The sequence below is a fragment of the Alphaproteobacteria bacterium genome (assembly GCA_019746225.1).
GTDB lineage: Bacteria > Pseudomonadota > Alphaproteobacteria > Paracaedibacterales > VGCI01 > VGCI01.
The window spans coordinates 1-41,046 of the sequence record JAIESE010000027.1; the positions used below are offsets into that span (position 1 = coordinate 1).

At 43.8% G+C, this 41,046-nt stretch carries 27 protein-coding genes, 2 tRNA genes, 1 pseudogene and 1 riboswitch; of the genes and pseudogenes, 18 read left to right on the forward strand and 12 right to left on the reverse strand.

The annotated features are described in order from the left end of the window. The first annotated feature begins 1 nt into the window (after position 1). A tRNA-Val gene (locus K2Y18_05240) sits at positions 2 to 76 on the forward strand. Positions 77 to 114: 38 nt separating this feature from the next. Here the strand turns inward: K2Y18_05240 and gyrA are convergent. The 3 genes from gyrA to K2Y18_05255 form a co-directional block, all read right to left on the reverse strand. Further along, positions 115 to 2,961, reverse strand: coding sequence for a DNA gyrase subunit A (gyrA, locus tag K2Y18_05245; protein MBX9805143.1), 2,847 nt, complete (start codon positions 2,959 to 2,961; stop codon positions 115 to 117). A gap of 112 nt (positions 2,962 to 3,073) precedes the next feature. Next, complete coding sequence (gene ssb / locus K2Y18_05250) at positions 3,074 to 3,595, reverse strand: single-stranded DNA-binding protein (protein MBX9805144.1); 522 nt, start codon at positions 3,593 to 3,595, stop codon at positions 3,074 to 3,076. Positions 3,596 to 4,001: 406 nt separating this feature from the next. Beyond that, positions 4,002 to 4,208: a cold-shock protein gene (locus K2Y18_05255; protein ID MBX9805145.1), complete on the reverse strand. Its 207-nt coding sequence runs from the start codon at positions 4,206 to 4,208 to the stop codon at positions 4,002 to 4,004. A gap of 160 nt (positions 4,209 to 4,368) precedes the next feature. Here K2Y18_05255 and K2Y18_05260 point away from each other — a divergent pair, with 160 nt between their 5' ends. The 4 genes from K2Y18_05260 to K2Y18_05275 all read left to right on the forward strand — a co-directional run bounded on the left by K2Y18_05260 (position 4,369) and on the right by K2Y18_05275 (position 7,687). Further along, positions 4,369 to 4,965 carry a DedA family protein gene (locus K2Y18_05260; protein ID MBX9805146.1) on the forward strand — a complete coding sequence of 199 codons (597 nt, stop codon included), beginning with the start codon at positions 4,369 to 4,371 and terminating at the stop codon, positions 4,963 to 4,965. Between the two features lie 24 nt (positions 4,966 to 4,989). Next, positions 4,990 to 5,424, forward strand: coding sequence for a ribose 5-phosphate isomerase B (rpiB, locus tag K2Y18_05265; protein MBX9805147.1), 435 nt, complete (start codon positions 4,990 to 4,992; stop codon positions 5,422 to 5,424). Positions 5,425 to 5,430: 6 nt separating this feature from the next. Further along, positions 5,431 to 6,285, forward strand: a complete 855-nt coding sequence (gene ubiA, locus K2Y18_05270; GenBank protein ID MBX9805148.1) for a 4-hydroxybenzoate octaprenyltransferase — start codon at positions 5,431 to 5,433, stop codon at positions 6,283 to 6,285. A gap of 199 nt (positions 6,286 to 6,484) precedes the next feature. Continuing rightward, positions 6,485 to 7,687, forward strand: coding sequence for a hypothetical protein (locus K2Y18_05275; protein ID MBX9805149.1), 1,203 nt, complete (start codon positions 6,485 to 6,487; stop codon positions 7,685 to 7,687). Positions 7,688 to 7,695: 8 nt separating this feature from the next. Here the strand turns inward: K2Y18_05275 and K2Y18_05280 are convergent, their stop codons facing one another. Both K2Y18_05280 and K2Y18_05285 read right to left on the reverse strand, forming a co-directional pair. Beyond that, a complete protein-coding gene (locus K2Y18_05280; protein MBX9805150.1) occupies positions 7,696 to 8,346 on the reverse strand; it encodes an energy transducer TonB in 651 nt (216 codons plus the stop codon). Between the two features lie 17 nt (positions 8,347 to 8,363). After that, entirely contained in the window at positions 8,364 to 10,250 is a 1,887-nt protein-coding gene (locus tag K2Y18_05285) for a TonB-dependent receptor (GenBank protein MBX9805151.1), read from the reverse strand. Between the two features lie 85 nt (positions 10,251 to 10,335). Continuing rightward, positions 10,336 to 10,566, reverse strand: a riboswitch (cobalamin riboswitch). 191 nt (positions 10,567 to 10,757) lie between these two features. On the opposite strand from K2Y18_05285, the gene K2Y18_05290 reads away from it, so the two are divergent. Beyond that, positions 10,758 to 13,907 (forward strand): UvrD-helicase domain-containing protein, encoded by a 3,150-nt coding sequence (locus K2Y18_05290; protein ID MBX9805152.1) that lies wholly within the window; start codon positions 10,758 to 10,760, stop codon positions 13,905 to 13,907. Between the two features lie 17 nt (positions 13,908 to 13,924). Here K2Y18_05290 and K2Y18_05295 read toward each other — a convergent pair whose 3' ends face one another. Further along, entirely contained in the window at positions 13,925 to 15,574 is a 1,650-nt protein-coding gene (locus tag K2Y18_05295) for a TolC family protein (protein MBX9805153.1), read from the reverse strand. 140 nt (positions 15,575 to 15,714) lie between these two features. Here K2Y18_05295 and K2Y18_05300 point away from each other — a divergent pair, with 140 nt between their 5' ends. After that, entirely contained in the window at positions 15,715 to 17,877 is a 2,163-nt protein-coding gene (locus K2Y18_05300; protein ID MBX9805154.1) for a type I secretion system permease/ATPase, read from the forward strand. Beyond that, positions 17,861 to 19,186, forward strand: coding sequence for an HlyD family type I secretion periplasmic adaptor subunit (locus K2Y18_05305; protein ID MBX9805155.1), 1,326 nt, complete (start codon positions 17,861 to 17,863; stop codon positions 19,184 to 19,186). Before K2Y18_05300 ends, K2Y18_05305 begins: the two co-directional genes overlap by 17 nt. Positions 19,187 to 19,213: 27 nt before the next feature. Here the strand turns inward: K2Y18_05305 and mreD are convergent, their stop codons facing one another. The 3 genes from mreD to K2Y18_05320 all read right to left on the reverse strand — a co-directional run bounded on the left by mreD (position 19,214) and on the right by K2Y18_05320 (position 21,812). Continuing rightward, complete coding sequence (gene mreD, locus K2Y18_05310; protein MBX9805156.1) at positions 19,214 to 19,723, reverse strand: rod shape-determining protein MreD; 510 nt, start codon at positions 19,721 to 19,723, stop codon at positions 19,214 to 19,216. A 5-nt stretch (positions 19,724 to 19,728) separates the two neighbouring features. Beyond that, positions 19,729 to 20,622: a rod shape-determining protein MreC gene (gene mreC / locus K2Y18_05315; GenBank protein ID MBX9805157.1), complete on the reverse strand. Its 894-nt coding sequence runs from the start codon at positions 20,620 to 20,622 to the stop codon at positions 19,729 to 19,731. 134 nt (positions 20,623 to 20,756) lie between these two features. Next, the gene (locus K2Y18_05320) at positions 20,757 to 21,812 is read right to left on the reverse strand and encodes a rod shape-determining protein (protein MBX9805158.1); all 1,056 of its coding nucleotides are present in this window, start codon (positions 21,810 to 21,812) and stop codon (positions 20,757 to 20,759) included. 170 nt (positions 21,813 to 21,982) lie between these two features. On the opposite strand from K2Y18_05320, the gene K2Y18_05325 reads away from it, so the two are divergent. From K2Y18_05325 to K2Y18_05340, 4 genes are all read left to right on the forward strand, one after another. Then, positions 21,983 to 22,750 carry a hypothetical protein gene (locus K2Y18_05325; GenBank protein ID MBX9805159.1) on the forward strand — a complete coding sequence of 256 codons (768 nt, stop codon included), beginning with the start codon at positions 21,983 to 21,985 and terminating at the stop codon, positions 22,748 to 22,750. A 266-nt stretch (positions 22,751 to 23,016) separates the two neighbouring features. After that, on the forward strand, positions 23,017 to 25,989 hold the full coding sequence (locus K2Y18_05330) for a hypothetical protein (protein ID MBX9805160.1): 2,973 nt from the start codon (positions 23,017 to 23,019) through the stop codon (positions 25,987 to 25,989). Between the two features lie 96 nt (positions 25,990 to 26,085). Next, positions 26,086 to 26,694 (forward strand): superoxide dismutase, encoded by a 609-nt coding sequence (locus tag K2Y18_05335; GenBank protein MBX9805161.1) that lies wholly within the window; start codon positions 26,086 to 26,088, stop codon positions 26,692 to 26,694. A gap of 102 nt (positions 26,695 to 26,796) precedes the next feature. Next, entirely contained in the window at positions 26,797 to 28,683 is a 1,887-nt protein-coding gene (locus K2Y18_05340) for a hypothetical protein (GenBank protein MBX9805162.1), read from the forward strand. Between the two features lie 13 nt (positions 28,684 to 28,696). On the opposite strand, the gene K2Y18_05345 is transcribed toward K2Y18_05340, so the two are convergent. Continuing rightward, positions 28,697 to 33,925, reverse strand: coding sequence for a hypothetical protein (locus K2Y18_05345; GenBank protein MBX9805163.1), 5,229 nt, complete (start codon positions 33,923 to 33,925; stop codon positions 28,697 to 28,699). 676 nt (positions 33,926 to 34,601) lie between these two features. Between K2Y18_05345 and K2Y18_05350 the strand changes: the two genes are divergently transcribed. The 6 genes and pseudogenes from K2Y18_05350 (at position 34,602) to K2Y18_05375 (ending at position 39,847) form a co-directional block, all read left to right on the forward strand. Further along, a complete protein-coding gene (locus K2Y18_05350; protein ID MBX9805164.1) occupies positions 34,602 to 35,900 on the forward strand; it encodes an amino acid permease in 1,299 nt (432 codons plus the stop codon). A 130-nt stretch (positions 35,901 to 36,030) separates the two neighbouring features. After that, positions 36,031 to 36,676, forward strand: a pseudogene (locus K2Y18_05355) (integrase core domain-containing protein). Positions 36,677 to 36,761: 85 nt separating this feature from the next. Continuing rightward, positions 36,762 to 36,908, forward strand: a complete 147-nt coding sequence (locus K2Y18_05360) for a hypothetical protein (protein ID MBX9805165.1) — start codon at positions 36,762 to 36,764, stop codon at positions 36,906 to 36,908. Positions 36,909 to 37,325: 417 nt separating this feature from the next. Then, positions 37,326 to 39,446, forward strand: coding sequence for a hypothetical protein (locus K2Y18_05365; protein MBX9805166.1), 2,121 nt, complete (start codon positions 37,326 to 37,328; stop codon positions 39,444 to 39,446). 69 nt (positions 39,447 to 39,515) lie between these two features. Continuing rightward, entirely contained in the window at positions 39,516 to 39,671 is a 156-nt protein-coding gene (locus tag K2Y18_05370) for a hypothetical protein (protein MBX9805167.1), read from the forward strand. 102 nt (positions 39,672 to 39,773) lie between these two features. Next, positions 39,774 to 39,847 (forward strand) — tRNA-Gly (locus K2Y18_05375). A gap of 137 nt (positions 39,848 to 39,984) precedes the next feature. On the opposite strand, the gene K2Y18_05380 is transcribed toward K2Y18_05375, so the two are convergent. Both K2Y18_05380 and K2Y18_05385 read right to left on the reverse strand, forming a co-directional pair. Beyond that, positions 39,985 to 40,827, reverse strand: coding sequence for an MBL fold metallo-hydrolase (locus K2Y18_05380; protein ID MBX9805168.1), 843 nt, complete (start codon positions 40,825 to 40,827; stop codon positions 39,985 to 39,987). A 60-nt stretch (positions 40,828 to 40,887) separates the two neighbouring features. Continuing rightward, positions 40,888 to 41,046 (reverse strand): RNA polymerase factor sigma-32 (locus K2Y18_05385; GenBank protein MBX9805169.1); only part of this gene is annotated, 159 nt, incomplete at its 5' end.

Sequence of the window (41,046 nt, forward strand, 5' to 3'; positions counted from 1 at the left end):
TGGTCGCATAGCTCAGCGGTAGAGCACTACGTTGACATCGTAGGGGTCACAGGTTCAATCCCTGTTGCGACCACCATAATTTTAAGTCTTAATATTCTCTAATCAAAAGATGTCTCACTCCTCAGAAGAAGCAAATACTGCGTCAATCGTCTCCATAGACTCAACAGTCACAGAATCACCTACGGCAGCGACTTCACCAGGGATTCCTACATTGCCCCCCTCTTCACCGCCCTCATCACCTCCTTGGAGTTCAGAATCTGATTCAGCATCATCTTCTTCACCCAAAGATATGCGGCTTACGGCCACGACTTTTTCTTCTTCACCAACCCGGAAGATGGTCACGCCTTGCGTTCGGCGACCAGCGATGCGGATATCGTGCACAGGGCAACGAATCAATTGACCGCCGTCGGTGACCAACATGATTTGATCGGTTGGATCAACGGGGAAGGACCCGACAACGCCGCCATTACGGTCATTCACAATAATGCTATCCACACCCATACCACCGCGACCGGTTGTCCGGTAACCATAGGAAGAACTGCGCTTTCCAAATCCATTTTCTGTAATGGTCAAGATAAACTGCTCACTAGAAGCCAGTTCTTGGATGCGCTCTTGTGACAATTTCAAGGTGTCTGTTGATCCCTCTTCATCGCCATTGTCACCTGCCAAGTCTTCGCCTTCGAGACCACCTTCAAGGGTTTGTCTTGCTTTTGCAGCTTGGCGCAAGTAAGCATCCCGTTCTTCAGTCGAAAGCACCATTTGCCCCATGATCGCCATAGAAATAACCTGATCATCCTTTAAGCGAATACCCCGCACACCATTAGAGTCACGACCCACAAAGATACGAATATCGGTCATATGGAAGCGAATACACTTTCCGTTGCGTGTTGAAAGCAAGACATCATCGCTTTCGGTACAAGTCTGAACGGCAATAAGGTTTTCGCCTTCGTCCAGCTTCATTGCGATTTTACCGTTCGCCTTGATGTTCAAGAAATCGCTGAGACGGTTACGACGCACATTGCCTTTCGAAGTGGCAAACATGACGAACATCTGATCCCAGAGATTCTCCTCCTCCGGCAATACCATGACCGTAGAAATTGTCTCTCCTTCTGACAAAGGCAACAAGTTAATCATCGGTCGGCCACGGGCTTGAGGCGTTGCAAGCGGCAGACGATACGCCTTCAATTGATAAACGCGCCCAATGGAGCTAAAGAACAGAACAGGGCTATGAGTGTTGGCCACGAACACGTCGCTCACGATATCCTCATCGCGCGTCGCCATACCGGAGCGCCCTTTGCCGCCGCGTCGTTGGGCGCGATAGGTAGAGAGGGGAACACGTTTGATATAACCATTTAAGCTGACCGTGACAACCATGTCTTCCCGCTGGATCAGGTCTTCCATATCTACGGAGGATTCCCCATCTTCAATGAGGGTTCGACGAGGAGTCGCGAATTGGTCTTTCATCTCTACGAGTTCATTACGAAGGATGTCCAAAACCATCTGACGAGAGGCCAAAATTTCCAAATACTCGGCAATCTTATCGGCAAGTTCTTGCAAGTCCGCAGCGATCTTATCTCTTTCAAGGCCTGTCAAACGGTGGAGGCGCAAATCCAAAATCGCTTGGGCTTGGGCATCAGACAGACGATAAGTACTCCCGACAACTTCCCGATCCGGCTCAACTAACAGAATAAGGGATTCAACCGCTGAAGCCGGCCATTCCCGGTCCATCAATTGCGCCTTCGCAACCACGCGGTCTGCTGCAGCCCGAATCAAAGCAATTATGGGGTCAATGTTGGCCACTGCAATCGCAAGACCCACGAAGAGATGGGCTTTCTCCCGAGCACGGGCAAGTTCAAAGCGCGTACGGCGCAAAATCACTTCTTCACGGAATTCAAGGAACGCTTCCAAAATTCTCTTCAAGGGCAATTGTTCTGGACGACCATGGTTCAGGGCCAACATGTTGATTCCGAACGATGTTTGCAAGGCCGTATAGCGATAGAGCTGATTCAAGACAACATCTGGCACAGCGTCCCGCTTCAGCTCAATGACCACGCGCATGCCGGTACGGTCAGATTCATCCCGTAAATCAGAGATGCCCTCAATGATCTTTTCTTTCACGACTTCCGCGATGCGCTCAATCATCCGTGCTTTGTTCACTTGGTAGGGAATCTCATCTATAATAATGGCTTCCCGGTCACCACGAAGGGTCTCAAAGTGGGTTTTTCCGCGGATAACGATAGAACCACGTCCGGTGCGATATGCCTCAAAAATGCCACCGCGCCCAATAATGGAAGCGCCTGTTGGAAAATCAGGCCCTGGAACAATTCCGATCAACTCCTCAACGGTCAAGTCAGGATTGTCGATGAGCGCACAACATGCTTCCAGAACTTCTCCGAGATTGTGGGTTGGGATGTTGGTGGCCATACCAACCGCGATACCACTGCCACCATTCACCAAAATATTGGGAAAGCGCGCCGGCAATACGCGAGGTTCGGTCATGGAATCATCATAGTTGGGTTGAAAGTCGACCGTGTCTTTATCTATGTCTTCCAAAAGGGCATGGGACGGGCGACTTAAACGCGCTTCCGTATAACGAGACGCCGCCGCAGGATCGCCGTCCATGGATCCAAAGTTTCCTTGACCATCAATAAGAGTCAATCGCAAAGAAAAGTCTTGAGCCAGACGTACCATCGCATCATAAATGGCCATATCCCCGTGCGGGTGATACTTACCCATGACGTCACCGACCGTGCGAGCTGACTTACGATAGGGGCGGTTATACTCGTTCCCGGCTTCCTTCATCGCATACAAAATCCGTCGATGAACAGGCTTCAAGCCATCTCGAACATCTGGCAATGCACGAGAAACAATAACGCTCATGGCATAATCCAGATAGGAGCGCTTCATCTCCTCTTCAATAGCAACAGGCTTAATATCAGATGGTTGAAGGGACGTTGTCATTTTGCTTCTTTCCTCTTAAAAGCTCGATAGAACCAGGTATTTTATTGTAACATAAAACATGTTTTGACCCCAGATCCATCTTCACGAATTTTGCTTCTGGTCACTGTTTTTTTTAAAAGGGAACTTCATCATTCAAAGGTGCGCCGCTTCCGCTGCCCATGGGACTGCCAAGAGGGGCTGTGCTGAGACCCTCGCCGAATCCGCCACCGCTGCTCCCGCCAAAGCTTGAGGGAGATGAGTCATACTCTCCACCACCGCCTTGATCTTCTACCCCACCACCGGCGCGACCATCCAACATGGTCATTTCACCGCGATAGCGCCCCAGAACGATTTCCGTCGTATAGCGCTCTTGGCCTTGCTGATCGGTCCATTTGCGGGTTTGCAATTGACCTTCGAGATAAACCTTTGAGCCCTTTTTCAAGAATTTTTCAGAAACTTCAGCAAGTTTGTCATTGAAAACAACCACGCGATGCCATTCAGTGCGATCGCGGCGTTCTCCGGTCGCTTTATCTTTCCAAGATTCACCCGTCGCAACGGAAAGGGTCACAATTTTGCCCCCTTCAGGGCTATGGCGAACTTCCGGATCACGTCCCAAATTGCCAACCAAAATTACCTTATTTACAGATCCCGCCATTTTATTATCTCCTTCGCGTAAAATCATATGTAGGGGGCGTCATCTCAACCTGGCTGGGTTGATCCAGCCTTCATCCATGATGATTCAAATAAACACCCTGTCTTCCTTTATACGAAACTCTGAGCCTCAATGCCATCGTTTGTTTTTGAGAAGTTAGGAAATATATCGTATTTATAAATTTTTGTTTATAGCATACAACCTCTCATTGGGGCTTCTGAAGCTCGGACTAAATGTAGACAGAAAGATCATAAGTGAGGGAATTTTAGAAAATAGATGCTCTTCCAACAAATCATCGGATCAGCTTATCGAGAAATTTTATATGGTGTGCGTTTTAATTGGAGTACGGCTGCTACTCTTGCACCCTCCCTGGCGAGAGAAGTGCAAAAGTAACGACCTGTGATAGAACTTAAATAACCTTAATATTAACAGCAGCCATTTTGCCTTTGTTTTCTTGAAGCTCAAATTCAACCTTTTGGTTTTCGGATAGCGTCGTAAGACCAGCTTTTTCAACTTCGCTCATGTGAACGAAAGCATCTGGGGAACCATCATCAATCGTAATGAATCCATAACCTTTTTCCGGGTTAAACCACTTAACCGTACCTGTTTTTGACATAATATTCTCCTTGTGTTGACGTTATTAAAATGAACCACTCATGTTTTTATCATATAGAACATAGGATTAATTGCAAGTTCCAAATCCATTTTCTTACCCCTAAGTGCACTTTTGTGGTGTATAGTAGAAAAAATAACATGTATGAGGATCTGAATCGTCTATGGATTACCTGATTGATATCATCAAAGATTGGGGTTATATCGCTGTCTTTTTAGGGTCTTTGGTCGAAGGCGAGTCTGTCATTTTGGTCGCCTGCTTCATGGCCCACCTTGGGTACCTATCTCTTACAAAAATCATGATCATCGCATTTTGTGGCACTTTATTTGCGGATCAGGCTCTTTATTATGTCGGTCGATACTATGGCCAAGCGCTCATTCAAAGATTCCATAGCCTTCATGCCCCTGCAAATCGTGCCTTTAAGCTCCTTCACAGCTGGGACATTTGGTTTATCTTGAGTTTCCGATTTATCTGGGGCATTCGCACCGTCAGTCCTATTGTCATTGGCACAAGCGGCATCACTCCCGAACGCTACACCCCCTTAAACTTAATCGCTGCCATCGTTTGGACCCTCATCAGCTGTATCGGAGGCTACATGCTTGCTGGCGTTATTGAAGAGATTGGCCTCCAAGTCATTAAACGATACTTTGGATTTTTTACAATCGCTGTCATTATCATTATTGTGGCTATTGTCATTTTAAAACGATGGATGAAACGCCGCTTAGAAACGTTGGGAGACGAGGGTCCTTTTCACGACTAACACAGCCAAGTAAGGAGAATATACATGCCAAATAAAGTTATTGCTTTTGGGGCTGATCATGCAGGGTTCCATTTAAAGAAAGAGCTCATGGAAGCGGCAAAAGCCTTTGATCATTATGCAATCGATTTGGGGACAGATTCCCTAGATTCTGTGGATTATCCAGACTTTGCAGACAAAGTTGTCCATGCCATTAAGACAGAACAAGCCGCCCTTGGCGTCATCATTTGTGGAACAGGCATCGGCATGAGCATAGCCGCAAATCGCCATCCCAACATGCGAGCGGCCGTATGTCACACAGAATTAGAAGCACGCCTCGCCCGGGAACACAACAATGCCAACATTTTGTGCTTGGGAGGCCGTATTTTGGGTGCTGACCAAGCAAAGTCGTGCCTTGCTGCCTTTTTGGGCGCCCATTTTGTTGGGGGACACCACACCCAACGTGTTGCAAAATTAGGATAAAAACCTTTGAACGCCTACATTCGCTTAAGCCGACTCCATCGCCCTCAAGCTATTTTCTTATTCATGTTTCCTTGTTGGTGGGGCGTTGCTCTGGCTTCCGCCTTCGCAACTCCCTATACGTTAAACGTGAAACTCTTGCTTCTCTTTGTAATTGGCTCCATTGTCATACGTGGTGCGGGTTGTACGTTTAATGATCTCATTGATCGCGATATAGATTCCCAAGTTGTCCGAACAAAGGGGCGCCCTATCGCCAGTGGCGAAATTACTCCCACACAAGCTATAATCTTCTTCTCCCTTCAATGTTTGGGTGGGCTGGCCGTCTTATTCTTTTTGCCTTTTCGGTGCTGGCCACTCAGTCTTCTGGGTTTCGCTTTGCTGGCTCTTTACCCCTTCATGAAACGCATCACCCATTGGCCCCAGCTCTTCTTAGGGTTGGCCATCAATTTGGGGATTATCTTTGGCGCAGTCGCTGTCACCCCGTATGAAGTCCTGAATTGGCCAGCGGTCTTTTGCCTTTATGGCATTGGCGTGGCTTGGACCTTAGGTTATGACACCATCTATGCCTTACAAGATAAAGAAGACGACCTAAAAATTGGCGTCAAATCTACGGCCATTCACTTTGGAAAACATGTGAAAGCCGCCCTATTCTTAAGCTATGGCACTCTATTTGCCTTACTTGCCTTCATTGGATATTGGACAAAGGGAGATTTTGTCTATTATGGGCTCGTATGCCTGGGAGCGGCCGCAACCGCCCTCATGCTCATTCGCCTCAATACGAATAATCCCGCGGCTTGTTTGAAAGCCTTCAATGCCAATCCCTATTTAGGATTTTATATTTGGGGGACTCTATTGACCCTTTAGATGCCTCATTTAGAGTTCTGCAGAATCATATTTTCTTGACAATTTATATTGTTTATTTAAAGATGCCCAAGAGTCTATTGTTTAGATGAATAATAAAATGAATATGTTCTCCACATTTATGTGCATTCAAATCCGTTTACGAACTTTTGTATCATTATTTATTATTTTAGGTTTTTCTTGCAATCTAGAGGCAACTGAGGTGAAAGAGCCTCATAAAGTTGTCATCCTGCCGGGCGCTTCTAAATCGTATGATGAATTCTATCAGAAGCGACACACGCTAGAGTCTTCCCATGTTTCTTCAGAGCTCGATAGGTTTGCAAGGTGTGGAGAGGCTTCTGCGGTTAAAACATTATGTAATGTGTTTAAGAACGACCTTCCAAAACAAGAAGGGATATTACGTTTATATGTAAAGCATCAAAACCCATATACCTGTGGGCTTCTTGCTGCTTGTCTTCTTGAACAAGAGAAAAGGGAATGCTTAGATTGGTTTTCTTTTGCTCTGAAAGAGAAGCCGGGAGAGAATCCGTTTGTCCTAGATCCAAGCCTTCGTTTAAACTCAGCGCAAGCTCTCATTCTTTTTTGCAAAGAATTTGAACCAAAATACCGCTCTCAAGTCCTTTTAAAGGCGTGGGGCCTCCTTATGGCTTGGGAACAGAATGATATGAAGCCTTCCGAGGACTCACGCCCTTTTGGAACGTATTCATATCTTATTGAGGTTGCAGTATCCCTGAAATGTAAAGACTTAATCTGTGGACTTTTTACGCATCCTTCCACAAAAAAAGACAGGCAACTCTGGAACTTAATTTGGCAAAACATTGAAAAGACGGATATGGCTGACATTGTTGTGGCTCGAACTGGATTCGTTCCCGTCGTCGTTGATAAATCGAAGAAGGGGGAACGAGGGGCAGAAGAAAGTCTTCAAAGCCAAGTTAGTGCTTATGCCAGTCGTCTTCAAAATCATAAAGAATCCCTGAAAAGTGTCATCAGTGGTAAACTTGTTTACTTGTTGCGAGATCCTAATATTTTAAAAATTCCTCAAAGTTTTCAAGGATTTAACCAAGCAGAACCAACGTTTGAGCATTTAAGATTATGGGCCATCCATATCGTGAGAGACCATCGAATAAAAGTAACAGATGTACCTGAGCGACAATTTGTCCTTCAAGACTATGCAGAACATATTGACGATGAAACGTTAGCAAATCATGTTTTCAATGGCCTAAAAGATATCTTTCTCCTGAGTGACGGACCAGAGGTTGGTGGGAAAGAAGATCATACTCCCAAAGAAATGAGAAACGTTAAAGTAGTCGAAGCCCAGCTAAAAAAAGGGCGACCTTGTATGAGATTAGTTACGACCGTTGGTGTGATCGTATTTTTTCTAAGAATTTGGACTTTGTTCTGGTAAAATCCTGCTCATACCTCCAATTTAAATTCAATGGGAACCTCAAGCGTGCGATTGCCTGGTTTGAATCGCCACTTCTGAATCGCTTCTAAGGCCGCGTCTTCCAAAAGGGGATTATTCCGCGGCGCAAGCGGTATTGCCTTATCAACCGTGCCCTTTTCTGATAAAGACAACCGAATTAAAACAATGCCTTCAATCCGCTTTCGCCGGGCCTCAAGAGGATAGACTGGCGGTGGATTGAAGGTTGGAAAAGGATCATGAGCCCCTCCAGGCGATTGGCCCCCTTCTGAAGGTGACATACTCGCTATTTTTCCAACATCAGACTTAGGCTGTTCTTTACCTCTCCCCTTGTGAGAGAAGTCGGCACGCAAGCAAAGCGGCGTGACGGGTGAGGGGTTTAATACAACAGGTAGTTTCTTTTCTTGATTCTTAATTTTTAATGAGACATACCCTTCACTCGCCTCTTCACTTCGTTCAGAGTCGACCTCTCCCACAAGAGGAGAGGAAAAACCCTTTTCTTGCTCAGAAGCAAACATCACCTCTACATGAAAATCTTGAGGGGATGTTCCTTTTTGACCCGGCAACCCAAAGGCGATAGCAGCAATCACAAAACCATGCATCAAAAGAGCCGTGACACCGGCAGGCCAAAGACGTTCTTTCATTGAAATGATCCTCGATTCTAACATTTTAACCGTAAACCCACATAGACACCTAGGCCAGGTTGTTGAAAGCCATAGGGATTTTCATAACGACGATTTGTGAGGTTTTCACCCCGCCCATAAGCTTGCCACTGCTCATTGAGTTGATAGGATGTTTCCACACCAAAAATTGTGTAACTTGGCATTTTGATTCTTGTCGAAGTAAAAGTCAAAGCATCGAATTTAAGATCATATTGTCCCCCCACATAAAGAACATTGGCGCTTACCTGCCATTCGGGCGTTATTTGTCCTATGACTTTCAATGTTGTCTTATTATGGGGGCGCCGTACCATTGCCAGGTGCGTTAAATCCCAAACTTCCATGTAGGTATGGGTGAGTTCCATCCCCCAATCGTTCGTGATCTGGAGTTTGGTAATTCCTTCAAACCCATGCGATCGTACCTTGGCACAATTAACTTGCGTATTTCCGGCCCACGCTATCATATCCCGCGTCCGATTCTGAAACAGGGTAACCCCTAAAGCCAGTTTCTGGTTGAAGAAGGAACGTTCAGCCCCAACATCCCAACCGAGACTCTTTTCCGGTTTTAAACTCGGATTTCCATCATGTCTTGGCCCCTTATCATATCTTTGAGAAAGCGTTGGCGCCTTGAATCCTGTTGCAATTCCCCCTTTAAAAATAATGTCATAAAGACCATATTCCCCGCCAACACGCCAGGTTGGAGCAACAGGAATCCCTTGATATTTATCCCCTCGAACTGCCGTTGATAGCGATAGTGACTCCAACAATCTCACCGAAAGCACACCCCCAAGACCCCCATGGTCTAACTTGGCCTGTTTAATAGCATGTCCTATGTAATGGGAATAAAACCGATCCTGCGCGAACTGTGTTATAATTTGTGCTGTCACGGTTTCATTGATTTTCAGGGTCTGGTGCCAGTCAACTTGAGATTGTTTTCCCTTATTATCCGACCGTTTAATACCTAAATCATTCTGATCTTCCCGATTGTTTTGATAATTGGCAAGGCTTACATCATGAACCCATTTTCCTTCTAACGCCTCAAAATGACCAAGGAGTCGATTGAAACTTTCATTTGACATAACCCGATAGGGATCCGTATTCGGTTTATTATAGTCCCTATTATCCCGATACCCTAGACGACGAGAAATATATCTTCCGAAATAGGAGATATTGGCCTCTTCTTTCCCCACCCCGAACCTGGCAGAAATGTTTTCCTGATGCATGGGATCATCTGCTTTCCCGATAAGGAGCGATCGCAACCGATCAGGAGTCAAAGGAGATCCAGCCGACTGAAGGCGAGAACCTGTTACTTGATAATCGAATAAATCTTTCTGTCCTTGTAATCCCACAACCTGTTGATAAGTGTGAAAGGATCCAGCTTCTGCTCTGGCGAAAGTTTTGTGAGGTCCTTTCCCTTTCTTGGTATCAATGACGACAGCACCTCCAATGGCATCTGAACCATACAAACTACTGAACGGACCACGAATCACTTGAATTTCAGCAATATCATCAACCAACAAGGATGCTAAATTAACAGCACCACCAGGAGCGCCCACATCATTTATATGCATCCCGTCAAGAATGATGGCCGTCTGTCCAGTTCCTGACCCCCGCAAGGATACGGAAGCGGGCTGCCCAATTCCTCCAAGTTGCGTCACGAATACCCCCGGCACGCGACGTAAAGCATCCACAAGGGTCACCGCTTGTTGCTGCTCCAAATCCTTTGCTGTAATGCGCGTAACATCTGCAGAATCGAGAGGCGTGGGCGCAGGTATTCCGGCGCCTCGGACAACGACTTTGGGCAAACGCGTAGGCAGCTCAGAAGCTGATGACGTTGAAATTACTGAGAAAATAATCGGTATAGTAGATAAATAGGCACAGATATGCATGATGGTTCGAGACCTCCCGCTAGTGGTTAATGTGCATCACCACATGCGGTTATCCCGTTCCACAGATGCGCCCCGCCCCATAGAAAAGTGATGCGAATCCGCTGGCAGGTCTCCTGGCTCATGGGTCACTGTCTCATGATCGCCTTCCCAGGTCACTTGTTTCCAAGGTTCCCAGTGGCTTTATCCTCTATAAAAGGATCATCATCAAACTCACCATTCACAGTTGCGGGGGCAGCCACGGCTTAATCTTTTCAGAAATCCCGTGTTCCCTATTCATTTGGCAAAAAATGCCAAAACCAACAGTCACGTTAACTTGGCTTAAGAGGCCTTGAGGTGTCAAGATGGATTTTTACCACCTGCGTCTCTTTGTCAAAACTAAAGACGCGAGATAAATATTTTGATTTTGAGGCAAGGGTTCAAAAAATGTATTTTGATGCAGGCCAATTACCGCTAATGTGGACTCAAGAAAACAACATCCTCACCGATCCTATAGGAGACTAAACCCTCGTGAATACTGCGCAATTCTTAGCTGCTGATCCGAAAGTAAGTGCGTGGGTCGCCGCATCTGCAGGTACGGGGAAGACGAAAGTTCTGACCGATCGCATCTTAAATTTGCTCCTTCATGGATATGCGCCAGAACGCATCTTATGTTTGACTTTCACTAAAGCAGCAGCCGCTGAAATGGCCAATCGGTTAACCCAGCGACTGGCCCGGTGGGCAACCTTGTCTCGTCTTGATTTAACCCGTGAACTCGAAAGTTTACTGAGAACCATTCCAACACCCGCTCTTCTCTCACGAGCCCGCCAATTATTTACCTTAGTTTTAGATGCGCCAGGGGGAATGAAAATCCAAACCCTTCACGGATTTTGCCAATCCGTTTTGGGTCGTTTTCCGTTAGAAGCTGGGATCACTCCCCATTTTAGAATTTTGGATGATTTTCAAGCTGAAGAATTATTGATGGAAGCTCAGCATGTCGTCTTCACAAAACCTAACCCCTTGAGCCAAGCTGCTTTGACGATCTTAACGCCTTACATGGCTGATAACCGATTCAGTTCCATTATGAATGATTTTTACCAGAATCGAACACGGGTGAATGTCCTCTTAAGCACATTTGAAACCATTTGGGAGTACGTTGGGGAACTTCTTGATTTACTTGAAGTGGATGCTTTTGTTGGAACCCCCCAAGAGGTGTTGGATCCGGATTTGGTTTCCCGTTTGAAAGCCCAATTTGCCCCAGAAGAAGCTGATTTTGAAGCCTACAAATACACCTTCCTGACAAAAAATCTTGAAATTCGCAAGAAACTCACCCCAGATCTTATACCTCAAGCAGAGCGTCTGTTTCGGTTTGTTCGATCCTTGAGCGCCCTTGAAGTTGCCATGCGCACAACAGCTTCATTGATTTTATTTCAAGATATAATGATGCAATATCAGGATCGAAAGACCCGCCGGGGTGGGTTGGATTATGACGACCTTATTCAACAAACCCTAAAACTTCTTCAACAACCTGGTGTTGCCGCTTGGGTTCTCTATAAGTTAGATGGCGGGATTGATCACTTACTCGTCGACGAAGCCCAAGACACAAATGCAGCCCAGTGGGAAATTATTCAACGTTTAACGGCAGAGTTCTTTACGAAAGATAAACCCGATCGCACTATCTTTGCAGTGGGAGACGCCAAGCAGTCAATCTACAGCTTTCAAGGCGCAAACCCTCAAGACTTTATCAACTTACAAGCGCATTTTTCTGCCCTTTCCAATAGTGTTGGACAAGATTGGCGGAAGGTGGAATTGGATCTTTCGTATCGGTCAACATCGGCCATTTTAAGCATTGTCGATGAAGTTTTTGCAAAAGAAGAAAATCGACGCGGCGTTTCTTTTGAAAACAAAAATATTATTCATCAGGTTTTTCGTGATAACCATCCAGGACATGTCGAGCTCTGGCCATTAGTTGAACCCGAGGCGGAAAAAGCGGATGTCCTTGAAGGGGAATGGAGTCTCCCTCTTGAGCGAGTGGAGCGTCGCACACCGCAGTTCCGTTTGGCGGAATTTGTGGCAGATCAAATCGCGACTTGGCTGAGCTCTCAGGTCCTTTTGCCCTCCACAAATCTGCCGATCCAACCGCGAGACATCCTCATTCTGGCCCGCAAGCGCAGTCTTCTTGGTCACGAGATTATTCGAGCCCTCAAAAAGCGCGATATACCCGTAGCCGGAGCCGACCGCCTTGTTTTGACAGATCATATTGCCGTAATGGATCTCTTAGCACTCGGGCAATTTGTTCTCCTCCCCGAAGATGATCTTAACCTCGCCTGTGTGTTGCGCAGCCCTTTGATTGGAATGAGTGAGGATGATTTGTTTACCCTTGCCCATGGACGGGAGGGGACCTTGTGGGCCTCCTTATCACAGAAATCAGAGAGTTCTCGCTCTTTTGAGGCTGCTCATCAATGGTTGAAATGCTGTTTGAGGGAAGCTGATCTTTCTCCAGTTTATGAATTCTATAGCTGGGTATTAACCCAGAAAGAAGGCCGTCGCCACTTCTTGAGTCGCTTAGGCCAAGAAGCTGAAGATGCCCTGGATGAATTTTTGACCCAATGCTTGAATTACGATCAAGATCATCCGAGTTCAATGCAAGGGTTTGTCCAATTCATGACGCTTCAAAGCCAGGAAATAAAAAGAGATGCTTCAGATACGGTTCATAACCAAGTTCGATTGATGACGGTTCATGGATCTAAAGGACTTCAAGCACCGATCGTGATTTTGCCCGATGCGGCTGAGTCCGGCAAGGGAAAGTGGGACCCGCTTCTCTGGACGGATAGGCTTGTGATGCTGCGCCCAACACAGGCTCATGATACAGAAACGACCCACTATTTTAAAACAAAAGGGTTTGAAGCAACTGCCGAAGAAAAGCGTCGACTCCTTTATGTTGCGTTAACCCGGGCACAAGATCATCTTTATGTTGGTGGATGGACGACGGGTAAAGAACTAAGCAATGATTGTTGGTATCGTATTATCCAAGATGCACTTGATATCAAATCTGGCAGCTATCGCTTTCCAAGGATGGGGCACGAAATTAACCCAAGAGAGGTCGAAAAGGAATCCTCCCTACCTATCGAAGAGGTCACTCTACCATTGTGGGCGCAAATTCCGCCACTAGAGCCCCTTAAAATTAAGGTGGAAGCCATTGAAGAAAAAATACCCCCAACAGCTGCCATGGACCGGGGTATTATGATCCATCGCTTTTTTGAGTATCTACCTGAACTGCCAGAAGATCAGCGCTATAGGGCAGCTTGTCTCATGATTGAGAAGGAAGGTTTGTTCCCGGCAGATTGGGAAAGGGATATTCACAACACATTAGAGATGTTAACTGACCCAGAATTCAAACACCTGTTTGGTTCCAATTCACTGGCTGAAGTACCCGTAAGTGGTATGATCGATGGAGTCCCTTTTCAAGGGCGTATTGATCGTCTGTACGTAACCACTGATACCCTGACCATTGTTGACTTCAAGACAAACCGCAATCCTGCTAAGAATCTTGAGGATGTCTCACAAGCCTATATAAAGCAACTTGAAGGATATGAAACGGCCTTGAGAACCATTTATCCAAACCATAAAATCTCTAAAGTTCTTCTGTGGACGGCGGGCCCTAGAATACAATTCATATAACTCCTTATAGAATCCATTTAAGCCCTTGCTTTGTCAGGAAGGCCATTTAGCCGCTCTTCCTTTCTTCTTTCAAACATTGATTTTCTCTTTTGAGCGACTTTTTTAACTTTGTAAGTGTTTTCAGCTACCAGCGGTTTCGATTCCGCAACTGGGCTGTATGGAGTTAAGTGCAAGTCAGAATCTGTATCATGAGCACAGTTTGTTGCCTTTGGATGTTCAACTTCTGTTTCAGCATCACTCATGCTATTAAGTTGTCTTTGAAACTGACCTGTTCCAACGCTCAAGATAATGGTATTTATATCAGCTGTAGCATCGGCTGTCGTACGGGTTGCTTCCGACAGAAAAACATCATTGGCTGCATCCAAAATGTCAATAATGCTGCGCTTTCCTATATCAAATTCAATGATATATATATCCCGAATACGGCGCTTTTCATGAACTAACTTCGTGAGATGCGCAGATTTTTTACGGGCGTTTCTGGCTTCTCCCCATGACCCATGAATGGTACGTTCTATTTGACGGCGTGCAAGAACAACCCGAGCATTGGCTTCACTTTTGCGTTTGGCGGTTTCTCGCGTTTTGGCCATATCTGTCCCCCCGCTAAATAAATTTTGACGGGCAACAATCATTGTTGTCATACGGTTTTGAAAGCCGGTCGTGCCGCTCATGTTTCGATCTCTCTCCGCCTCAAATTCAAATGTCACAGTCGGGACCATCTTTGCAGCGGCTTCGCGATAGTTTGCATCAGCTACTTCAGCCGAACTTTTGGCAACCTTTATGGCATTGTTATAGTCCATCGCCATGCGAACCGCCATTTCTAAAGATAATGCAGAGAGATGGGCTGGCAAGTGGATACGTTTAATCTTATTGGGGGGCTCTTTTCCAACAACCTCGATAAATTTTGCTCGTGCAACTTCTAGGTCTGATTCAATGTTAGATTTAGCGATATACGTATCTTGTAAGCGGGCTTCAAGTTGATTGAGATCTGAAATAGAAGCAACGCCAGCTTGGACGATTTGTGCTACCTTATCTCTCATGACTTTATGAAAATGGATGTTTTTGTTAACAATTTCAAGGAGCCGCTGCAACCGACGCATATCAACGGTAGCTGTTGCCGCATCAATGATCGCTGTATCAGTCGTTACTCCCAACGTCCCTAGTGCTTGATGACGCTGTGAATGAGCCCTGTCGATGCGCGAGGAATTTCCCATGCCATCAAATAAAATTTGTCGAAGCGACAGAGTTGGATCGCTGCGGGTTGATGAGATAGACCCCTTACTCTCAAGAGGGTTTAACTGGTTTGTATTAAATGAACGCACGATATTATCGCGCCCAATGCTCGCCCGTAAATCAACAGAGGGCAAGTAGCCACCCACAGCTTGATCTATAACGTCATCAGAGGCACTCAAGGCTTCTCTATCAGCTGCAATCCCCGGGTGCTTTTTTATGGTCTCTTGGACGATGTCACTCAGGTTCCCAGCTGTCATTTTTCCTGGTTTTTTATAGTCTGTAGACTCTTCTTTCGGTTCTATGATGTCATAACAGTTCGGTTGAATACCTGGCAAAATTGGAACAGCTTCACCTATAGCTACTTTGGATGAATTAGCCCATAGAGTTAAAGAAAAGGCAAAACAGATGCCAAGTTTTGTTAAACTTTTTCTAATCATACCCTTACCCCAAATCCCTCTATATTTTAATGATATCAGTTTATTGAAAATTTTATACATTTTTTTATCTAAAATTAATCTTGTTGAAACTTTTTGTGTGGTTTGATGGAAAGGAAGAGTATAATAAGGGGTGAATTTTAATGGCCGAAGACCGCCAAACAGAACCGGAAGAACCAATCAGGTACGGAGATGCCTTACTCCAATGCTTAGAAATCATTTCGGGTTTGTTAAATTATCGCGTCTCGGCAGAGTCCTTCAAAGCAGGCTTGCCCATTGGACCCTCCGGGTTTGCACCGACCTTATTATTAAGAGCAGCTGAGCGATTTCAATTTATATCCAAAATTGCAATCCGAAATCTTCAAGACATAACACCCCTAATCCTGCCGTGTATTTTGATGTTAAAGGGAGGTAGAGCTTGTGTCCTCGTAGCTTTGGACAATGATTATGCCACTATTTATTTTCCTGAAGATAAGAAATCGCCAAAAACCGTACCGCTATCGAAATTAAACGAAATCTACACTGGTAGAATGATCTTGGTTGCTCACAAACCATCCCCCACAGCCCATTTAACTTCTACACCGTTAAAATGGTTTTGGGATACTTTAAAAGTATTCAGCTCAATCTACACACAAGTAGTTTTATCATCTGCATTAATTAACATATTTTTATTAGCAGGAACTTTGTATGCAATGAATATTTACGACAGAGTTCTGCCAAATAAAGCTTTTGACACATTACTTGTCTTATCGGTGGGTATTTTTCTTATTTACTTGTTCGACTTTCTTTTACGTATGTTAAGGGGGTATTTTATAGACATCGCCGGGAAGAACGCAGACGTTTTGCTGGGAAGTTTTTTGTATGAACGTATCTTAGGTCTCCAATATATTCACCGGCCAGCATCGTCAGGTGGACTTGCCCACTACTTGCGCGAGTTTGAAGGCGTTCGAGAGTTCTTCTCCTCCACAACCATTGTCAGCTTAGTTGACATTCCATTTGCAATATTATTTTTGGTGGCCATTGGTATGATTTCAGTATCCATGGTCATCGTACCGATCATCGCTATTATCCTGATCATTGGCCTTAGCTTTGCGATGCAACCAAACATGAAGGGATCTGTCAAAAATCTCTTAACCCAAATGGAATACAAGCACGGGATTCTGATGGAATCTTTGACTGGTTTAGAAACCGTTAAATCGATGAATGCTGAAGGTCGTATGCTTCATAAATGGGAACAGTCTGTCTCAAGTACTGCACTTGCTGCTAATAAAGTTTATTACATGACCTTGCTGACCTCTAACGCCATCTTTTTCATTCAAAACGCTGCCTATGTATTTTTGATTGTGATTGGTGTGTATGAAGTAGCCGCGGGGACTTTATCTGTAGGTGGATTGATTGCAGCCACGATTCTAACAACACGTGCTATTGCGTCGATGGGAAGCGTCGTGGCTTTGACAGCTCGATTTAACCAGGCATACACCGCCTTAAAATTGTTGGATGTCATCGTGAACTTACCCGCCGAACGTTCTGCCCACACCCGCTATGTCCACAGAGATAAACTATTGGGAGACATCGAATTCATTGATGTCGACTTTTCTTACCCAGCCCAAAAGTTAAAAGCATTAAAAAATATGTCCTTCAAAATAAAGGCTGGAGAAAAAGTTGCGCTCATCGGACGAATGGGTTCTGGAAAAACGACGATCGAAAAATTGATTCTGGGCTTATACCAACCGACTTCAGGAACCATATTAATTGATGGCATCGACGTTCGTCAGTTAGATCCAGTCGAAGTTCGTGCAAATATTGGTTATGTTTCTCAAGAAGTCTATCTCTTTCGAGGAACGGTACGCGATAATATCAGCATTGCCAGCGCGGTCTCGGATGATGAACAAATCCTCCAAGCTGCAAAAATTGCAGGCGTTGATGATTTCGTGCGTCATCATCCAATGGGGTACGATATGCCCATTGGTGAAGGGGGTTCTGGATTATCAGGTGGCCAACGCCAATCAATTGCTGTAGCAAGGGCCTTGATTCATAATCCAACAGTCTTACTCTTGGATGAACCTTCCGCCTCGATGGACCCAGAATCTGAATTTAATTTGATCAAACGTCTGGAAGCTATGATTCCTGACAAAACACTTATTGTCGTAACCCACCGCAATTCGGTTCTAGCTCTCGTTGATCGGATCATGATCATTGATCAAGGACGTGTCGTGGCAGATGGTCCTCGTGATAAAATATTAGAGATGTTAACAAAAGGATCGATACAATCGAAGGGAGAAGAGGCAAATGTCACATCCTCCTGAACATGATTTAGATTATCTTCCCCCGCGAGCAGCTGCTTTTTTGCGGGTAGGACATAAGAAATCCTACCTCGCTCAGAAAATCATTTTCTTGTTTTTTATATTCTTCCTGGTTTGGGCCAATATGGCTGAATTGCATGAGGTAACAAAGGGTACGGGTAAGATCATTTCATCCAGCCATCTTCAAACAATCAATAACTTAGAAGGTGGGATTGTTAAGGAAATTTTAGTACGCGACGACCAAGTCGTGGCACAAGGGCAAGTTCTTGTTCGTCTGGATACTACTATTTCTCAAGCTAAATATACGCAAGATCTCGAAAACTATTTGCGGTTTCTTGCAACAACTGAACGATTACGTGCCCAAATTTCAGGTCAGGTGGCCTTCATTCCCAGCCAAGAACTTCAAACTAATGCTCCAGGGCTTGTGATGCAAGAACAAGAACGATTTCGATCTAATAGAGAAAAGAAGGCAAACGATATTAAAATTGCTGAAAAAGATTATCAAATTAAGAAACAAGAACTAGCAGAAACTAAATCAAAATTGACAGATTCTCAACAACAATACAAACTTGTCTCCGAACAGATTAGGCTCACCAAACCTCTTGCTGAGAAAAAAATCTATTCAAAAGTTGACTTTATTAAGCTTCAAAGAGATCAAGTAGAACAGGGCGCTCAGCTCAAATTAATGAAAGTAACTTCAAAGCGACAGACCGTAGCCATGAATCAAGCAAAAGATAGATTAGATCAGGTGCGAATCCGTTATCATACTGAAGATTTACAAGAACTTCGAGATGTGGAAGGAAGGCTCGCTGAAGCAAGAGGGGCTCAAACCACAGATAGAGACAGAGTTGTACGCTCTGAAATACGTTCCCCCATAACGGGAACAATTCGAGATATCAAAGTAAGAACAGTAGGGGCAGTTATTCAACCAGGAGAGGCCATTTTGGATATCGTGCCTTTGAACGATACTTTATTGGTGGAAGCTCAAATTCCACCTTCTGATATCGGATTCTTACATGAAGGAATGCCCGCAACCATCAAAGTAACAGCATTTGACTTCAGTACTTGGGGGGGCTTAGAAGCCATCATTTCTGAAATTAGTGCGGATACAATTACGGATAAAAGGGAACAAAGTTATTACCGCGTTTATTTACGGACGAACTCAAATGTCCTTTCAAAAAATGGCAAATATCAAACGATTTTGCCAGGAATGCAAGTCGAAGCCGACATTTTGACCGGCAAAAAAACAATTATGGAATATTTCATGAAGCCATTCACACGGGCCCTACAAAACGCCATGACCGAAAGATAAAAGCGAGCTTCAGGAATGGGAAAACGATTATACTGAAAGACGCTTCATAACGAAGCGATTCATAGCCCAAACGAATGATGGGTATAAACTAATGGTCATGAAGACCCCTGGAATAAGGGGAATAATTCCCACCCATTCATGTTTAATACAGGAAAAAAGCGTCGCACAGATAAGGCAATCCATAAGGGCAAAGAGACCAAAACCACCCCAAACCCACAGAAACCGTTGTTGACTTAAAATTCTCTTTTGCGTTAGAAGAAGACCGTAATTTATCAAAAGACGCAAAGCCGAAAAACCTAAGGGATAGGCGTAAATACCGTCTTGAATCAGACTAATCAAAATCAATTGTTCCACGGCGATAAGATCCGAGCGATAGAGCGTCCAATAGTAAAGGATGATTAGAAATAAGGTCGGCTGTATGCCAAGTTTTTGCCAAAAAGGAAGGACTGTCATACATAATGTGAAGACTAAAAATGAAAAAACGAGTAAGCGACGTTTCCAAGCTTGCCAAAGAACCGATTCTTCACTATACATCATGTGGATTAGAGGCCAGCTAGAATCGTGACGAACGCAGGCGTTTCTTTAACAAATGGACGGGCCTTAATCGTATCACTTGTTACTTCCGTCACAACCGCAACAGGCAAGCCCCGTGGGAAAACACCTCCATAACCAGATGTGACCAAACGGTCGCCAACCTTGACTTTAACTTTCGCACATTTCTCCAAGTGAATGAGCTGAAGGTCAGTGCCATTCTGCCCCGCAATAACCCCGTGATCTTGGGTAGATTCAACTTCGACAGGAATCCTCGACGACAGGTCTGTTAAAGGCATCACACGCGCTGTTGTGGCCGAAAAACCCCCAACATCACTGATACGTCCCACAACACCATCCGCCGTGATCACGGGTTGACCTTTCAAGATACCATTTTGCTCTGTTGCCTTAATCGTCAGAAGCGCATTCATGCCATCGCTCACACGGCCAACAACACGGGCAGATACGCGCTCAATTTTTGGATCAGGAACAGCTTTGACGAGGTGCTGCAATTGCTGTTGATCCAGAGTTTGTTGGCGTAATGATTGAATCAAGGATAGATGATGCTCATTCTCTTGGCGAAGCGCCTCAACTTCAGTGCGCAAATCCTGATGGGTGCGCAAAACATCACTCCAGGAAGCTAACGCCGTAAAGGGCTGACTTACCAAATCAACAATCGGTACAGTTAAGTCCAGCAACACGGCATTCAATTGATGAACAGCTTTGTTATCCCGAATGGACAAGGTGAATACAATGAGAGCCCCAACAAGAAAGGAAAATAATCCCATGGGGAGAGGATGCTGGGCCAAGGAAAACCGATTCAACGCCTGAGGAACAAAGGCCGACCGGGAGCGCTGACGCTGCGGGTGGAAGGCTTTCAATCCGAGAGGGGTGAAATGAGTCATTAAATTGCGGTTACCTCTTGAATAAATTGGACTATTTCAGCTCCTAACGATTGTGACGAATGTCGAGAAAGCGAAGAACTAGCCTCATATTATAGAAATTTGAGGAGAGTTTAAAGAGCCTTTTTAAACAATTTTTAATACATGCTCACCAAAACATTTTGGAGCGTTTTGATTTCTTCCAACGCATGGCCCGTTCCTTGGACAACGCATGTTAAGGGGTTTTCTGCAACAAAAACAGGCAAGCCGGTTGCTTGGGATAAAACGTTATCAAGGTTCTTCAGCTGAGAAGCCCCCCCGGTCATGACAATCCCCCGGTCAACGATGTCGGCGGAAAGTTCCGGTGCTGTATTTTCAAGGGCTGTCTTAACCCCATGGATAATCGCAGCAACAACTTCTGTCATGCTCTCTGCAACTTGTTTTTGATTAATCTCAACTTCTTGAGGAACGCCATTGATCAAGCTGCGGCCCTTGATTAACATCTTGATTTCGTGACTATTTGCGCAGATCACAGCGGACCCAATTTCCTTCTTAATTTTCTCAGCAGTACTTTCCCCAATCAGCAGATTATGGGTACGGCGAATGTAATTGATGATGGCTTCATCCATTTTGTCGCCACCAACGCGCACGGAACAAGCGTAGACGATACCGCCAAGGGATAGGATGGCGACTTCTGTTGTGCCGCCGCCAATATCGACAACCATGGATCCGGTTGGTTCTGTAACAGGCAAGCCTGCGCCAATCGCCGCTGCCATTGGCTCTTCGATGAGGAAGACGCGTCGTCCGCCTGCACTTTCCGCAGACTCCTGAATCGCGCGACGCTCAACAGCTGTAGAGCCGGAAGGAACGCAAATAATGATTTGAGGAGCCGCAAAACTGCGACGGTTGTGGACTTTACGAATAAAGTGCTTAATCATTTCTTCAGCAACTTCAAAGTCAGCGATAACCCCATCACGCAATGGGCGAATGGCTTGAATGCCGCCAGGAGTCCTACCCACCATGAGTTTGGCTTCTTCACCCACAGCCAAGACTTGGCGCTTACCTTTGTTCATGGTAATCGCAACCACAGAAGGCTCATTCAACACAACACCCCGTCCCTTGACGTAAACCAAGGTATTGGCCGTGCCGAGGTCGATGGCCATGTCTGCCGAAAAACTCCCCAAAAACCGTGATAGTAATCGCAACGTTCGCATCCTTAATAGACTTATTATTTAATCCATACTTTTACGTGGAATAGGGGGCAAACTGCAAGTCTTTTGTGATAAAGGAAGAAGATAAATCCTTAAAATTATCCATAAAAACGGAATCTTAACCCTTTTGCCTTAAGATGAAGATAGAGCGTCATAAATGTTAGGAGTATTCCATGGGTAAGCTTTTCTCTCTTAGGCTATTTCTTCTATTGATTTCTTTGAATGTGTTCGAAGGTGCGGAAGCAATGCAAAAAATGCCAAGTGCTGCGGAACAAGAAAAATTAGACGCTATACGCCCTAATAGAAATGATATTCTCGATTGGACTGTCCCTTGGGGAATTAATATTGATTGTGTTGATAAAAGAGTTCATGAAGCAAGAGTTAACAGCCTTGATCATGTCGAGCCCTGGACAAGAGTCTCTATCTATCAGACACACAAGTCAAAAGATAAAAAACTTTCAAAAGAATACGCCGAACTGAGCAACTCACAATATAAAGAAAAGAAGGATTTAAAAGAAAAAATAGACCGAAATAAGGCAGGTATGAATGCAATGGGTAAGACTCTAAAAGAAAGACTGGATCTTACTCAGGAGCAACTAGATGCCTTACCCGATAGAGATGAATGGAATGAAATGAAAAAAGAGGGGACCGCCGAGTTATGTAAATATTCTCCCAGCAGCAAAATAAAGAAAGCAGAAAGTGCAGGTTCTACGCGCGCTCAGACACCAACACTCCCACCGGCGAGAAAGCGCAGTACTGATCCATCTGCTCCGCCTGAGTATGTTGGTCAGCCTCCTCTCAAAAAGCAGGATTCTAAAACACTGAACCTTCCCCCTCAAAGACCTGTCCCACCTGCTCCTGTGAGAACGCGTAGTGATCGGGACCCATCAGCACCTCCTGCCCCTCTCAAAAAGCAGGATTCTAAAACCTTTGGAGATTAATTCGAGGAATGTAAATGACCGTATTCTCAAGGGAGGACCAGAAGTCCTCCCTTTTTTAATGATCCTGAAGGCATTTCGTGATATAAGTTAACGTGAGTTGGGGGATTGTAACTCCGAATAGATGAATTATCCCTATAAACTTACCATCAAATTCAAAAATACATTGAAATTAGTAATGAGCAATACAATTTATATATAAAACACTATTTTATTATATGTATAATTCTAAATTAACAAAATATGATGCATTTTATTAAGGAAATTTTATGAAAAAATATTTACTGTGGACCTTCTTGGCGATATCGCCCTTACAATCCTTTGATAAAGGGGAAGAATTTTTTGAGAAGAAAGAGTACTTAGAAGCCACAAAAGCCTTTTTGACAGAAGCGCCCGTCAATGATGTGCGTATTTATGCCTATCTTGATCATATGAATCAGCAAGGTCTTGTCAAACCGGCTGACTTAGGTGAGCCCCTTTGCCAAGTCTGGGCCGAGCGTCTTAGCCATGTTCCTTACGTTCCGCTTGGCTTTGGAATGGGAGATATTCATCTCTCCATCTCCCTTTTGGCTCAAAACTTTTATACCCCGGGACAAATATCCCCGGAAGAAGCCATGAAAAGTATTCAGAAACTCAGTGAAATTAACCAACTTGGATTCGGTTATCATATCCTTGGTCGATATTTAGAATTAAATCTTCCCACGGACAAACCAAAGAAGAAACTCCAATACCTTCTTCAGTATTTTGAAGCGGGAGCAAGCTTTGCCCATATCCCTTGCATTTTGACCTACGGCCGATTGGCAACAGAGCATGAAACAGAAATAAAGAGGCACAAGATTAAACTGAAAAAGCAATACCTCAAAGAGGCTGAAATCCTTTCTGTTCAAATAGGAGCACCTAGATCAAAAGAAGAAGTACTCGCAAGTTTTTATTTAACCGTGCTCCCAGGAAACATGAAGAGAATTTTTCAACCAGATAAAACACGGCATAGCTTTCTAAATATAGCCTCTGCTCGACAAGGTAACGCAAATTTTCAATATCGGTTAAAATGCCATGCGGAGAGCCATCGAATGACAGATGAATTTAACTTTATTCGAGACATGCCAAACGAAGATTTGTACTGGGGGTATTTTGCCTCTCTCGGAGGCTCCCCAAATGCCCTTAGTGAGATGGGTATGTGTTTCATGGGGCTTGCTGAAGACTCACCTTTTCCAGTAAACCCTCGCGAAGCCGTGGTCTGTTTTGATAAGGTCTTTGAGCATGTCCGAGGGAACCCTTCTTCATGTGTGGAAGTGTTCTATATTAATGCCCTCAGATGCGCAGGTGGTCTTTATGATAAAGGGATGGGTGATGTTCCTATCGATGATGTCAAAGCTCTGCAGTGCCTACAGAAAGCCGCTGATTTATATGGAGATGGAAAATCCTTCAACAATGCTCCCTCCAGCCAAATTAATGCTGCAACAACAGCATACAACCTTGCTTGCTTTTTGGAAAAGGGAAGAGGTATGTCGGCACCTGATCTAGAAGCAGCAAAAAAGTATTATAATATGGCCTCCACCTTGGGTGATGGAAAATCATCAAAGATTATAGCTGAAGGTTTCTTATTTGGCTTACCTCCTTACAAGAAGAATCCTGGCTTGGCCTGCGCATTCTTGAAACGAGCAGAAGGTCAAGGTGATTTAAGAGCCTCACATTACCTATACCATCTCTTTAATCATTCCTTCCCCCCGGATAATTTGGAAGAAAATGACTACCCGTTCCCAAAAGACATCATTGAAGCCAAGAGACATCTCAAAATATGTGTTCAAGGGGGGCTCGAAGAAGCCTTTGAACATTGGCTAATTATGCTATTTCACGAAAGAGAAAAATTGCCCGATGATGAAGCCCGTATGTTGGTATCTTGTCTAACTGCTTGTTTGGAAAAGAGTAATGAGTATATCTCCGCTAAAGCAATGCTCCTTCGAGATGGGTATCGAGATTTAGTGCTCCAAGATAGCCAAAAAGCTTTCGAGTTGTTTGAAGTAGCAGCGTCTCAAAATGACCTCATCGCCATCAGTTGCCTGGGGCATTATTATGAGAGAGGGATGTGCGGTATCCCTCAATCTTATGAGCGTGCGGCGCAGTACTATTCACAATCATTGTCCCTGCCTACATCTCTTGTGAATCTTGGATTCATTCATGAAAAGGGATTTCTTGGAAAGAAGAATATCGACGAAGCCATACGGTTATATGAACTTGCCTATCAAATGGATAGTGGTCCCGCGGCCTATAATTTGGGGGCCCTTTACCAAAATGGATGGCATGGAAAACGCGCCAAGGAAGATCATGAAACGGCAATACAATACTACAAACAGGGGTGGATATGGGGTGATCCAGATGCCGCCTATCAATATGCATTCTATTTATATGAGGGCAAGCATTGTAAAAAAAATAAAGTGTTGGCAAGAGAAATACTATCGAGTCTAGATCCTGAAAACATCGAAGTAGCCTACAGTCTTTCAGCTGATTCAATCAGCCGTGGAGATGATAAGGGTTGGGATGCCATGGCAAAATGTGCAAGTAGAGGATTTACTATAGCCGAATATGTTTTTGGTCTTCGTCTATATCAAAATGCATTAAAAGAAGATCACCCGAATCCTGCTCCCCTCGTCGCCCAAGCGGTTAAGTATTTGAAAGCAGCAAGCATGAAAAATATGTCGGCTGCGACATCTGCTTTGCGTATCCTCGAGCGAAACGCACAGAAGAAATCAAATAACGAAGATTTAGGAAGGATATTTTATGAACTGTTTAAAGGAAATATAGAAGGGGCCAGAGCGGCTACTAGTGAAGCACAGCTGAAAAAAAGGCAACCAAAAGCTGAGCCAATTGACCTAGAAGCGGATGAGTATTTACAAACCCTTCAATCTAAGGATGAAATTGCTGCCCAGGAAAGACAGGTGAAATTATTAGAACGTTTCCTAGATCCTGACAACCGGAAAAGCATTACTCCCAAAGATCTTAAAAAAATCATGAAGGGAGCGATTGCTGAGAAGGGGGGTTATGATAAACCAACAAAGGGATCTGGCCGGAAAATGAAAGTTGGCAACCAAGTTCTCGGTTATCATAACAAGCATCGGTCTAATCAAAGCTCCAATGCAACTTTGGATCCTGGACGTGCTGGATCCTTCAGAAAGTTTGCTAAAGAAGTTCATGAAGATTTGAAAAAGGAGAAAGAAAGCAAGAAAGATGAAGATCTGAAATAAACGATAATCACAAAATGCCCTTGACGAAGGGGGGAATTTTAACGTTAGCTCAAGGATAAAGTGAGCGATAAAAAAACACCATAAAGGAGACCCCCCATGACACACACACTACCTACACTGCCTTACGACCTCAACGCTTTGGAGCCCCACATTTCTGCAAATACATTGACGTTCCATCATGGTAAACATCATCAAGCGTATGTCACAAACCTCAACAATCTCACGAAAGATACTGACCTTGCCGGAAAATCCTTGGAAGAAATCATCCATGCGACGGCCAAAAGTCCTGAGAAGGCTGGCATTTTTAACAATGCAGCGCAAGTATGGAATCACACCTTCTTTTGGAATTGTATGAGGCCAAATGGGGGAGGAGAGCCTACTGGTGATTTGAAACTCATGATTGATAAGGCTTTTGGGTCTTATGAAGACTTTGCAAAAGAATTCAAACAAGCAGCTATCACTCAATTTGGAAGTGGCTGGGCGTGGCTTGTGGCTGAAAAAGGGAATTTGCGTATTATGAAAACAGCCAATGCGGATCTTCCCATGGTGCACGGCGCAACAGCTCTGTTGACCTGTGATGTTTGGGAGCACGCCTATTATTTGGATTACCAAAACCGTCGCCCTGACTATGTGGATACTTTTTTGGCCCACCTCGTCAATTGGGATTTTGCCTCCATTATGTTAAGAGAGCCCCAAGGTCGCTAACGGATGTTTGCTGCAAACAATAACGTGAATGAGACTGGTAATGACGTCATTTCTTTAATAGCTCCTTGTTCTTTACCTCTCCCCTTGTGGGAGAGGTCGCCGATGAGCTATGCGAAGAGGCGGGTGAGGGGTGTTGTCCAACACATACCCATTAGCCTCTTGAAAAATAATTACTGCGGATACACTCCCCTCACCCGCCACAGTGCTCCGCTAGTGGCGACCTCTCCCACCAGGGGAGAGGTAAAAATACAGATATCTGGAAGAATGCCCCTTTCTTTAGTCTTCTTAACCCTATGCCTAAACCTCCTCCTCATGTCTCCCACATGTGCCAAAAAACCCCAACAAAGCAACGCTGTAGAGGATCCGGCTTCCTCTTGGGGGTTTACATACAAAAACTGCACCCTTGGAAAGCTCCAGGGAAATTTTTCTCTCCCTTTCACATTACGAGTGAAACCGCTCATTACCTCTATGTGTTTGGCTGCTCCTGCCCAAGCAGATCAGGACAAACAGCAAACTCTCATCGTTTCAGGAAACGTGCATGGAATCGAGACAACGCTTCGATTTGATTGGGGACATGAAACGCCAGCTTTGGCTATTGTAAAAGCATCAGGGGGTGCTCCCGGAAAGTGGTGGATTGTATTTGATGAAGGCGCATCCGTATATCTTCCTAATCTTCAAGAACGCCCCTTACCAGGTATCTTGAGTCTGAAGGAAATTCCTGTCAAAAAGGGGATTGTTCTTGAACTCATTACGACGCCTTATCAAACGCCCTTCGTTGAGAAAGAGGAGGCTACATGGCAAATCTCCTTTAATCCGACGACCCTTCCTCCATTTGAAAATGCCCCCATGCAATTGCCCCAATCGACCAAAGAGGGGCTCATCATAGGCTTGAAATCCCCAGGCATGGAAGTTCGCTTCACGGACCCCTTCACAGGACATGCTCTCGTTATTATTCCGTCCCACCAAGTTGGATTTAATATCCCCCAAGCCCAATCTTTTCCACAATTTCACATTTTGTCTTCCACACAAGGTGTGGGGTTTCAACTTCTAGACTATGATTTAACAATTCGATCAACCCCAATCCAAGCAGCGGTAATACACCCTCAAGGACTGAAGTTTTCCTCCCCCCAAGAGCGGACTCAAAGCCGAACGCGACCGATGCCCTTAAGCTACTTTGCAGATGCCAGAGACTTGGATTGGGAAGATCGAAAGCAGAAGATTAATGAAGAGTTGATGGATCTGCCCCACAGCCAACATGGTCCGGGAGAGTTGGAGCTTGCTTGGTTGATGTTGAGTTATGGCAAACCGTCTGAAGCGATGGGATATCTCACCCATCTGGCACATGAGCGTCCCAGCATCGCTAACATCCCCTTGTTTCAAATGCTTCAAGGGTTGGGGTATCTTCTCCTCAATCAATTGCCAGAAGCTGAAAATCATCTGCAGGTTGTCAGTCAGGAACCAGAGGTCCAGATATGGCTGACCTTATTAAAAGCGCTTCAACAACCCCCCTCTTTCACGAAAAATCCCGACGTCATGACACAGCAACGGGCTCAGTTCCAATTGGCAAAGACCATCTTGCAAACCTACCCTGCGCCGTTACGTAATCAAATCACGACCTTAATCCTCCTTGCAGGAATTGCAACAGATGATATGGAAACGCTCAGCTCTTTCATTGAGCAAGAGACGCGCCCCCAAAACTTGGGACAAGGAGAAGTATTTGACCTTGCAAAAACACGGGTCTTGATGACTCAAGACAAGCCCGATGCGGCGCTTCAGATGTTGGGTGAATTGATGGAAAAAGCCTCATCCCCCCTTGTGCGCGCCATTGCACGATTCGACTATGTGGTTTATCGCCTCAACACAAAGATGATGAGGGAAGAAGACGCCCTTCCCCAACTCGAGAACTTACGTCTCCAATGGCACAGCAAGTGGTTTGGCCGCCAAGTTGCTGCCTACCTTGCGGGACGGGAAGGAAGCAGGGGAAGTTAATCTCAAATTTACTTCAGCCATTCAGCCACGGATTTGGCAAAGGAACACTGTTCGGCTCCAGACTCGGAGCGATCGGCGTAGCCTTAACGACACCAAGATTCGAGAGAATCTTCACAATCGCTTTGTAGCTAATGCCCTTCGTTTCCCAGCCTTTTAAAGGATCACTCTCACGATCTTCCTCGTCCGTACTTGCGTCCTCATCAAACATCCAAAAATCTGGGTGAGCCATTATTCTTTTCGAGCTATCTTGATCACAATATACATTTTGCACATTTCTTCTCTGTTTCTCTGGTAAACTATCAAACCTGACTTTGAACCTCTCGATGAAATAGGAAGGCGTGAAGTGAGTTCCATACATCAAATTAAGAACTTGTTTAGAAGAGTAGTGTAAAATACTCCAGTAAATTTCTTGGGTATGAACATCAAACCTAACGATGGGTTCGAGCCCAATGTGCAGACCAATCAAATTTCGTAAGTATTGAACTTGATGAGCGCCCGAAGCGACCTCTCCCTCTAGTTTTAAAACATCATATTTTTTGTGCACCAAACACAATGCCTTATAAAAGTCATTTGTCCCTGAATTTATAAATTCATTAACAATTTGAGAAACCACACCTTTAATAACAAGCTCATAATCAGTCGCTAAGCACCCCAGTTGCATCTGGCTATAAACGTCGTTGATACCCATTTGAAACCCTTGAGAGCAACCTTGAATTTGGCCAAGAGCGCTTAAGAACCGCTCATCAGAAGCAGATAGAGTATCTTCAGTATTATCTACTATCACGGGATCAGTATCTTTTTCTTGAAGGGCACTCACAATATGCATAAATTTAACTTTGGTATCCGAGGGGGGGACTTTTTCCCCTCTCTCATCATGACTCAACGTCAGATAAGGTCTAAATCTTGCTTGTGCAACTGTTGGCATTCCTTGTCCCCATTGACTTTCCATAAAGCGCTTCGTACTCATGACTTTCTGTTGAAAGTAGCTCAGAAGACCCTCATGATTTTTTGGCAAATCCTGGAGTGTTATGGGTTTCCATAATTCATTGGCGAAAAAGACTGGACTTAAAGAGACATAAGTATCTTCAATAGCTTCATAGGCACACATAAGGTTTCCAAAATCAACTTTCTCACCGCGCCTTCTCATCAAGTTTTGATAGACGACAAACGGGCTCTCGGGTTTGTCTTTGAAATCTAAACGTAAACCCGCAGCAATGTATTCTTGATAAAGGCGTGTTTCTTCATGAATATTATGAAAAAGAAGAAAACTAAGAATTGGATCATGAATTCTTTGAACAAATTGCATATTTGAATCTCTTAAGGCATCCATGAGTAAACTTTCTACAGTTAGATACAAATTGAGATCATATTTCTCTGATATCAGACCCAGCAGGGAAAATACAGAAATTCTAACATGCCATGGCATCTCTTGCGTAAAGAGGGGTCCATCCAGCTTCGCGATAGCATGACACGCATCCACTTGACGCTGTTCATTCGTTATGTTCATAAGAAGCCCGACAATATCTGCTCTTTCATACCAGAAAGGGTTTTCCTTTATTGACTGGCACACAGGCAGAATTGTCTTGTTTTTTGTGAGATCTAAAAGAATTTGAAAGTGATTTTCCCCGATCTCATTCGTGAATAGAGCATCTTGAAAAGGAATGAAGGCTTTACACATCTCTTGCAGGGCTTCAAGACTCTCCCCTTTTCCAAGGGCCCTTATAATAAATGCCTTTAAGGGTGAAGTGACTCTTTCTGTGGCCTCCTCAAGAAAACATGTCCTTAGACCTTCACAGACCATACAGACCTTTTCTAAGGTTTTCAATTGGCCAAGGATATGTATGAGGTATCCTCCAGATCTCTCATTTGTGAAAAGAAGGGTCCCATACCTATTTATACCTTCGCATACTACTTTCAGGATTTCTTCATTTTCTAGTCTCCCGAATGCACCAATGATACTAGCTCTTTCAAATCCTTCTAAATTCTCTAAAAATAACATGTGACCACAAGCCTTAATGGCTCTACTTACGGACATGATGTTCTCTGGATTTTTCATACTTTCCAGAGCCTGAAGAATGGATCCTAAATGACTTACCTTTCCTAAAAATTGGGCGTCGCCACAGAAAAATAGGGCGTCACCACAGAAAAATAGGGCGTCGCCACAGACTTCAAGCCCTTGACATACTGCCCTCATCGTTTCTGGATCTTTCATTTTCCCGAAAGCTTCAAGGATTTCTGCAATCCCCGTTCCAGCAATCGTCTGGGTAAGAAAAACGTGGCCATAGGTCTTGACCAGCTCACATACAGCGCTCATCGTACCGAGGTCTTTCATGCTCCCGAGAGCTTTGATAATCGCTGCTCTACCATTCTTCCTCTCTTGATTGAAGAGTATGCCTTCATACCTCTTGACAACTTCACACGCAGTTTTCATCTTCTCTAGGTCTTTGAAGCTCCCGAGAGCTTCGAGGATTTCTGCTACCCCCGTTCCATCACTGATCTGAGTAAGAAGAACGTGACCATAGCTCTTGATCAACTCACATACAGCGTTCATCGTAGTGAGGTCTTTCAAACTCCCAAGTGCTTTGACAATTGACGCTCTTCCTTCCTTACTCTCTTGATTGAAGAGCGCGTTCTCATAGCACTTGACGACCTCACATACCGATCTGATAATTTTAGGATCCTTTAGATCTATAAGAACTTTAAGAATATATGATCTATCACGTCCATCCATCCCCTCAGTAAAAAGAGTACTACCACACATCGTTAGTCCGTTTCTTACGGCATTCAGTGTTTCTAAGTCAGTATTATCACTAAGAACTTCAACAATATATGATCCATCACGTCCATCCATTTGTTCTGTAAAAAAAGCATCCCCAACAATTTGAATCGCCTGACAAACGGCGCTCATCTTTCCTGAGTCTTTAAGGTTTCCAAGAGCCTTGATAAAGTAAGATCTATCCTGAGTACTCATTCTCTCAGTGAAAAGGGCTGCAGCATATGTCTTAATTGTCTGACATACAGCTCGTATAGTCTCTGGATCTTTAAGATCCCCAAGCGCATAAATGACCGATGATTTATCTTGAGTAGAGGTCTCCTTTGGGACAAGCGTACTGCCGCATAGCTTCAGTCCATCCCCTATGGCTGATATAATCTTCACATCTCCGAGCTTACCGAGGATATTTATCATATGGGATCTGTCATGATAAGTCGTGCTATCTGTGAAAAAAAACTGATCATTTGACACGATCACGTTGCTAACCATAATGATGGTTTCTGGGTTAAGGCTTGCAAGTGAACCTATTATGCATTCTCTATATTTAATTTTGTCATTTGGAATCAGATTAAGGATTTTGGTGCCACAGATCTTGAGGCCGTTGCAAACATTAACAATTGTCTGTGCATTTTCAAGATTACCAAGGTCAGGAATGAGCCCTCCTGATAAGGTTGGGTTGTCTAAAATCTGAAGCCCCTCACATACGTTATGGATCGTCTGAAGGTTTTTGAGACTTCTAAATTGATTTATGCTGTGACAGATTTCATCGGTACTCATTTCCCTAGTAAAAAGGGCGTTCCAGTATTTATTGAATGTCTGACAAATATCAGTGATCCTACTTAAATCTTCAATACCTCCAAAAGCTTCAATGATGTGTTTTTTGTCCACAGAGCTCCTACCCTCTATTCTTAATTTGTCTCCACAAACTTCAAGGCTTGAAGAGACAACTCTAACTCTTTCAGGGTCTTTAAGGTTGCTAAGAGCTGTAATAATTTTATGTTTGTCTGTTCCCCTCTTTTGTTTTCTAAGAAAAATATGACCAAACCTTTTCAAACTTTCACAAACCGCTACTGTTTTCTCCTGGTCCCTTATCCGACCAACAGCTCTAATAACTTCTATTCGGCTGTTGGCATCCATAATCTCTGTGAACAGTACATCCCCATAAGCTTCGAATGGAAATAATTCTAGAGTCGGTATTCCCCTTTTATCACCCACAGATCTTAAGTCTATAAGTTCTTCAAGAATACGTGTTCTTTCATAACCATCTATATTTTCAGGGAACAATAATTTACTAAAGTTTCTTATAATATCTGATAATCGATTCAGGCATTCATAATTTTTATAATAATTAAGATAAGATACGCCTGCATCCCAAAGACGACTTATAAATCTTGATCTCTCTTTGTTGTCCATGTCTTTCGTAAAAAACACATGCCCGAAAGCGGCGATGAACTGGGAGAGGTGTCGGATTATATTAGAATCTGTGATAAGTGAAATTTTGTGTATGAAATTTACTCTGCCACCAGCACTTGAATCCATGAAGATTAAATCAGCAGTTCTCAAGGATTCACACACCCCAAGTATCGTGTCTGGGTCATTCAGTCTTCCAAGAGCTTCAATAATTTGTGCTCTTCCCGTACCATTCATCTCTTTCGGAAGAAGAGCCTCTCCACACAGCTTTAGTCCTTCAACAACCCCTTGGATGAGCTTTATATTTTTTAAATTACAGAGAGCTTCTATTACTTTCACTCGATCATTACAATTCATGGTTATGGGAAAAAGGATAGGTGCATTTGCTTTGAGAGTTTTGCATAAAGGAATAATTAGGCGATCATCTCTTATGAAGGCAGCAATAACGTGAGATCTGTCATGCACCGTCATATCCTCTGTAAAGAGAGAATTCCCACTCTCTCTTTGTCCATCAAATACCCAATCGGCGAATTTAGGATTTTTATGTTTCTTCAGTGCTTCAAGGATGATTCTTAACTCTTTCGGACTCATTTTCTCTGGAAAGAATGCATTTCCGTAAGTGTTCAATTCATAAAATACCGACTTGATGAGTTTAGGGGCGTTTAATTCTAAAAGAATTGGAACACAAGCTTTTCTTTCATCGTTCATCATACCTTTGGCATAAAGTAAGTCCGTCAAGGTGAAGGTTGCTTCACAACTTTGCTCAATTGCTTGGGAGGTCTTCAGTCTACCGAGAGTAACTACAATTGCTCTTTTTTGAAATTCCGTCATGTCATCGGTGAATAATTTAGGAGCATGAAGGCGGATAGCCTCTTGTATAGGTGATGCAAGCCTTACCAAGGCTTGCTTGACTTCTTTTGGAAATTCAAAAGGTTGGGATATAGAGAGTGTATTTCTTCTGGGATGCTCACCCCCCTGCCTTTCATCTTCTGCGCCTTGAGCACAAAGAATAACTGACGTTGACGTGATCATTAACAATTGCAAGGTTGTTTTATTCATATATTCTTTTTCTACATCTTAAAATTATTACAAATATTGGGGTTATTCTGTGGACCCCTTGGCAAACCTTATTCTTACGAGATTCAAGATCTGGTTAGAGTTCTCCCCTAAACTGAATTGATGCTTCCAGTAAACTTTCAAGCTTTAGCGTATAAGGGAAGAAAGTACGATACCGTATAAATACGGTGATTTGGAAAAATGGGAAAAAACGTCATTATCTTTATATTCCAATAAATCAATATATTACGTATTTTTTACAGTGTATGAAACAACAGGGTCTTATCTTGTTTATTAGAACCTCTCGTTCTTCTATAGGAAAATGATTTGATTCTGACATTAATGAATTTCGAGTTTGTATTGTATGTATCTGCTCTAAAGCTTCTAACGCTTTAGAGAAAACAAGATATTTTTCTTGACATCCTGATTCTGGATCCTCATATGTATTAGGAAATGAACACTTTAAAAAAATGGATTTTTTAAGATGAGCCGGCTGGAACGCCACATAAACATGACTGTTCTCCAAGGGTTTTCGACCTTGGTTGCTCTTACATGTTCAAAATCCAAGTCCCTCAAGCGCAGCTAGCGCTTTATCTCTATTTTATCACCTTACAATTTGTTTTAATTTTTTTTCCCTGAACGGAAAGAATTTGTTTTATATTTTTATTGGGAGAGACCCATGACATCGCGACATACACAAGATAAAATTGGCCTTTGGCCGTTAACCTCCCTGGTGACAGGGAATTTGGTTGGTTCGGGCGTTTATTTGCTGCCCGCAACCCTCGCCATCTATGGAACCGTCAGCATTTTTGGCTGGATAGCCGCCTCACTCGGCGCCATCTTGCTTTCGTTGGTATTTGCAAATTTAAGCGCCCATCAAACAAAGACGGGCGGTCCGTATCTCTATGCCCGCGAAGCCTTTGGCGACACGGTCGGGTACTACGTTTGCTGGGGATATTGGGTACTCTCTTGGATGAGCAATCCCGCCCTTGCCATTGGTGCCGTCGGGTATATCTCCTCCCTTTGTGGGGGATTGAGTCAGATGACGCACTTCTGCCTGGAGGTCCTCGTCGTTGCTGGATTGACGGCCTTTAACCTGACGGGCCTGAAAGTGACAGGGCGTACAGAGCTCGTGATTACGATGTTAAAAGTGGTTCCTCTCTTAGTTTTGCCTTTGATTGGGCTCTATTATATTGACTTTTCAATCATCACATCCCACATCAATGTCTCTGACAAATCCTTCGGAATGGCCCTCAATTCTGCCACTCTGGCTGCCATGTGGGCGTTTGTGGGCCTTGAGACGGGAACCATTCCGGCCGGGCAAGTTTACAATGCTTCAAAGACCGTTCCCCGAGCAACCGTCTTGGGAACCGTGATCGCCGCCGCTGTTTATATCTTGGGCGCTATCGTCGTTATGGGCGTGGTCCCCCCTCAAGATTTGCTTAGCTCCAAAGCGCCATATGCGGATGCGGCTGAGCGAATCTTCGGCGGGGCTTGGGGCGCGCCTGTCACGTTTGCCGCCATCATCTCCTGTTTAGGAACCCTCAACGGATACCTGATCATTGTGGGTCGTATCCCTTATGGTGCCGCACATGACGGGTTGTTTCCAAAATTCTTCACGAAAACAACACCGCATGGAACACCCTATTGGGGCGTAATCATCTCGTCGTTTTGTTCTATTCCGCTTTTATTGCTCTCGCTGCAAAACAGTTTAATGGAGCAATTTAATTTTATTATTGAATTGGCAACTCTTCTTATTTTGGTAGTGTATGCCATATCCGTATTGGCCTATTTAAAATTAATGATTCGAGACGGAAAAATAACGCCTACAAAAATTGCTTTGGGCATCGGTGCTTTGAGCTTTGCCGGATGGGCATTGTGGGCTGCGAGCTTGAAAATGGTCGCCCTGTCTTTTGTGATTGTCCTTCTCGGCATCCCCATGCGTCTTTGGATGACACGGGCCAAGGTTTCTGTATAAGTTCAGATAGAAATGAGACGCTGGAGGGGGAGAACGGGCCCATCAATAGCCCTTGCGAGCCCCCTTCCAGACATTAAAAAAGGCCTTGAGAATAGGGATGTTAAAACACCTAAGCTCAGGAGGCCTTTTTATGCAGATCCAGAGATCGCACAAGAATATTTATAGATTATATGCTTATACCCGTACACAAGAATGTTTGGATGTGTACCGAAAAAAATATGGAAATCAAGCCCGACAATGGGAAAAAGAAGGTTTAATAAAGGCTACGCAATACCCTGGGGTATAAGGATTATAAAACCATGGTTATGGGTGAGCGTGTGCAAATTGATCATATGACAGTGACAAAAAACGGAATTTGCGTAAAACATTTTCAAGCTTGGGATCGACGATCTAAGTTTATGGATGCTGACATTTATTCCCATGCCAAGAGCTCTTCTGCCAAGAGATTTCTACTTGATTTGGTTAAGAAAACCCCGTTTAAGATTGAATCTATCCAAGTAGATGGAGGCTCAGAGTTTATGGCCGAATTTGAAGAGGCTTGTGCAGATCTTGGTATACCTCTTATTGTTTTACCCCCAAAAAAGCCAACTTACAATGGAGGCGTTGAGAGAGGTAATCGTATATTTAGGGAAGAATTTTACAACAGGAGCAACTTGTTAGCTGATTCTATTGGTGGAATCAGAGCTGAATTAACAAAGGCTCTTCATAAATACAATACCTATAGGCCACATAGAAACTTGAAAGGATTAACAACGATGCGGAAACAACCCTGGTAATGACAGATCTTATAGGATTTATCTGCCCGAAATTGAAGCTTGGGCGAATGATCAACCCGAATATTGTAACATCTTACGTGATGAGATGCATGGCACATTAACCGTTGACCGTGATGTCCTCGATGTACAATCTGGGAAAACTTTGAAAAAGAAAGAAGTCAATGACGTCGTGGTTAAACGTCTTCTAAAGAGCGCTGGATATATTGATTGGGAAGATAGGGACAACAAGTAGGGGGTTTGTTTCGTTTAATCTTGCTCGATCGGCTCCGGGGTTTCTTGAGATGTTTAAGAAAAGCAAAATCTAATCTATGTTTTGTGCTTGTAAGATCAAAGGAATATATCCTTGGACGATGTTTCTTTAATATGCTTTTAATCTGCCATTTGCTTTTTTCCCCCTAGGACTATAATAACTTAGGTCTTTCATAACTTTTAGGAGAAAAAAAGATGAGCGAAATTGTATGAAAACAAACCGCACCCCTCTATCAAGAATAAATGAAGTTGTTCAGTCTATAATCAGACAATTAACGCATTAATTAAAGCGGACATATCGCGAATTCGTAACCAAAAATAAAAAACTTGAAAAATTAGTAACGTTTCATTACATATATTCAAGAAACCATTAAACCCATAATAAGTTTTTTATATACCTATGAATACAATATTTTATACATTAGCCCTAGTCCTGAGCCTTATTGCGACAAACGTAACGCCTATTTTATCAATGGAAAATACCGGTCCACGAGAGAGTCTGCCTGGGTTCGTTCCCTTTCTAATATCCCAAGAAATGGAAGATACGGTTAAGAAATATAAAGAAATGGCCCCAAAATTGCACGAGAGGACAAAGGACGAGCTTCGCGGTATCATTATGGATTTGTGCAATGATCATGCAAATTTAGAAGCACAGGTATTCAACAAATATATGTACTATGTCAGAGAAAATAAGCTTCTGGATATTGATACCGTAATAGGCTATGAACCGTTATACACTATATACCAACGCAAACGAGATCTCGGATTGCGAGATTCTACAATAGAATTTATTCTTATGAATTATAAAGAAAAAGAATTAAGAGAATTTTTTGAAGATTATAATCTTCCAGAATTACGGGCGCTTGTTTATAGAATTTTCACACAATTATTACGATCGCATTTGGAACTTGCTGTTATAAATTCTAAGCAAAAATCTGGGTTTGCGCACTTCGATAGTGAAAAGTCTCTTTACGCACTAAGTGACGGGCAAATCAAAGAATGGGGGACTAAGTATTTTTTCATTCTTGATTATTATTGCGATGTTGTTTACGGAAAAAGTCTTTTGCAGCCTGTCACCAATTTTCCCTATGGTAAAAATATTGACGCTAATGTCCTTGATTTTACTATAGTGATAAAGAATAATCGCTTGGCACTTTACTGCGCGCATCAGAATCCTAAATTTGAGCGAACATGGTACCAGTTGCAACTAGCCAGTATCCTGAGCTGTTTGAGCTCTCCTCTGATCCCAAAATTTGACATTCCCCCCTTCTACCTAGCAGACTCAGGGACGACAAGAAAATCTAAAAAATTAAGTAAAAACCCAAGGAGCAATAAGTCTACGGTCTCTCTGGTAAGTGCCCCATTGACTGAAGGTCAAAGCCAACAAATTACAGAAAAATTAGAACGATACCGGGTGGAAGCAAATATTATTAGCGATTTATTAATAACCATTGCTGATATCGAATATAAAGCCAGAAACCAAAGTGAAGAAAAAAAGAACGATGAGGTTAGAAGCTCGAACAAGGAAAGGGAGGAATTGGAACGGCAGGTCGAAAATTCAACTAAGTTAAAAGAACTTTACTTGCAGAGAATCCGCGCGCTTATAGACGAGCTGAAGAGAGCCAAAAATATTCCAGAGGAATTAAAAAGTAAATTAGATGCGCAGCAAACAAAAATTGACAACCAGAGACATCAACTCACCAAGAATGAAGAAACAATAAAAAGGTTACAGGGAGAGCTAGCGAATGCTCACGATGAGCTGCAACAAAGTTCAGCCAAGCTCAGGGAAGCAAACTTAGGCAACCAACGTTTGGCTAGCGAGGTAAAAGAATTGCAAGAAGTCACTGCATCATCAAGTAAACTTGGAACTTCTCATCCTGGTGCTGTAAAACGACATTCCACTTTTCAAAAGCGTTTACAGAGAGTTGTGCGTCAACAACGCTCATCAAGAGAGACTCCTGGAGTTAAGGGTGATAAGCATCGGTCAGAATTCAACCGTAGAGATCCCAAATCACACGCCATGGTTCGTGCAAGCGACAAACAGAAAAATTCTTCAGCTAATGATAATAATGCCCCTCTCACTCGAGTTGCAGCAACACAAAACAGGAAGCCCACGACAGACCCAAGATTTTGGTATCATGGTGCATTAAAGAAAGTAAAGAAACAGAAAGCGAAACTTGGCAAAGAAATTCAATCACTCAATAATTCTTTAGCAATAATCACAAATACAAATCAGGAATTAAGTGTCCAATCGTATGTCTCGAAAGTGCAGTTGGAAGGTTACAAGGAAGTGTTAAGGGAAAACGTAGTGCGCTCTGCTGTACTTAATGAGTTATGCAAAGAACTGTTAGACAAACTTAGGCAAAAAAATGATTATATTGCTCAGCTGGAAACAATCATAGAGTCGCCTGATGAGCCTCAGCAAGAAGATCCTTTTGCATTGGGTGAAAAAGAAAATAGTGACGAGTCAGAGGGAGAAACATTCTATCCACATCAAGACTATAGCAGCGATACGGAATAAAAATAAGACAAACTCAACAGCTGGCAACAGCATTGAGAAATTACCGTAACGATACCCTCTGAAGGAGAGATGGATGGGGACGAATCCTATTTTGTTGGGACCCGCAAAGGTAAAATCGTTGGGGATGGTACCCATGCGGACCTTCTCGTAAACTGTCCGTTGTACAAATCCATCTGGGTAGTGCAAATTGGAGGATTTTTGGCGGATGAAGGAAATCATGAATAAGCACTCGAGGGCTTACTTGAGTCTCAAACCCTATGAACTCGTACATTTCTTTGAATCAGGCTTGATAAACCTATCGAAGTTTCCTATAGATGGGGAGCGGGTGCGGGCGTAGCTCAATGGTAGAGCAGAAGCTTCCCAAGCTTACGACGGGGGTTCGATTCCCCTCGCCCGCTCCATTATACAGAAATTACCCTGATCAAATCCATATGGCTGATGGCGTAGATGTCATTATTTTGGAGAAGTCTTCGTTCAATCTTGTTGCCATTCTTCCACGCCGTGGAAGAATGGCAAAGTGAATTTGTAAAAAAGTATATCAAACAACCCGTGTCATACCCTGACGAGCAACAAAAGTGCGGGAAAAGTGACTGCGTGCCTCGGCCTCAATACCCTCCATAATCGCATCATCGTGTTCAGGATTGTGGTGGAATAAAGCAAGATCTTGAATCGCTGCTGCCTTAGCCAGAGCAACCGCCTGATTCCAGGTCGAATGCCCCCAGGTAGGGAATGCCGCAAATTCTTCCTCTGTAAAGGTCGCATCATAAATTAATAAGTCGGTGCGCTGAATAAATTCAACCAGTTCCGCGTTAAGTTCTCCTGGTGTGTGGGAGGTGTCCGTAATATAGCAAATCGACTTATCCCCAATATCCACGCGATAGCCCGCACTTCCCCCCGGGTGGTCCAAAGGAATGGTTGAGACTTTTAAAGACCCTACGGAGAACTGGCCGTGGGGTGGCACATCAACACAGGTTCTTTTGCAAGCAATTTGGTCCCAAGGAACAGGAAAATAAGGGGGTGAGGTGACACGCCCCAGAACGGCTTCGATGCCGTCACTTGTGCTCTTTTCAGATAACAAACCGCTAGCAATCACGGTCAGTTCAAAATCTGGCTGATGCAAGGGTTTAAAGAAGGCAAACCCGCTGATATGGTCTGCATGGGCGTGTGAAATGAGCATTGTTGCTCCCCTTAAACCACGCTTCACCATGTCATCACCCGCATCGATAAGTCCCGTGCCTGCATCAAATATCAGATAGTGATCACCCACTTCAAGAGTAACACAACTGGTATGACCCCCTACTTTTGCAAATGCGGGCTTACATTGAGGGCAACTTCCGCGTACACCCCAAAATGTTACCTTTATGGCATCCCCTCTATGCATTCCCAACCCCTGTTATGCTTTGTATTCTGTGGTTCTCATATTAATACAGATATTGTAAAATTATATCATTTCTTTTAGATCGTGTATATTATGCAATAAATGATGTCGCATTTTGCGAATGGCGCGAACTTCGATTTGTCGAACTCTTTCTTTACTGATTTTTAACTGTCTTCCAAGATCTTCTAACGTTGCGGGTTGCTCAGCTAAGCGCCAGACCGT

Excerpts from the sequence above, each read along its gene's own strand:
- rpiB (MBX9805147.1), top strand. The coding sequence starts at position 4,990 with ATGCCAAATAAAGTTATTGCTTTTGGGGCTGATCATGCAGGGTTCCAT.
- gyrA (MBX9805143.1), bottom strand. The coding sequence starts at position 2,961 with ATGACAACGTCCCTTCAACCATCTGATATTAAGCCTGTTGCTATTGAA.
- K2Y18_05300 (MBX9805154.1), top strand. The coding sequence starts at position 15,715 with ATGGCCGAAGACCGCCAAACAGAACCGGAAGAACCAATCAGGTACGGA.
- ssb (MBX9805144.1), bottom strand. The coding sequence starts at position 3,595 with ATGGCGGGATCTGTAAATAAGGTAATTTTGGTTGGCAATTTGGGACGT.
- K2Y18_05325 (MBX9805159.1), top strand. The coding sequence starts at position 21,983 with ATGGGTAAGCTTTTCTCTCTTAGGCTATTTCTTCTATTGATTTCTTTG.
- K2Y18_05360 (MBX9805165.1), top strand. The coding sequence starts at position 36,762 with ATGCATGGCACATTAACCGTTGACCGTGATGTCCTCGATGTACAATCT.
- K2Y18_05365 (MBX9805166.1), top strand. The coding sequence starts at position 37,326 with ATGAATACAATATTTTATACATTAGCCCTAGTCCTGAGCCTTATTGCG.
- K2Y18_05255 (MBX9805145.1), bottom strand. The coding sequence starts at position 4,208 with ATGTCAAAAACAGGTACGGTTAAGTGGTTTAACCCGGAAAAAGGTTAT.
- K2Y18_05340 (MBX9805162.1), top strand. The coding sequence starts at position 26,797 with ATGAGCTATGCGAAGAGGCGGGTGAGGGGTGTTGTCCAACACATACCC.
- K2Y18_05260 (MBX9805146.1), top strand. The coding sequence starts at position 4,369 with ATGGATTACCTGATTGATATCATCAAAGATTGGGGTTATATCGCTGTC.
- K2Y18_05280 (MBX9805150.1), bottom strand. The coding sequence starts at position 8,346 with ATGAAAGAACGTCTTTGGCCTGCCGGTGTCACGGCTCTTTTGATGCAT.
- mreC (MBX9805157.1), bottom strand. The coding sequence starts at position 20,622 with ATGACTCATTTCACCCCTCTCGGATTGAAAGCCTTCCACCCGCAGCGT.
- K2Y18_05350 (MBX9805164.1), top strand. The coding sequence starts at position 34,602 with ATGACATCGCGACATACACAAGATAAAATTGGCCTTTGGCCGTTAACC.
- K2Y18_05305 (MBX9805155.1), top strand. The coding sequence starts at position 17,861 with ATGTCACATCCTCCTGAACATGATTTAGATTATCTTCCCCCGCGAGCA.
- K2Y18_05295 (MBX9805153.1), bottom strand. The coding sequence starts at position 15,574 with ATGATTAGAAAAAGTTTAACAAAACTTGGCATCTGTTTTGCCTTTTCT.
- K2Y18_05285 (MBX9805151.1), bottom strand. The coding sequence starts at position 10,250 with ATGCATATCTGTGCCTATTTATCTACTATACCGATTATTTTCTCAGTA.
- K2Y18_05380 (MBX9805168.1), bottom strand. The coding sequence starts at position 40,827 with ATGCATAGAGGGGATGCCATAAAGGTAACATTTTGGGGTGTACGCGGA.
- K2Y18_05330 (MBX9805160.1), top strand. The coding sequence starts at position 23,017 with ATGAAAAAATATTTACTGTGGACCTTCTTGGCGATATCGCCCTTACAA.
- K2Y18_05335 (MBX9805161.1), top strand. The coding sequence starts at position 26,086 with ATGACACACACACTACCTACACTGCCTTACGACCTCAACGCTTTGGAG.
- K2Y18_05345 (MBX9805163.1), bottom strand. The coding sequence starts at position 33,925 with ATGAATAAAACAACCTTGCAATTGTTAATGATCACGTCAACGTCAGTT.
- mreD (MBX9805156.1), bottom strand. The coding sequence starts at position 19,723 with ATGATGTATAGTGAAGAATCGGTTCTTTGGCAAGCTTGGAAACGTCGC.
- K2Y18_05370 (MBX9805167.1), top strand. The coding sequence starts at position 39,516 with ATGGATGGGGACGAATCCTATTTTGTTGGGACCCGCAAAGGTAAAATC.
- K2Y18_05320 (MBX9805158.1), bottom strand. The coding sequence starts at position 21,812 with ATGCGAACGTTGCGATTACTATCACGGTTTTTGGGGAGTTTTTCGGCA.